Consider the following 55,643-nt stretch of genomic DNA (forward strand, 5'->3'; position numbering starts at 1 on the left):
GAGTACGGCCTCACCGCCGGCCTGCACTCCCTCAACTCGGAGGAAATGGGCATCTGGCTGGACACCATTCAGGCCGGCAACCTCTACATCAACCGCGGCATCACCGGTGCCATCGTCCAGCGGCAGCCGTTCGGCGGCTGGAAGAAGTCAGCCGTCGGCGCCGGCACCAAGGCCGGCGGCCCCAACTACCTGGCCGGCCTGGGCGACTGGGTTTCGGCGGAAAGCACCGCCACGGCATCTGTCACCCATGACGGTGTGCGCCGCATCCTCAATGTGGCAGGTGCGGCGCTGGAGCCCGCCGAACTTGAGTCCTTCCAGCGCGCGCTGGCGTCCGACGCCGAGGCCTGGGCTTCGGAGTTCGGCACCGCAAAGGACGTCACAGGCCTGGGCGCGGAACGCAACATCTTCCGCTACCGCAGCCTGCCCGTCACCATCCGGCTCTCCGAAGGCGCACCTTCGGCGCACCTCGTCCGGACTGTAGCAGCCGGCGTGCTGGCGGGTTCGGCACTCACCGTGTCCACCGCCGTCGAACTTCCCGCCCAGCTGCGCTCCGTGCTCACCGCACAGGACATCGACGTGACGGTGGAGTCCGACGCCGGCTGGCTGGCTTCCGCGGGACAGCTCGCCGCGGCGGGCAAGCTGTCTGGCGCCCGCATCCGCCTGATCGGCGGTGACGCCTCCGCGCTGGCCGCAGCCACCGGTGGGCGGCTCGATGTGGCCATCTACGCCCACCCCGTCACGGAAGCAGGCCGCGTGGAATTGCTGCCATTCCTGCATGAGCAGGCCGTCAGCGTCACCGCCCACCGGTTTGGCACCCCGAACCATCTTTCGGACGCACTGATCTAGCTTCAGGGCACAAAAAGGTCCGGTGGTTGAGCTGGTGGAACCAGTCCAACCACCGGACCTTGTTGTTAACAACTAGCCCAGGTACCAGCCGGGCGGAGTCCAGCTGACTGGGACGCTGTGGGCTGAGAAATCCTCACAACGGGTACAGGTGTAGGCCACCTCGCCAAGGGAGGCAACCGATCCGTCACGCCGATAGGTGGGCGGGATGTACGACTCGAGGTAGACGAACTCGTCCGTACGGCATTTGTCACAGGTGGGTTTTCCCACGTATCCGGAGTCAACGGAGGCATGTCCGGTTCCGAGGGTGTTCTGGCGGGTGGACGGCCGTGCGGGAGCGTACGGGCGTGCGTGTGCAGAACCTTGCTGGATGTTCCTGGCTGTCGTCATTGGCTGCCTGTCCCAAACACGTTTCCGGCATGCGGGCGCGCGCTTGATTCGGAGAACTGGCCTGCTGCTGGACCTTGAAAAACCAGCATAGGTGATGCCACCTCCCCTATCAATGGACACGCGCCCCCTATCTCCCCTAAATGCTGGAAATTGTGCCATCGGAGAGTTAAGTTTGGCGGTTAATGGTCCTTCCGACAATCGATTGGGTGAGGGCGTCGATCACCTCAGCGTTGGCCAGCGGGTTGCGGATCAGGGTGAAGTCCACGTCACCCACGGCGGGCAGGTCGAAGCGCCGGGTGATGATCTTCAGGTCTTCGGGCACCAGCGACGTGGGCATGACGGCCACGCCGATGCCCGCCCTGAGCGCCGCCAGGACCCCGCTGATCTGCCGGGTGGTGCAGGTGATCCGCCAGGTCCTGCCATGGGCCTCCAGCGCATCGATGGCCAGTTTCCGGCTGAGGCTCGGGGCAGGATAGGCGATCAGGGGCACGGGGCTTCCGGGTTCCATCACGGTCTGTTCCAGGCCCACCCACGAAAACGAATCGTGCTGCACCACGGTGCCGTCCTTAGCGCCGGCCACCCATTTCACGAAGACCAGGTCCAGCTGGCCGGCGTTGAGCTTGCGGTACAGCTGGTCGCTTTGGCCCACGGTCAGCTCCAGGTTGATCTGCGGATAGATCTGCCGGAACTCACGCAGGATCCGGGGCAGCCCGGTGATGGCGAGGTCGTCAGCGGTGCCGAACCTCAACCGCCCGCGCATTGCCGACCCCGAAAAGTAGCGGGCGGCGGCGTCATGCGCAGACAGGATACTGCGGGCAAACCCGGCCATCGCGTCCCCGTTGTCCGTGAGCCTGACGTCGCGGGTGTCCCGGGTGATCAGGCTGCGTTTGGCCGCCGCTTCGAGTTTGCGGATGTGCTGGCTGATGGTGGGCTGGGCCAGCCCCAGGCGCTCAGCAGCCTTGGTAAAGCTCAGGGTGTCGGCCACCGCCAGGAAGGAGCGCAACTGTGCTGGTTCAAACATTCCGGACTCCGGTGTCCTTTCGGCTGAGCGCCTATTGCGTTTTGCAATACGAGTTATAGGCACCATACCTCTCCATAATCCTGCCCGGCCAGCCTAGCGTTAAGGACATCCCAGACCGCCAGCAATTTTGAGGACACTCCTGTGGCACCGCCTCCGCCTTCGTCGGCCTCCGTTTCCCAGCCAGTCATCGACGCGGCGGCCGCAGCGCCGCCGGACAACCAGACCCAGCCGCTTCCGGTCGTCGCGGAGCGGCTCCCCTGGAAGCACACCTTTATCTCTCTGAAGGTGCCCAACTTCCGGATCTTCGCCGCCGGCCACTTCATCGCCGTCATTGCGGTCTGGATGCAGCGCATCTCCCAGGACTGGCTGGTGCTGCAGCTCTCAGGTTCCGTGACGGCCGTCGGAGTGACCGTGGCGCTGCAGTTCCTGCCGTCCCTGCTGCTGGGTCCGTGGGGCGGCATGATCGCCGACAGGTTCGCCAAGCGGAAGATCCTCATCCTTTGCCAGAGCATGGCCGCCATCCTGGCTGCAACCCTGGCCACGCTTGCCCTCACGGGCGTCATCATGGTGTGGCACGTCTATGCCATCGCCCTGGTCCTGGGCCTGGTGACGGTCCTTGACCAGCCCGCACGCCAGGTGTTCGTCAATGAGCTTGTAGGTCCCCGGTACTTGCGGAACGCCATCAGCGTTAACTCGACGACCTTCCAGTTGGGCGGCCTGATCGGTCCCGCCATCGCGGGCCTGCTCCTGACCGCTGTAGGCGCCGGCTGGGCTTTCGCCTCCAATGCTGTAGCGTGCTGCTCCACGGTGGCGATGCTCCTGATCCTGCGCAAGGACCAGCTGTACGTCAATGCGCCAACCCCCAAGAGCAAGGGAATGCTCCGGGAGGGGCTGCGCTACGCCTTGAGCAAGCCCACCATCTATTGGCCGTGGCTCATGGCCGGCTTCATTTCCGTGTTTGCCATGAGCCTGCCGGTGCTCCTGGCAGCGTTCGCAGACCACGTCTTCAAGATAGGCGCCGGCGGGTACGGTCTCCTCAACGCCCTGGTGGCACTCGGCGCGCTGTCCGGCGCCGTGGCGTCCACCCGCCGCCGGCAGCTGCGCCTGCGGTCCGTGGTGTTCTGCGCCGGAATGTACGGCCTGATGCTTTGCCTGGCAGTTCTGGCCCCGTCCATGGTGTGGTTCGGGGCTGCCATGGTGCTTTCCGGCTTCTGGTGCCTGATGTTCCTCACCGGCTCCAACCAGCTGGTGCAGGTCAGCTCCAACATGGGGATCCGCGGGCGGGTGATGAGCCTGTACATCATGGTGCTGATCGGGGGCCAGGCGCTGGGCGGACCCATGCTGGGCTGGATCGCAGAGCACACCGATCCGCATGTGGCCCTGCTGGTATCCGGCGGCGTGCCAGCGCTTGCGGCCATGACCGTGGGCATCATCCTGGCGCGGAAGGGGTCCCTGCAGCTCAAGGTGGATTGGCGGGACCGGCGGCATCCGGTGCGGATCGCACGGCGCGTGGCTGCGTAGGGGCTTAAGCGGTGGCCTGATCCGGCGGGAGGAACTGGAGCGGCTGACGGGAATCGAACCCGCGTATCAAGCTTGGGAAGCTAGCGCTCTACCATTGAGCTACAGCCGCAGCGCCGCCGCTCGCGCGGGGCAGAACTTAGCTTAGCGCAGATCTGCGGGCTCCCCGCCAACCCGGACCAGCGGCGGTTTCCGTGTCCTGCAACCCGGCACGTCATCCAGTAACTCTTCAATAACGTCGGCGGTGCCGGCTAGGTCCGGGCGGCTGGCGGTGGCTAACCTGATCCGCGTAGCGGCCGCGTTGGGGGGAGGCAGCTGTTGCGGCAGCCGAACGTCAACCACAGGAATTTCTTCATGGCAATCGCAGAGCACGAAGTCCTCATAGAACGCGACGCCATCGCCGTCTACCAATACCTCCTTGATGCCACCCATCTTCCTGCCTGGCGCAGCGACGTCCGCAGCGTGAAGCTCGTGCAGGGCCCGGTCGAGGCCAAGGGCGCCGTGTACCGGAAGATGGTTGCTGGACGCTCCGGACTGAGCATTCCCGCAGAGCTGGAGATCACCAATGTGCGGCCTGGTGCTGAAATTCAGTTCCACATTGTTTCCGGTCCTGCCATACGCTGGGGCGGCTTTTACCTCAGCTCCGAAGATGCCGGGACCCGGGTCCGGTTCGTAATGGAAGCAAAGCGCGAGGGGCGGTTCGGGTTCCTCAGCAGGTGGGCCTTCCTTGGCGGGATGCTCCAGCACCGGGTTAATTCCGATGTGGCACAGCTGGACCGGCTGAAGAACGTGCTGGAACTTCAGCCGGCCCTCTGAATCAGTGCCACCGGGTCACTGCGCCAGCCGCTGCCCCGTCCATGGTCCGGGAATGGCCGACGGCGATGCCAGGCTCCCGGAGCTCAGGTCCCAGTACTGTACGGTGTCGTTGGCCCGGCGGAGTGCCACGCCCGTGGAGTTCAGCCCGGTGACGTTCCGCAGCGCCCGGATTCCCGTGACGTCCGTCCAACCCGTGGCGACCGTGGTCCGGGTTTCTGCGCGGAGCCCCGTGCTGCCCCAACCGCGGTAAAGCTGCACGGTGCCGTCGGTCTTCAGCCCCAGGATGTCCTGGAAGCCGTCACCGTCGTAGTCCACCATGGACAGCCGGGACGCGTAGATGCCGGTGGCAACCGTGACGCGTTCCGAAATATCGCCGGTGCCCTTGTTGCCGTAGAGGTACAGGTTTCCAGCCCCGTCCAGGGCCAGGATCTGGGGCATCCGGTTGTTGGCGCACCAGCCGCCCACTGCAAGGGTCAGGGTGTCCCATCCGCCCACGCCGAGGGTGATGGGCGCCTGGAACCCGCCACCTGCGATGCCGCGGGCCAGTGTCAGGTTGCCGCTGGCCCACTGGGTGAGGACGTCGTATGCGCCGTCACGGTCCCAGTCGGTGACGAAGACTTCCTTGGCTCCGCTGTAGCCTGAGCCAATCACCTTGGCAGCGGCGTAGGTGCGGGGCCCCGTGGAGGCCCGGTTGAGCAGCTGCCCGGCAGCGTCGACGGACACGAGGTCGGCCGGGCCGGTGATTGCCGCAGCGGCGAGGTTGAGGGTGGGCGGCATGTGCTTGACGGGTGCGTCGCACAGGCTTGGCGGCGGGGGCGGGAAAGCGCCGCCGGATGACGCGCCGCCCGGTGAATCGAGGGTTCCCGCCGGCAGGGTGGTGTAACCGAAGAAGTTCACCACACCCCAAATCTGGTAGGTGGAGTTGGTGTAGGAGATCCCCGCGCCCATCACGTTGAATCGCGGGTCAAGGAGCATGGCGTTGTGGCCCGGCGATCCCTTCCACCATTCAACAAGCTGGGCGGCGTCGCGGTCGGTGCGGATGGCAATGATCTCACCGGCACCGTTGTTGGGGCTCATGGCCCGGGGATCGGTCCAGAAACTGGCCCGGTGCTCCACCACCTCACGGGTGGCGATGTTGTCCGACCATTCCTGCGACAGTCCGGCCACGGTGGGGTGGTACTTCACCTTGTTCAGGCCGTTGGCCACCCGGTACTCGTTGATTTTGGTGAAGACCGTCAGGATGGCGGCTGAATTGCTGTCCGGGACCAAGGCTTCCGTGGTGGGAAGCACGGCGGCGGATTCGGGAGCCGCTAGTTGTGTTGTGGAAGGCGATGCCAGGCCCTGGTCCGGTCCCCAGAGCGGAGGGAGGGAAACCGTCTGGGGGGCGGGGTCCGCCGAAGCGGCAGCCGGTGCCGGCGGTGGCGGCGTCTCCGTTGCGGATTGGACCCCAGGCGTGGAGGAAGTATCCGCCTTGGGCGCGGAGGCGGGGGCCGGTGCGGGGGTGGCAGCCGGCACGGGTGACGCGACCCGGATATCCGGCTCCACGGCCGGGGTGAGGCTCCCTGTGGACCCGTCGCCCGTGGTGGACGTGCCGCCGCGGCGCATCAGCGGGGCCGCCAGCGAGATGCTCGCTGCTCCCGCCTGATCGGTGGGCATCGGTGCGGGAGGTGCGGTGGCGGACGACGAGACCAGCGCCAACGCACAGAGCACGCCAAGAACAGACGGTGCCATTAACTTATTCACAACATCCCCAGCTCTGTTACGCCATCCGGGAGACCATTCCGGCGGCTGTCATTCGCAACATTAGCCCCAGGAGGCCACAGCAACAACGGGAAAGTGCGGGTGTGGATAACCGATACGGTAATTTGGGACCGTGCTGATCTCTGACCGCGACATTCGTGCCGAAATTGACTCCCAGCGGATCGTGCTGGAACCGTACGATCCCGCGATGGTCCAGCCGTCGTCCGTGGATGTCCGGATCGATAAATTCTTCCGGTTGTTCGACAACCACAAGTACGCGCACATCGATCCTGCGCTGGAGCAGCCCGAGCTGACCCGGCTGGTGGAAGTTGACCAGGGCGAAGCCTTTATCCTGCACCCGGGGGAGTTTGTCCTGGGGTCCACGTACGAGACCGTGACGCTGCCCGATGACATCGCAGCCAGGCTGGAAGGGAAGTCGTCCCTGGGCCGGCTGGGCCTGCTGACGCACTCCACCGCGGGCTTCATCGACCCCGGCTTTTCAGGCCACGTCACCCTTGAACTGTCCAACATGGCCACCCTGCCCATCAAGCTGTGGCCCGGCATGAAGATCGGCCAGCTCTGCTTCTTCCGGCTTAGCTCAGCCGCGGAGTTCCCCTACGGCCAGGGGGAGTACGGCAACCGGTACCAGGGCCAGCGCGGCCCTACCGCCAGCCGCAGCCACCTGAACTTCCACCGCACCAACATCTAGCAGCACCGGTACCAGCAGTACCGGTATCTAGCAGCGCCGTACCCAACAGCCCCGGAAGAACGGCACGCTGCCACGGTGGCAGTCGGGCCCGCAGGCAGGCTAGGGCTGTGGCGCGACCGCCGGCCTCCGGATGAACGGCTTGGCCAGCGGTTCCACATAGCGTGCGGCCAGTGGCCCCATTACAGCCATCAGGAGAACGTAGGCGGTGGCAAGGGCCGCGAGCTGATGCGGGACTGCGCCTGAAGCAACCGCCAGGCCTGCGATCACGATGGAGAATTCGCCGCGGGCAACCAGCGCGGCGCCGGCCCGGAAGCGTCCGGGCCGGGCAATCCCGGCGTGCCTTGCCGCCCAAATCCCGGTCATCATCTTGGTTCCGGCGGTGGCCACCGCCAGGACCAGTGCCCACCCCAGGACCGGCGGGATGGCTGAAGGGTCCGTGTTGAGGCCGAACGCCACGAAGAAGATGGCTGCAAACAGGTCGCGCAGCGGTTCAAGGATCAGGGTGGCGTTGTGGGCGGTGGAACCCGAGATGGCGATGCCCAGCATGAAGGCGCCCACTGCCGCGGACACCTGCATGGCGGACGCCGCGCCCGCCACCAGCAGGGCCGCCCCGAGGACATTGAGCAGGAAGACCTCGGAGTTCTCGCTGTGCACTGCCTTGGAAACATGGTGCCCGTGCCGCAGCGCCACCATCAGGACCACGGTAACCACGGCCAGGGCAATGGCCACCGTGGTGAGGCCGCCGAGGAAACCCACTCCCGCGAGCGTGGCCGTCAGGATGGGCAGGTAGACGGCCATGGCCAGGTCCTCGAAAACCAGGATGGACAGGACCACAGGTGTCTCGCGGTTGCCAAGCCGGCCGAGGTCCGTGATGACCTTGGCGGCGATGCCCGACGAGGAAATGTAGGTGACCCCGCCCATGACCATGGCCCCCACGCCGCCCCACCCCAGGAGCAGGGCAAGCCCGGCGCCGGGCAGGAAGTTCAGGACGAGGTCAAGGACGCCGGCCTGCCACGAGCGGCGCAGGCCGGTGAAGAGCTCGGCAGCCGTATATTCCAAACCGAGCATAAGCAGCAGCAGGATGACGCCGATCTCGCCGGAGAGATGTGCGAACTCATGCATCCCTTCGAGCTTGATGATGCCGCCCGCACCAAATGCGAGTCCGCCCAGCAGGTAGAACGGGATGGGCGACATACCGATCCGCCCGGCCAGCCTGGCCAGGAGGCCGAGGCAGAACACAACGGCCCCCAGTTCAACAAGGGTCTGGGCCAACGGGTCCATGGGGACTAGCCGTGGCGCAGGATCTCGGCCGCTGAATCGAGGCCTTCCTGGGTGCCCACCGCCACCAGCAGGTCACCGGGGTGGAGGACGACGTCGGGTCCCGGCGAGGGCAGGACCTCACCCTCGCGCATGATGGCCACGATCGAAACGCCGCACCGGGTGCGGATGCACGCCTTGCCCATGGGCTGGTTCTGGAACGGGGAGTCCGCCGCGATGGAGAACTGCCGGGTGACGATGCCCGGAACGTCCTTGTGCTCTTCCGCGAGCTTCATGGCAAGGTGCATGCCGCCCAGGAGGTTGCCCAGGGTGGCTGCTTCATCGCTGGTAAGCGGAATCGAAGCCTGGCAAGTATCGGGGTCGTCCCAGGTGGAAACGATGAGTTCCGTCTGGCCTTCCCGGAGCTCCACGACGCCGATGCGGCGCCCGGAGGCGGTCATGAAGTCCTTCCGGCGGCCCAGGCCGGGAAGGTTCGTTTCGTCCACGTTCATGACTCCAGCCTAGTCTGCCTTGCAGCACTTGGCCGGGGCCCCGGGACGGCACCGCAAGGGTGTTTTTCAGGTTGCGGGGACTACGGCAATGGGTGCCTTCTCCGGCGCTTTTACCGGAAGCAGCACCAGGAGTCCTGCCAGGAGGACAACCATGATGCCGAGGATGCCCCACCGCTGCGCCTGCCCGGCAGGCACCAGCGGGGTTGCCACGGTGATGCAGAGCGTGAACAGGGCGGGCGCCAGGAAACTGACTGCGCGGCCGGTGGTGGCGTAGAGGCCGAAGAGCTCACCGGATTCCCCGTGCGGCGCCAGCCGGGCCAGGTAGGCGCGGGACGATGACTGGGCCGGGCCGACGAACAGGCAGAGGAAAAGTCCGAAGACCCAGAACGTGGTACTGCCGGCCCATTCCATGCCGAAGAAGGCATACTTACCGTTTCCCAGGACCAGGATTGCGCTCCCGGCAACAAGGAGGCCCACCAGGGAGCCTGTGATGACGGTCTTTGGGCCCACCTTGTCGTCCAGGAATCCGCCAATGACTGCACCGATGGCTGCTACCACGTTCCCGAAAATGGCGAAGAAGATGACCTGGGACAGGGCAAAACCGAACGTGCCGGCAGCGATGATTCCGCCGAACGTGAAGACCGCGGCGAGGCCATCCCTGAAGACGGCACTGGCCAGAAGGAAGTAGATGGTGTGCGGGCTGGTGGCGTAGATCGCCTTGATCCGCCGGAACAGCAGCCCGTAGCTGGCGAGGAATCCCAGGCGCGCGGCCTGCCCGGAGCGTGGCAGTTCAGGAACGGCGAACAGGACGGGAAGGGCGAAGACGAAGAACCACAGGGCGGAGAAGACGGCCACCAGCCGGATGTTGAGGCTGTCCTGCGTCGATGCCCCGAACCATTCAAAGGCAGGCTGGACGAACAGTTGCAGGACCACCAGGAGGGCCACGATGCCGCCCAGGTAGCCGGCACCCCAGCCGAAACCGCTCACCTTTCCAATGTTCCGTGGCGTGGACACCTGGACGAGCATGGCGTTGTAGTTGACGCCGGCGAATTCGAAGAAGACATTGCCCAGTGCGATCAGCGACACCCCGAGGAGCAGGAATTGGGGGTGCGGGAACACGAAGAAGCACAGCGCGGTGAGGACGGCGACGACGGCAGAGTTGACTCCCAGCCACAGCTTGCGCCGGCCCCCTGCGTCCGAGCGCTGGCCGGTGACCGGTGCCAGCAGCGCAATGGCGAACCCGGCAACCGCCAAGGCGCCGCCCAGGACTGCCGAGGCACTGTCCTCGCCGCCGAAGGCCTTGGACGTCAGGTAGACGGTGAAGACGAATGTGGTCATGACGGCGTTGAAGGCCGCCGAGCCCCAGTCCCAGGAGGCCCAGGCCAGGACCTGCCCTTTGGTGGAGGACCCGGTTCCGGTTTCGAGTTCCGAGGCGGGCTGCATCGCCCCCGGAGCGCTGGCGCTGTTCATAGGATGCATCGTATCCGCCCGTGGCGAACACCCAGGGGAGCGCGGGCCCTTGACACCGGGATTCCGGCTCCGGGTGTCCGAAAAACCGACGAGGATACCGGACCCTCCTTGGTAAACTGAGCCCTCCCGAACCTTACTTTTTGCCGCCTGCTCCAACTTTTGACAATCGAATCCCTGACGTTGCGGAGAATACAGTGATCACAGTCCTTGCCGTGCACTTTTCGGTGGCTGTCCTCGCGCCCTTCCTCTTCAGGATTTGGGGCCGCAACGCCTTCTACGCGTTGGCTCCCGTTCCGGCGGTTTCCTTTGGCTGGCTGATGCTCCAGCACGGTCCCATCTATGCAGGCCCCGGGACGGTCACTGAGTCTTTCGAGTGGATCCCCAGCCTCCATCTGGAACTTGCCTTCCGGATGGATGCGCTGGCCTGGGTCATGTCCCTCCTGGTGCTCGGCGTTGGCTCCCTGGTGCTGGTTTACTGCGCGCGGTACTTCAAGCGTAAGGACCAGGACCTCGGCGCCTTTGGAGCCCAGCTGCTGGCGTTCGCAGGCGCCATGTTCGGCCTGGTCGCGGCCGATGACCTCCTGTTGCTGTTCATCTTCTGGGAACTGACCACCATCCTGTCCTACCTGCTGATCGGCTTTGCCCGGACCCGGCTTGCTGCCCGCCGTTCAGCCCTCCAGGCCCTGATGGTCACTACCGCCGGCGGCCTTGCCATGCTGGTTGGCCTGATCATGCTGGGCAACGCCGCCGGCACGTACCGTATCTCCGGCGTCCTGGACCAAGCCCCGTCGCTGGCCGCCGGGACGTCCGGCGCAATGGTGAGTGCCGCCGTCGTGCTCATCCTGGTTGGTGCGATCACCAAATCAGCGTTGGTCCCGTTCCACTTCTGGCTCCCCGGCGCCATGGCCGCACCCACCCCCGTCAGTGCCTACCTGCACGCAGCGGCGATGGTCAAGGCCGGCATCTACCTGGTGGCCCGGCTTGCACCCGGTTTTTCCGGGACGGCGTACTGGCAGCCGGTGGTCCTGGGGCTTGGCCTGGCCACCATGCTGGTGGGCGGCTACCGGGCACTGCGCCAGACCGACATCAAACTGATCCTTGCCTACGGCACCGTCAGCCAGTTGGGCTTCCTCACCATGGTGGTGGGTTTGGGAACGCCGGGCGCCGCACTGGCGGGCCTGGCCATGCTGCTGGCCCACGGCCTGTTCAAAGCCACGCTCTTCCTGGTGGTGGGCATCATCGACCACCAGTCCGGGACCCGGGACGTGCGCAAGCTGTCCGGCGTCTTCCAATCCTCACGCGCACTGGGCATCGTGGCCGGAATCGGCGCCGCGTCCATGGCGGGCGTTCCGCTGCTGGGCGGCTTTGTGGCCAAGGAATCGGTGCTGGAGGCCTTCGTGCACCACGCCGCGGACCCGCACTCCGGTGCGTGGGCCACGGTGGTCCTCGTCGGTGTGGTGGTGGGCTCGGTCCTCACGTTCGCCTACAGCGCCCGGTTCATGTGGGGTGCGTTCGCGGTCAAGCCCGGTGTGGACCCCACCCCGTTCAAGGCCATCACGCCCTCCTTCCTTGCCGCCCCCGCGGTCCTCAGCGTCCTGACCATCGCTTACGGGCTATGGCCGGTTCCGGTGGACGCCTGGATCCAGCCGTACGCCGCGCTGTTCGCATCAACAGCGCCCGACGCCGGCAGCCCGGCAGCGCAGGCGGGCCACCTTGCGCTGTGGCATGGTTTCACCCCGGCGCTTGGCCTGACGGCCGTCACCTTCGTGCTTGGCCTGGCCATGTACGTGGCCCGCAGGGCAGTGGCCCGGGCCCAGTCCCTGGTCCCGGCCTGGGTGGACGGCGACCGCGCCTACCAGCTGACCATCGGCGCCCTGGATGATGTGGCTGTTTGGGTCACGGGCCGGACCCAGCGCGGTTCACTGTATTTCTATCTTGCGGTGATCCTGAGCGTTGCGTTCGTCCTGCCGCTCGCGGCCATCCTGCTTGGCGGCAACCCCCTCCCGCAGGGCATCTACCTGGTGGATCCGAATTCACCGCTGCAGCTTGTGGCCGGGGTGGGCATCGTCATCGGCGCCCTGGCCGCCGTCAAGGCCAACAAACGTTTCCTCGCCGTGCTCATGGTGTCCGTTACCGGGTACGGCATCGCATTGGTGTTCGCTTTGCAGGGCGCGCCGGACCTGGCTCTGACCCAGATGCTGGTGGAAACCATCATCCTGGTGGCCTTCGTCCTGGCCATGCGCAGGCTGCCGCCCGAACTGCGGGACCGCACCGGCGGAAAATACCGGGTCGTGCGCGTGATCATCGGCTTGGGCTTCGGCATAACCATGGTGTTCGCCGCGATTTTCGCCATGGGTGCCCGGACCGCCATCCCTGTGTCATTGCAGTTTCCGCAGCTTGCCTATGAAGGTGGTGGCGGCCTCAACGTGGTCAATGTGACCCTGGTGGATATCCGGGCCTGGGACACGTTCGGTGAAATCAGCGTCCTGGCGCTGGCCGCCACCGGCGTGGCAAGCCTGATCTTTGTCCGCGGCCGGGGCGACAGGCTGCAGGCTTCGGCATCCGTTGCCGCCGGCACGGTGGGACGCTACCACGGGATTGACCCCGGATCCCGCGATGCTGCTGCGCTGGCCATCAGCCGGAAGTTCGCCGCCTCGACCCGGGACGCCTGGATTGTGGCCGGGCGGACGCTGGCCCCCGAACGCCGCTCCATCATCTTCGAGGTGGTTACACGGCTGATCTTCCACACCATGATCATCTTCTCGTTGTACCTGCTGCTGGCCGGGCACAACCTGCCGGGCGGCGGTTTCGCCGGCGGCCTCACCGCCGGATTGGCCCTGACCATGCGCTATCTGGCGGGCGGGCGCTTCGAACTCCGGGAGGCCGCGCCGCTGAGCGCCGGCGCACTGCTGGGCGTCGGCCTGGCGCTGGCGGCGGCCTCCGGCGTGATGCCCCTGCTCTTCGGTGGCCAGGTGTTCCAGTCCGCCATCATCCAGGTGTGGCTGCCCGTGTTCGGGGACATCAAGTTCGTCACCTCCACCATCTTCGATATCGGCGTGTACATCGTGGTGGTGGGCCTGGTGCTTGACGTGCTGCGCAGCCTCGGAGCCGAGATCGATGAGCACCTGGAGGACCAGTACGCGCCCGCCGGCCAGGACCTGGAACAGGAATTGGAACAGGACCGGGAACTGGGCCAGGCCGGGGAAGATCAAGGACCCGGGAAGCTGGAACAGGAACCGGACGGGGTTCCTGCCGAGACCACCGCAAAGGGCCATGCATGAGCGTCAACCTGACCCTGCTGATTGTCATGGGAGCGCTGTACGCCTGCGGCATCTACCTGATCCTGGAACGCAGCCTCACAAGGGTGCTGCTGGGGCTGATGCTGCTGGCCAACGCCACCAACCTGCTGATCCTGGCAACGGGCGGATACGCAGGACTGGCACCGCTGTTCGCCAAGGACACCCCCGCCCAGGACTACAACGATCCCCTGCCGCAGGCCCTGATCCTGACATCGATCGTGATTTCCTTCGCGGTTACGGCCTTCATGCTGGGCATCATCTACCGCACCTGGGTGCTGGCCCGCCAGGACGACATCCAGGATGACATTGAGGACCTCCGGGTGGCGGAGACCCCCAGCTTCGATGCGGAGGACGACGCCGAAGTCCCCGCGGAAACGTCCGAATTCCCGCTCACCATGCTCGGTTCCGACGGACGCAACGTGTCAAACCACGGTGCTTCCGTCGTCGGCGCGGGCCAGGAAATGGACCAGCCGGTGGCCACGCTGGTGGCCGGCGGCCGGGAGATGCCCGCAGAACACGCTGCCGCGGAGGAAAAGCCCGGCTCACTGAACGTTGACCCTCACCATGTTGGACCCAGCCCGGAAGGAGGCGGAAAGTGAACATCGCAAGCTTTGCCCCGCTCGCCGTCGTACTTCCCATCCTGGGCGCCGCCCTGACCTTCCTGCTGATCCGGCACTCCAGGGCCCAGCGCGCGGTGAGCATCGCCCTGCTGTCGTTGACTCTGGCACTTGAGTGCCTCCTGCTGGCTTCGGCGTGGAACGGCGGCACCGCTGCGGTGACCATCGGAGGCTGGCTGCCACCCTTCGGCATCGTGATGGTAGTGGACCAGTTCTCCTCGCTGATGCTGGTGGTGTCCTCCGCCGTGAGCCTGGCCGTGCTGGTGTACGCCACGGGCCAGGGCATGGCCGACGGCGATGAGGACGCCCCAGTGTCGATCTTCCACCCGACATACCTGATCCTGGTGGCCGGGGTGTCCAACGCGTTCCTTTCAGGGGACCTCTTCAACCTCTACGTCGGCTTCGAGATCCTGCTGACCGCAAGCTACGTGCTGATGACCCTGGGCGGCACCGGGCCGCGCATCCGGGCCGGGGTCACCTACGTGGTGGTCTCCGTAGTGTCCTCGGTGCTGTTCCTGATCGCCATCGCCATGGTGTACGGGGCCACCGGCACCGTCAACATGGCGGACCTGGCCATCAAGCTGGGTGACCTGGACCAGGGCACCAGGACACTGCTGCATGTGATGCTCCTGGTGGCGTTCGGCATCAAGGCCGCCGTGTTCCCCTTGTCCTTCTGGCTTCCCGACTCCTACCCGACGGCGCCTGCACCGGTTACCGCCGTGTTCGCCGGCCTGTTGACCAAGGTGGGCGTCTACGCCATGGTCCGGACCGAGACGCTGCTGTTTCCCGGCGACACCCTGAACACGCCGCTCATGGTGGTGGCGCTGCTGACCATGGTGGTTGGGATCCTTGGTGCCCTCGCGCAAAGCGACATCAAGCGGCTCCTCTCGTTCACCCTGGTGAGCCACATCGGCTATATGGTGTTCGGGCTGGCTATGTCCTCGGCCGTTGGGCTGGCCGCGGCAGTGTTCTACGTAGCCCACCACATCACCATCCAGACCAGTCTCTTCATGGTGACCGGCCTGGTCGAGCGCCGCGGGGGCAGCTCGTCCGTGGACCGGCTCGGCGGGTTGGCCAAGCTGTCACCCGTGCTGGGCCTGCTGTTCTTCATTCCCGGGATGAACCTGGCCGGCATCCCGCCCTTCTCTGGATTCCTCGGCAAGGTGGGCCTGCTTCAGGCCGGCGTCCAGCTGGGCACGCCGCTGGCGTACGCGCTTGTGATCGGCGGGGTGGTGACCAGCCTCCTGACGCTGTTGGCCATCGCCAGGGTTTGGAACCGTGCCTTCTGGCGCCGCCCCACCGACGCCGAGCATCCGGATCCGGTGCTCCTTGCCACTCCTGCGGGGAGGGTTTCCGGTCCCGGCGCCAAGGTGAACAACACCGTGACCCTCCTGCCGCGCACCATGGTGGGCTCCACGGCGGGCCTGGTGGTGCTCGGCCTGGCCCTGACCGTTTTTGCCGGGCCGCTCTTCAGTCTTTCGGACCGGGCTGCCCGGGACATGCTGGACCGGACACCGTACATCCAGTCGGTGCTCGGTGACGGTGCCTCCGTCCCTGGGACAACTGCCGTGGGAGGAAGCCGATGAGCCGCAAACGCATTTCCCTGCGCCAGGAACTGCCGCTGCTGGTTTGGCTGGTGATCGTCTGGGGCGCCCTGTGGCAGGATTTCAGCCCCGGCAACTCGCTGTTCGGTGCCCTCCTGGCCGTGGGCGTGGCCCGGCTCTTCTACCTTCCGCCGGTGGAGCTTAGCGGCCGCTTCAATATCCTCTACGCCGTGCCCTTTGCGCTGGCCTTCGTGGGCAAAGTGGTGGTGGCCAGCGCCCAGGTGCTGTACCTTGCCACGGTCCGCGGCCCCAAGGTGACCAACGCCGTGGTTGCAGTGATGCTGCGGAGCCACCAGGACCTGATCGTCACTGCCACCGGACACGTGATCTCGCTGATCCCGGGATCCCTGGTGGTGGAGGTGGACCGCTCCACGTCCACCCTGTACCTGCATGCACTCAATATCACCTCCAAGCAGGACGTGGAGGGCCTGCGGAACGAAGTCCGCTCCATTGAAGCCGGCCTGATCCGCATCATGGGCACCCCTGCGGAACTCGAAGAAGTGCGAATGGAGGCCACCGCATGATGCACGTTGTCCTGGCTGTTACGGCCGTCATTTTTTCGCTGGCCGCGGCCGGCGCCATCATCAGGATTGCCCGCGGCCCATCGCTGCTGGACCGGGTGCTGGCGGCCGACGTGCTGCTCGCCATCCTGGGTGGGGCGCTGTGCATTGATATGGCCGTGAACCGGCACTTGAACAACCTGATGCTGGTGGTGGCCATCTCCATCATCGGGTTCATCGGCTCCGTGACGGTGGCGCGGTTCGTGGCGGACCGGAGGGTGAAGCCCAATGATTCCTGACTTCTCCGGACCCGATGCCTGGATCGATGCCGTCTCCGCCGTATTCATGGTGGTGGGCGCCCTCATGTCCCTGGGCGCCGCGATTGGCTTGCTCCGCTTCCCGGACCTGCTGAGCCGCATGCATGCCGCCACCAAGCCCCAGGTCCTGGGCCTGTTCCTGCTGCTGGCGGCCATCGGGCTGCAGATGCGCACGTGGTGGGTGTGGCCGGTCCTGGTGGTTGCCTGGATCTTCCAGCTGCTCACGGTGCCCGTATCCGCCCATATGGTGGGCCGAGCGGGATACCGCACCAAGCACCTGCACCGGGAGCTGCTCACCGCGGACGAGCTGGAAGCCGTGGTGCAAAAAGCCGCCGCCGAGGCTGCCCGGAAGGACAGCCCCGACGGCGGCCGGTAACGCTGCAGGGAAAGCTAGACGATGTCCTGCGTCTTGGCGAAGCGGGTGATGGCGCGCTGGGTGCCGCGGTTCGCCAGGACCTGGATGATGGCACTGACGGACGCCGAAATCAGCGCGAAGGTCAAGGCCGACCGCAGGCTCGTGGGCACATCCTCATTCTTGCCGGTGGGCGCTTTTTGCCCGGTGGTCTTTTCCCAGATGGTGTTGACAAGCTTGGTGCCGGCAAAGCCTGCGCCGAGGCTGACGGCGGTCCCGAGCAGCTTGATGAGAAGGTTCATTCCTGGTACTCCTTGCGGGCGGAAAACGGACTGGTCCAAGCCTAGCCGTAGACCACTGCCGGTCCGGGCAAGGGCAACGGCGTGGGCGGGTTAGCGGACCAAAGCTGTGTTGGGGACTAACCGGCCGGGGGCTCGGTGCGGAATTTGATCATTTTGTGCGTCCCGTCGCAATAAGGCTTGATCGCGGACGCCCCGCACCGGCACAAGGCAACGGTCTGCCGCTCCCGGGGGACGGCGTCACCGGAGGGGGTAACAATTTCGAACTCACCCCTGACAATCAGGGGCCCGTCGGGGCAGACCACGATCGAGCCCGCGGCAGATTCCTGGTCCACGCCGGTTCGTTGCTGTTCGGAATTCATGCCTGCACCGTATTCATCGTTGTTCTTGCCTTGCCGGAGTGGGGGAGCTTTCCTGAATGGCGCCGCCGGAGTTCTGCCTCGGAGTGCGCCGCTGTCCTGATTCTGCTGCCCGCGTAGGGAATGCCGCCGCCCAGCCTGAAGGCCAGTGCCACCCAGATACACACCGCCCGCTCAAGGGCCCAGAGCGGGGCGAACCAGGCAGCGGAGGCGGGAAAGACCGCGGTCCCGTTGTGCCGCCGTCGTCCGATTTCCGCGCCCATGACAGCAGCCGCGGCAAGTCCCAGGAGAATGGCCCGCCGCGGCCCGGTGGGCAGGAAGGTGGCGCCGGCGGCGGCCGGGAGCAGGGCGAGCTCCGCAATGAGCCGCGGCGGCTGGGCGAAGTCGTCGTATGCCTGCCGCACGCGTTGGCGCAGGAAATGCCTCGCAATGGGCGGTCTGCGGGCCACGAAGAGATCCGGAACCGTCAGTTCGGTGCCGCCGGCGGCTTTGATGGTCCGGATGAGCTCCAGGTTTTCGAACAGGACCCCCGCATAGCCGCCGCTGGCCAGCAGGGCGCTCCGGCGCACCCCCAAAGTTCCGGGATAGTCGGCGGACCAGGCGCGGTTCAGCAGCGTCCTGGCCGTGTCCCAGCGGGCATGCCAGGGGAGGGGAGCGAAGTAGTTCTGCGGCCGCACTACGTCTGCGGACTCCAGGTGGTGTACGACGGCGGCGAGAGCCTCGCGCGTGTAGCGCACGTCGTCGTCGGCAATGACAAGGAATTCCGCGCCAGAGGCGCGCACCCCGGTCATGACTCCGGCCACCTTGCCGTTGGCGATGCCCTGGCCGTCCGGCCGGATGTGCCGCACCGTCGCGGGAAAGGTGGCACGGTGGCGTTCAAAAAGCGCGGCGTCCGAGCCATCCACCACCGTGACGGGGATCCAGTCCACCAACTGGCGGAGGTAGTCCGACAACTCAGCCAGCCCAGAGTCCCCGGCCCAGCGCAGGGGGAGGATGTACTCCGCATCCGGCGCCACGTGGGCCGGCGGCTCCTGCGCGGCCTGCGGCCAGACCGTCATGCTGCCGCCGGCGCGGCCGCCCGCAGCGATGTTTCCCCGGCTTCCCAGGAGGACATCAGGTGGGCGGAAAGGCGGCTGTCGATGGCCATGACCGCGGTGGCTCCAAACAGCACGTCTGCCAGGAGGGAAGGCTCAGCTTCAACCAGGCCGCCGGCGAGGTCCCGCCCGGCAATCTGTTCATGCACGGCATCCGCCTCCACATGCTCATCAAAGTAGTGGGTGATGTCCGCGGCGAAACCGTGCCGGCGGAATCCATTGCCGTAGAAACGGTTGGGCTGGGAGGACGTCATTTCGTAGATTGCCAGATGCCCGGCGATGGCACCGCGGAGCCGGCGGTTCAGCCCGCACAGCGACATGAGGTTCACGGATGCGAGGGAGACGGCGGGGACGGCGTCGAGGTAAGCGCCGTAGCTGTCGTCCAGGCCCAGGCCGCGCATGGTCCGCGCAAAGAGTGCGCTGTGCATCCGCTCGGGCCTGCCGCCGCCGTATTCGTCCGCCTGGATCTCCACGAGGGCCGCCTTGGCCCGGCCGGTCAACCGGGGAATGGCCCAGGTGTGCGGATCCGCTTCCTTTAGCTGGTACACGGATTTGTGGATCAGGAACTCCTTGAGCTGGTCCACGCTTGCCTTTTTGGCGACATAGCGGGAAACGCTGGGGCCGGTTTCCGTGGCGGCGAGGCCGAACAGGACGTCGGCTACGGCGTCGCTGGTCATGGCAACCCCTGCCGGCAGTTCGAAGTTTCCGGCGGCTTGGCGTGCGGCTGCGCGGAGGGCCGCCTCAAAGGGTTCCTCAATCAACCGCCGGACCCTGATCAGGTCCGGTTCCCACTCCCAGCCGTCGCTGACGCCGTCCAGTCCCGAGTAGTGCAGTTCGTAGAGGCAGAAGAGGGACAGCTGGATGTCTTCGTCGCCAATAATGTCGCCGGTTCCGGCCAGGTGCCCTGCTGCCAGCTGGTACAGCCCGTCAAGCTCTGCCCCTGCCGTTTCGGGATCCTTTGCCAGGGCCGCGAAGAGTGCGCTGCTGATGGAGCCTCTGGTTTCCGGGATTTTCATGGTGCTCCTTGGTTGCCGCGCTGCTCCGGGAACCAGCGCGGAAGGTGCTCCCATGCCCTGTCCTCGTCGAAACCCGGGAAACAACATAGTAAGCATGATTACTAATAAAACCTAAGCGGCCCGACGGCCCGGCCCGCACGTCCGGGTACCAATCCCTCAGCGCCTCAGAAGCCAGCGCCTCACGAGCCAGTGCCTAATCAGCCAGGGCCGACCCCAGGATGTCGCGAAGCGCCTCAACCACCAGGTCGTGGTCCTGCAGTTGCGGCAGTCCGGAGACCGCCACGGTAGCCACCGCGCCCACGCCCGTGACGTAGATCGGAAAAGCACCGCCGTGTGCGGCATACCGGGACTGGTCGAACCAGGCGTTGTCTTCGATCCGGCCGCCACGGAGCCGGCCGCGCAGGCCCACCAAAAGGGACGGCACCTCGTACCGGGCAGCCGTACGCTGTTTGGCGCGGATCCAGTGGCCGTTATCAGGGGTGGCGCCCGGCAGTGCGACGTGGAACAGCACCTGGTCGCCCTTCGCAATCCCGATGGCGATGGGCAACGCCCGCTCCCTGCCCAGCTCAACGAGGAGCAGGCCCAGGTTCAAAGAATCGTCAAGCGAGAAGCCGGGGAACTGGAGCTCCCGGATCTCCGCCTCGACGCGGACAATCAACGCCTCCAGCGAGCCTTCCGGCTGCGCGTCGCTGGAATCAGGATCAAAGCCGGTCACATCAGGATCGAAGGCGGTCATGGCCCTCAATCTACCCCCGCCCGGTGTAAACTTGACCACGCCCAACTTGGGCAAAATAACGAGCGTTACCCAACCAAAAGCAACACTAAAAACGACAGGGGAGCGCCGCCGTCGGGCATCCTGGCACAGGCCGGGCACCGCAGGTGGGCGCTGAGAGTGCGGACCGCCGCAGACCCTCGAACCTGATCCGGTTAGTACCGGCGCAAGGGAGTCGAGTTCTCAAAGTGTCGCGGCTGCACGGCCACAGGCCGTCAGCCGGGTCCACTTTCCCCTCCTGTTTCCCAGGAGGATCACATGAGTACTGCAGCAATCAAGAAGTCCACCAGCAAGTCCTGGCGCGTCGTGGACATCGTCGTCGCCGCGCTGGTGGCCATCGCGGGCGGGGTCATCTTTTGGGCCTGGGACCAGGGAGCCGCCGCGCTCTCGGCACCCATGAACGCCGCCTACCCGCCCCTGACCGGACTGCTCGCCGGGGGCTGGATGATTCCCGGCGTGCTGGGAATGCTCATCATCCGCAAGCCCGGGGCCGCCCTGTTCTGCGAGACCGTAGCCGCCACCGGAGAACTGCTCATGGGCTCCCAGTACGGTGCTTCGGTCCTGTTCTCCGGTTTCATCCAGGGCCTGGGTGCAGAAATCATTTTCGCAATCTTCGTCTACCGCAAGTTCAACCTGCCCGTCTCCCTGCTGGCCGGCGCCGCGGCGGGATTCTTCTGCGGCCTGAATGACTCCTTTGCGCCTTGGGGCTGGAACATTGCCTACTCCGGCGCGGACAAGCTCGCCTACATCGTCCTCACCACCATTTCCGGCGCCATCCTGGCCGGCGCTTTGTCCTGGGTTGCCACCCGGGGACTGGCCCGCACCGGCGTGCTCAGCTCCTTCGCGTCCCGCAAGGCTGCCACGGAGCCCGTCTTCTCCTGATGGCACCCTCCCAGGATGCCGCCGGCACGGTCCGCCCTGCCGCCGTCACGGCCCGCGGCTGGGGCTGGCGGCATGCCGGGCGGGCCAAACCCGCCGTCCACGGCCTTGACCTGGACATTGCCCCCGGAGAACGGGTGCTTCTGCTCGGCCCCTCCGGCGCCGGGAAGTCCACACTGCTCCACGCGCTCGCCGGCGTCCTGGGGGACATCACCGACGACGGCGAGGCGAGCGATGCGGACGAGTCCGGTTCGCTGCTGGTGGACGCTGCCCCGCCCCGCTCCCAGCGCGGCCGCGCCGGGCTCATGCAGCAGGACCCGGAGACGCAGGTGGTCCTGTCGCGCGTGGGGGACGACGTCGCATTCGGCGCCGAAAACCTTGCGGTGCCCCGCGAGGCAATCTGGCCGCGCGTGCACGAGGCGCTGGCCGACGTCGGGCTGTCCCACCTCCCGCTGGACCACCCGACGTCGGCCCTGTCCGGCGGGCAAAAGCAACGCCTGGCGCTGGCAGGCATCCTGGCGATGCGCCCCGGGCTGATCCTGCTGGACGAGCCCACCGCCAACCTGGACCCTGACGGTGTGCTCGAGGTCCGCGACGCCGTAGCCCGCTCCCTGGACAAGACCGGGGCAACGCTGGTGGTGGTGGAGCACCGGGTGTCCGTATGGAAGGACCTGGTGGACCGGATCGTGGTCCTGCAGCCCGGATCCGCCGCCGATCCTGCGGTGCTCCTGGACGGACCGCCGGACCGCGTACTCATCGAGGCGCGGACCATGCTTGCCGCGGCGGGCGTATGGGTGCCCGGGTATGTCCCGGCGACACGTGCCCGCGCCGCCGTCCCGGCCCCCGGCGCAGGCACCCTCCTGCTGGCCGCAGAGCAACTGGCCGTCTCCCGCGAACGCCCCCGCCGCGAAGGCTTCCGGAAGATCCCGCCGGCACCCGTGCAGGAGGGCGTGGCCGCGCAGGTCCGCGCAGGGGAGGCCCTGGCCATCACTGGCCCCAACGGCGCCGGCAAGTCCACCTTCGCACTGACCCTCGCCGGGCTGCTGGAGCCGGTATCCGGAAAGGTCTCCGCTACCTTGGATCTCAGCCGCGGTGCCGGCATCGACCCCTACCGGTGGAAGGCCGAGCAGCTGATTTCGCGGGTAGGTACGGTGTTCCAGGAGCCGGAGCACCAGTTTGTCACCGGGAAGGTGCTTGACGAGCTGCTCTTTGGCCCCCGGCACCTGGGGCACGGGGCGGACCGGGTTGACGAGCTGCTGGAGCGGCTGCGGCTTACCCAGCTGGTGGACGCCAACCCCTACACGCTCTCAGGTGGGGAAAAGCGGCGCCTGTCCGTGGCAACCGTGCTTGCTGCGAGTCCCCAGGTATTGATCCTGGACGAGCCCACCTTCGGGCAGGATGCCAACACCTGGGCCGAGCTGGCATCGTTCCTGTCCGAGCTCCTGGATGCCGGCACGGCGGTGGTTTCCGTGACGCATGATGCCGAATTCACGGCGGCCCTGGGCGGGGCGGAACTGCGGATGGCGGCGGCGGAGGCGGTGGCGCCATGAGGCAGGAACTCATGCTGAGCGGCAACCGCGCCCTGCTGGCCCGCGCCAATCCGCTCAGCAAGTTTGCGGCGGTCCTGCTCATCACGGGGGTCCTGGCGCTGTCCATCGACTGGGTGTCGGCGTCCGTGGCACTGGCCTTCGAGCTTCTGCTGTTTCCCCTGGCCGGGCTCACCTTGTCCCTGTTGTGGCAGCGCGGGTGGCCGCTGATCCTCGCCGCAGCGGTGGGAGGCTGGAGCACCTCCATCCTGGCGCCGGACAGCGGAAGGATCCTGCTCGACGCCGGCATCTGGACCATGAGTGAAGGTTCCCTCCAGCTGGGCATCGGGTTCCTGCTGCGCGGTTTTGCCATCGCCCTGCCGGCGGTGCTCCTGATGAGCTGCACCGATCCCACGGACCTCGCCGACGCGCTCGCGCAGAAAGCCCGCCTGCCGCACCGGTTCGTCCTGGGTACCCTGGCCGCCATGCGCTTGGTGGGGCTCATGGCCGAGGAATGGCAGACGATCGGGATGGCGCGCCGTGCCCGCGGTGTGGGTGCCCGTGGGAGCGTGGGCCAGCGGGTGAAGGCGACGCTGGGGCAAAGTTTCGGACTGTTGGTGCAGGCCATCCGGCGTGCATCGAGGCTCGCCGTGACCATGGAGGCGCGGGGTTTTGGCGGCGGCAGCCGAACCTGGGCCCGCGAATCAACCTTCAGCGTGCTGGACCTCTGGGTGGTGTCCGGCGGTGTCCTGGTGGCCGGGCTTGCCCTTTTCGCGGCTCTTTCGGCCCATACATGGAACATGGTATGGCTGGGGAGTTGAATCCGAGGCAAGGTACTACGTATGCTTCCCTATCGCACCGGATGGGTACCATCCTCCCGTAGCCCCAGCGGGACTCCTCGGGTAGGCGTGAGGTCAGCCGCATAACTCATTTATGATATATTCGCGGTATGACCCAGGAAACCGCTGAACACGTTGCCGCCATGCTGAGGGACGCCCGGAGCGAGAAAGGGTGGACCCAAGGCCAGTTGGCCGCTGAACTCGGCACCAGCCAGAGCGCCGTGGCCCGGATGGAACAGGGCAAGCAGAACCTGAGCCTGAAAATGATCCACCGGCTGGAAAACATTTTTGACCGCAGCATCGTCAACGTGGGCAAGCCGCAGATGACGCACCTGCGCGTGGAAGGCGGGCGCACCCTGTCCGGTGCCGTGGATGTGAACAGCAGCAAGAACGCCGGCGTCGCCCTGCTGTGCGCCAGCCTTATCAACCGGGGCACCACGGTGCTCCGCCGGCTGGCCCGGATCGAGGAAGTCAACCGCATTGTCGAAGTGCTGACCAGTATTGGCATGGAGTGCACCTGGCTCAATGACACCGACCTCCGCCTGCGCCGGCCAGCGGTCCTGGACCTGGACGCGATGGACGTGGACGCCGCGCGCAGGACGCGCAGCGTCATCATGCTGCTTGGCCCCCTGCTGGACGAGTCGCGGGAGTACCGGCTTCCCTACGCCGGCGGCTGCGACCTTGGCACCCGCACCGTGGAGCCCCACATGCAGGCACTGCGCGAGTTTGGCCTTTCGGTGGAGGCCACGGCAGGTTTCTACACCGTCCAGGCACCGCCCGCGGATACGCAGGACCGCTCCTTCGTCCTTACCGAACGCGGTGACACCGTCACCGAGAACGCCATCATGGCAGCGGCGCACCGGGCGGGAACAACCGTAATCCGCAACGCCAGCCCCAACTACATGGTGCAGGACCTGTGCTTCTACCTGCAGATGCTCGGCGTCACCATCGAGGGCGTGGGTACCACCACGCTGAAGATCACGGGCCGGCCGGAAATCGACGCCGAGATCGAGTACTTCCCCTCCGAGGATCCCATCGAAGCCATGAGCCTCATCACGGCCGGCATCGTCACCAACTCGGAGGTCACCGTGCGCCGGGTGCCCATCGAGTTCATGGAAATCGAATTGGCAACGCTGGGCCAAATGGGGCAGGAGCTGGAAATCTCCGGCGAGTACATGGCCCGCAACGGCCGCACCCGCCTGGTGGACGTGACCACCAAGCCCTCGGAGCTGCGCGCCCCCGAAGACAAGATCCACCCCATGCCGTTCCCCGGGCTGAACATCGACAACCTGCCGTTCTTCGCGGTCATCGCCGCGAACGCCCACGGCCAGACCATGATCCACGACTGGGTCTATGAGAACCGGGCCATCTACCTGACGGAGCTCAACCGGCTGGGCGCCCAGGTCCAGCTCCTGGACCCGCACCGGATCTACGTCAACGGGCCCACTAAATGGCGCGCAGCCGAGGTGGGCTGCCCGCCCGCGCTCCGCCCGGCCGCTTGCCTGCTGCTGGCCATGCTGGCTGCCCGGGGGGTGTCAGAACTGCGGAACATCTACGTGATCGAGCGCGGTTACGAGGACCTGGCGGAACGCCTGAACACCATCGGCGCCAAGGTGGAGTACTTCCAGGACTGACCCATTCACGCTTCGTCATGAACAGCGGGCCCCGGGTCCCAACGGCCGCCGTCTGCCGCAGAATGTTGATATGCGTACGTTCGGCGTTGAGGAAGAACTCCTGATTGTTGATCCGGAGTCCGGGGAGCCGCTTGCCTTGGCGGATGCCCTCCTGGCCGGCCACCACGTGGCGGCGGACGATCTTCCCGTTGATCCGGACGTCCGCCATGCCGGCAATCAGGCAGATTACGACGAGGAGATGGGCTTGAGTGCCGAGCTCAAGCTTGAGCAGATTGAGACGCAGACCCGGCCATGCCGGGAGTACGGCAGCCTGCTGGAACAGATCCGTGCCGGCCGCGCGTTGGCCGACCAGGTAGCCCGGAAACACGGGGCCCGGGTGGCGGCGCTCGCCACCTCGCCCGTGGCGTCCGCCACCCACACCACGCCCGACCCGCGCTACGCCCGGATGCTGGAACGCTTTGGCCTTACCGCTCAGGAACAGCTGACCTGCGGTTTCCATGTCCACACCTTCATTGAATCGCCGGAAGAAGGTGTGGCTGTCCTGGACCGCATCCGCGACAAACTGGCGGTGCTGACGGCGCTGAGCGCGAATTCGCCGTTCTGGAACGGCGTCCCCACCGGCTTCGAAAGCTACCGCACGCAAGCCTGGAACCGCTGGCCAACAGCGGGCCCGGCAGGGATCTACGGAACGTATCCTGCCTACCGCCGGGTGGTGACGCGGCTGCTGGACAGCGGCGTCATGCTCGATGAGGGCATGCTGTATTTCGACGCCAGGCTTTCCCGCAACCACCCCACGGTGGAGGTGCGGGTGGCGGATGTATGCCTGCGTGCCGGGGACGCGGCGATTATCGCAGTGCTGGTCCGTGCACTCGTGGAATCCGCCAGCCGGGAATGGCGCGCCGACGTGGACCCTGCTCCCGTTCCCACCGTCCTGCTGCGGATGGCGTCCTGGCAGGCCAGCAGTGCCGGGCTCAGCGGCGAACTCCTGGACTTTGGCAACTTCCGGCCCGCGCCGGCCGCCGATGTGGTCCGTTCCCTGGTGGATTACCTGGCTCCCGTCCTGGCCGAACAAGGCGAACTGGCGCGTGCCCGGCAGGGAGTGGAGGACATCATCGCGCGCGGAACAGGAGCCGCTGAACAGCGGCGCGCCCGCGACAAGGCCGTGGCAGGCCAGCCGCCGGAGGACATGGGGTTCGGCGCGGTGGTCCGCCAAGCGGTGCACGTGACCATGCGTGACGCGCTGGACCTTTCGGACGTGGAGGACACTCCCGAGCTGCTGCGAGTGCGGCAAGCCTAGCCTCCGGCGAGCAGCGATTCGCGACGCGCAGTTTCCTTTTCGAGGCGCAGCTTCCATCCCGCTACGCACATACGGTGCGCGCCACGGAATCTGCGCGTCGCGAACCGGGTAGCGCGTCGCAGTCCTTAGATCTGCTTCAGTGCCTGTTCCAGGTCCCGAAGGAGGTCCTCGGGGTCCTCGAGTCCCACGGAGAGCCGGACCACGCCGTCACTCAGGCCGATCGCGGCACGCCCCTCCGGCCCCATGGCGCGGTGGGTAGTGGTTGCGGGGTGCGTGATCAGGGACTTGGCATCACCGAGGTTGTTCGAAATGTCGATAATCCGCAGCCCGTCCAGCAGCGCGAAGGCCGCTTCCTTGCCCGAGCGCCCGCCTGAAGGGGCGAGCTCGAAGGTTAGGACCGTGCCACCGGCGCTCATCTGCTTCGCCGCCAGCCCGTACTGCGGGTGCGACTTCAGGAGGGGATACTTCACCCAGCTCACTGCCGGCTGTTCCTCCAGCCATTCTGCGAGCCGCAGCGCGGTGGCGGACGAGTGGCTGACGCGCAGGCCCATTGTCTCCAGGCCTTTGGTCAGGACCCAGGCGTTGAAAGCGGACAGCGCGGGGCCGGTGTGGCGCATCAACTGCTTTACCGGTCCGTCGATGAACTCCCTGGTGCCCAGGATGGCACCGCCCATGACCCTGCCCTGCCCGTCGATGTGCTTGGTGCCGGAGTAGACGATGACGTCGGCGCCCAGGTCCCCGCAGCGCTGCAGCAAGGGAGTGGCAAAGACGTTGTCCGCCACCACGGTGGCCCCGGCCGCGTGCGCCAGTTCACTGACGGCGGCGATGTCCACGATCTCCTGCATGGGGTTAGACGGCGACTCGAAGAAGACGGCGGTGGTCGGTTTGGCGAGGGCTTCGCGCCACTGGTCCAGGTCCGGGCCGTCCACAAAGACCGTCTCCACGCCCCACCGTGGAAGGATTTCGCTCAGGACCACAAAGCACGAACCGAAGAGCGAGCGGGCGGCCACCACCCGGTCGCCGGCAGCCAGCAGGGCACCCAGGGCGGTGAACACCGCGGACATGCCCGACGCCGTCGCAAAGCACGCTTCGGTGCCTTCCAGCAGCCTGAGCCGCTCCTGGAAGGTGGCAACGGACGGGTTGCCGTAGCGGGAGTAGACAAAGCGTTCGTCCTCGCCGGTAAAGGCACGTTCAGCTGCTGCGGCGGATTCGTAGACGAAGCCGGAGTTCAGGAAGATGGCCTCGGACGTTTCCTGGAAGTTGCTGCGGTCCAGGCCGCCACGGACGGCCTGGGTGTCGGGATTCCAGCCGGGGGCGTCTGGGTTGAAGGTCACTTAGTTCTTTCCGAGGTTGGTGGGCAGGCCGCGGTTCTTCCAGCCGTTCACGGTCCGCTCGCCGTAGCGGTCCGGATCGCCTTCGAAACCCTCCAGCACGCTGTACGCGGTGAAACCGGCCTGGGTGGCTGCGGTGGCGGCGGCGATGGAACGCTTGCCGGAACGGCACAGGAATACCAATTCCGCGCCGCGGTCCTCCGGTGCCTGCTCTGACAGGTCCTTCATGAAGTCCGGGTTGGGGATGCCGCCGGGGAAGGTCCACTGGATGAACAGCGGATCGTTGTCCGTAGCCCTGGTGTCCGGGATGCCGATGTGGGCCCATTCGCCCTCGGTGCGGACGTCCACCAGGATGGCGCCCTGTTCCAGTTTGGCCCACGCCTCCTGCGGCGTCAGGTCTCCCGCGTAGCTCATGCGTGGCCCTCGCCGTCGAACTCGCCCTCAAATTCACCGTCAAGCTGGTCCACTGCAGTGGCCACGGCGGCGTCTGCCGACGCGATCGCGGCCGGCAGGACAACCGCCTGCGCCACGATGACCCGGGTGCCGTTGAAGGTGACTGCGGGGCTGCCGTGCAGCACGTATCCGTCTGCGAGCGCCGCCGAGATCCGCTCGCAGAATGCCCGGTCATCCGGGCCGGTAATCAGGCGGTAGGACAATTTCTCGTCAGGGGCGGGTGCGTCGGACACGACGGATCTCCTTCTTTCACGCTTGCAGCTCGAATGGGTCGATATGCCGAGTATTCACCTGAGGCACCCCGCCGCGAAAGGGAGGGTTGCCGACCGGCAAGTCAGGGCTTGGCACCGGTACTCATTACTCCCCAAAAACGTAACACCTGCCGCGGCAAGCCGCATCGCCCCGGTCGTCATGTTCCGTAATCGAGCCACCGGCTACGTAAGTGGAGCCGGCGGGGGCGGCACAAAGCTGGGGAAATTACGACCTCGCCGCTGGCTAGCTGGCAGCCTCTTCAAGGATCCCGGGAAGGTTAGACAAGTCCCGGGTTGCTGGCCAGGATGTAGTCGGCAGCGGCCGGGCCTTTCATGCGCAGTCCGTTGCGGCGGGGCGAGATCCTGTGTTTCATGGCTGTCCAGAAAGTGGACTCGGTGCCGGCCGCCTGCTCGTTGATGAAGCACCAGCTGGTGTACAGCCGTAGAGGCGGTCACCGTCGAGGGTGGTATCGCAGACGGATCTGAGGCAACCCTCCCGCTTCTGTCGGGGGACCGGAGCCGGCAATGACGGCTGGCCATGCGCCGCGGAGCGCCCCTGCGCCAGGCTATTCGAAGGACGTCCGGCGGCGGTCCTGCAGGCGGGTGTTCCAGATATCCGGCCGGTTCACGCGGAACCGGCGCCCCGTCAGGGCTTTGGCGTTAAGCCTGACGTAGTTGGCCTTTTCGCCTGGCTGCCACGGTTCCAGGCCGAGCCCGTCCACGGCATCCTTCACGCCCTGGTCCTCGAGGACCTCTGTATCGCCGCGCACCACCACGCTCCAGGCCTGTTCGGAGGCGGAGTCGTAGCCGTCGATCTCCAGCGCTGCCGGCCGTTCCATCCGGGCGCCCCAAAGCTTTGAGCCGGCTGCGGTGCGGAAGACGACGCTGCGCAGGTGGACGGCGTAGTTCACGGGGAAGATCTCGGGATGTTCGTCCACCACGATGGCCAGCCTGCCCACCGTGTCATTGTCGAGGAGTTCCCAACATTCGTCGAAGGACAGGTTTTCAATCGGCAGGTTTCGCGAGTCCATGGTCCACACCTTACGGGTGAAGCGGGAGCGGGAAAAGGGATTGGGCCGGTTGTTGCGGACTAGTGGACGCCGGCGAAAAGTTCGCTCAACTCGGCGGTCAGTTCCTTCTGCAGCGACGGCGTGCCGATTTCCTTCCCATCGATCCGGTTCACAGGGGCAAGCAGGCGGACGCTGGAGATCAGCCAGACTGCGTCCGCGTCCATGAGGTCCCTGGGCTCCAGCGGACCGTAGCCCAGTTCCCAGTCCGCGGCCTTGGCGGCAGCGAAGAGCGCACCCTGGGATGTCCCGGCCAGGATGCCGCTGTCCAGCTGGGGCGTGATGAGGCGCTTCACTGTTGTGCCGTCGTCGGACTTTTCCACATGCGCAAGCAGCACCGTGGATGTGGGCCCTTCCAGGACGCGACCATCGGAGGACAGGAAGATGACGTCGTCCGCGCCCTGCTTGTGGGCATGACGGAGCGCTGCCATGTTGACGGCGTAGGACAGCGTCTTTGCACCGAGGAGGAGCCAGGGTGCCCGTTCGGCCACGTCACTGTCGTAGCCGCGGTCAAGGAGGATGACGTCGATGCCCGTTTCGCGCTGCCGCCGGCCGGCAGCCCCGGCCGGCGATGCCTGCACCCAGGCGGTGGGGGTGGGCGCGCCTTCCACGCCGCGGGTCACCACCAGTTTGACCACCAGTTCATCAGTGGCAGGGTCCGCCGGCGGGTTCTCCGACCGGTGCCGGGCCACCGCAGCGGCAATGACGCGCCGCCACACGTCCTGGTCCGGGATGTCAAGGTCCAGGGCAGCGGCGGAGCCCCCCAGGCGGTCCAGATGCGCCTGCATCTTCCGCACCGTTCCACCTACGGCCAGCATGGTTTCGAAGACGCCGTCGCCCCGCGTGACCCCCAGGTCCGTGACCAGCAGTTGCGGTTGGGACGCATCGGCCACCCTGCCCTCGGGGAAAGCAGGATCAAGGAAGGCGAGAACCACGGGGGCGGCTGGAGAGGTCATGGCACCAGCTTAGTGCGGTGCCGCGGATAAGCTGGGCAGAGTGCCCCGGCCGGAAGCCGTCCTCCGGAGCCCGATTCCCCGGGAGTTATTGACGTGTTGTGGCCTTTTTCGCTTGCCGGCACCGCGCCGACGTGGGTGGTGGTGCTCCTGGGCTTCGCCGATCTGGTCATCAGGGTTTTGGCGCTGGGCATCATCCCCGGCAACAGGCGTCCCACCACCGCCATGGCCTGGCTGCTGGGCATCTTCTTCATTCCGTTCCTGGGCATCGTGCTGTTCCTGTTGTTCGGCAACTTCCGGTTGTCCAGGCGCCGCCGTGCACAACAGGAGCAGGTCAACCAGCGGGTCCAGGCAGGCACTTCGTCGCTCTCCGATGCCGAGAGTGACTACCAGGGCCCGGAATGGGTGAAGTCCGCCGCCGAACTTAACCAGAGGCTGGGTTCCCTGCCCATGGTGGACGGCAACTCGGTGGACCTTATTCCGGGCTACCCGGATTCCATCCTGGAGATGACCCGAGCGGTGCGGAAGGCGAAGAAATTCGTCAACGCCGAGTTTTACATTATGAGCACGGACCACATCACCGATGACTTGCTGACAGCCTTGGAGGAAGCTGCCGAACGCGGGGTGGAGGTACGGGTGCTCTTCGACCACATCGGCACGCTCCGGGTGAAAGGGTACAGGAACCTCCTCAAACGCCTGCGGGCCGGGAAGATCCAGTGGAAGCGGATGCTGCCCCTCCTGCCCATCCACGGCCAATGGCGCAGGCCGGACCTGCGGAACCACCGCAAGATCATGGTGATCGACGGCGAAATCGCCTTTACGGGATCGCAGAACCTGATCGAGCCCTCCTACAACAACCCGCGGCACCGCAAGGCAGGCCGCGAATGGGTTGAGCTGATGGCGTGCCTGCGCGGACCGATCGTGACAACCCTGAACGTCGTCTTTGCCACCGACTGGCTGAGCGAGACCGACGAGTCCCTGGAACACCAGCTGCAGTTGCCGGCCAACCCGGAGCCCGGCCACGTCACTGCCCAGGTGGTGCCCAGTGGCCCCGGGTTCATCACCGAAAACAACTTGCGGCTCTTCAACACCCTCATCTACTCCGCGCAGCACCGGGTCTCCATCTGCAGCCCCTACTTTGTCCCGGACGATTCGCTGCTGTACGCCATCACCACCGCGGCCCAGCGGGGGGTTGACGTGGAGCTGTTCGTCTCGGAGAAGGGTGACCAGTTCCTGGTCCACCATGCCCAGCGGTCCTACTACGAGGCCCTTCTCGAGGCCGGGGTGCGCATCTACCTGTACAAGGCACCGTTTGTGCTGCACGCCAAGCACTTCACCATTGATGACGAGGTGGCCGTCCTGGGTTCCAGCAACATGGACATGAGGTCCTTCTCGTTGAACCTTGAAGTCTCCGTGATGCTCTTAGGTGAGGACATCGTGAACAAGATGCGGGCGGTGGAGGACACCTACCGGGACATTTCCCACGAACTCAAGCTCTCGGACTGGCTCAACCGGCCGCTGGCCGCGCGGTACGTGGATAACGTGGCCCGGCTGACGGCCACGGTCCAGTAATTTGGATACCAAAAGCTAGTCGTCAACACTGACCCGCTGGCCGTCGTCGTGCCCTGCATGCTCAGGCCAGCCACCCTTCCGGTAGGCCGGCGTTCCCAGGGCAAGCACCAACACCGCCAGGGCGCAGCTGCCGATCATGACGCTGACCATGGACAGGGAGTTTCCGCCCAGGACCCCGACCAGCGGGCTCACCAGGCCGGCAACGCCCGACTGGAGGGCGCCGATCACTGCCGCCGCCGTTCCCGCCATATGGCCGTAGTTGTGCAGGGCCAGGACGGAGGCGTTTGCCGGAATCATGCCCTGGGCTGACAGGACCAGCCACAGCGCGGCCACCAGGCCGATCGCGCCACCTGCCCCTGTGGCCACCACCACGAGCAGCAGCAGGGCCAGGCCCAATTGGACCAGGAGGGCAGTGCGCAGGAGGCGGACCGGCGGGAACTTCCGGACCAGGGCGGCATTGAGCTGGGCCGAGAGCACAAGGGCGGCGCCGTTGAGGGCGAAGACGAGGGCGAACTGCTGGGCTGTGAGGCCGTACTCGTTCTGGAAGACGAAGGGCGAACCCACCACGTAGCTCATGATCAAGGCCAGCCCGAGCCCGGGAATGACGGCGAGGGCCATGAAGTGCCTGTCCCGCAGCAGCGACCAGTATGCACCCGCAACGTGCCGGGGGTGGCCCGGGCTGCGCCTGTCCTCCGGCAGCGTCTCCGGCATGAACTTCCAGACGATTGCCACCAGGACCACCCCAATGAGGGCCAGTGCATAGAAGATGGCGCGCCAGTTCCAGAACCCGGCGATTGCCTGGCCCACGGTGGGGGCCAGGAGCGGAGCGACGCCGATGACCAGCATCAGCCGGGACAGGAGCTGGGCGGCGGCGGAGCCGACGAAGCGGTCACGGATCACTGCCAGTGCCACCACGGCAGCGGCGGCGTTGAAGAAACCCTGCAGTACGCGCAGCCCCGTCAGCGTTTCGATGTTCGGCGTCATGGAGCACAGCAGCGAGATGACCACGTGCAGCGAGATGCCGATGACCAGCGGCAGCCGCCGGCCGAACCTGTCCGAGAACGGGCCGATCACCAGCTGTCCGATCCCCGCCCCCACCAGGGTTCCGGACAGCGTCAGCTGGACGGCAGTCTGGGTGGTCTGGAGATCGGCCTCCACGGCGGGCAGGGAGGGCAGGTACATGTCCGTGGTGAGTGCGGGAAGCGCGGCCAGGGCGCCAAGCATGAGGACGTACTTGACGCTCCGCGGTGCCTGCTTACTGGTGTTCTGGGGAAGGGAGGGGTCCGTCACGCGTTCAAACCTAACTTGTGTGAAAACACCCAGGGAATGGGTCCGCCGCCTGGCTTGAGCGGTTCAGCTGAGGTCAGGGGCGTACCCCCGGCGGCGTCTTCCTAAACGGGCGTCCGCAGTGTGGATGCCATGCCAAGCAGGCGGGTTGGCCGTCAGTCTTCAGGGAAGCCAGCGCCGAGGGTGGAGAGCACGCCGTAGGCCTTCGTCCGGATTTCCTCATATTCCTCGTCCGGAACGGAGTCCGAGGTGATGGCGCCGCCGACGCCGAGCGACAGTTCAGCCGTTCCGTCACCGTCCGTGGTGATCACCAGGGTCCGGATGGCGACGGCGAGATCAGCCGCCGCGTTGAGCGAAAAGTAGCCGATGGCGCCCGAGTACAGTCCGCGCGGCCCTGCCTCCAGGTGGTCCAGGATGGCCATGGTGCTGATTTTGGGGGCACCGGTCATGGAGCCTGCCGGGAAGCAGGCAGCCACCGCCTCGGCACGCGGTGCGCCCGGGAGGAGGCGGGCATCGATGGTGCTGACCATCTGGTGGACCGTGGCGTAGCTCTCGATCTCGCAAAGCCGGCTGACCGTGACGGAGCCGGGCTCCGCAAAGTGGCTGAGGTCGTTGCGCAGAAGGTCCACGATCATGATGTTTTCGGCCCTGTCCTTCAGTGAGGCGGCCAGTTCCATGCGGAGCAGGCTGTCCTCTTCGGGATCAGCAGCCCGGCGGCGGGTGCCCTTGATCGGCTCGGCACGCATGCCGCCGTCGGACGCTATTTTGAGGAACCGCTCCGGCGAGGTGCTGGCCACGGCAAGGGTTCCCAGCCGGAGGTAGCTGGCGAAGGGGGCAGGGTTCCTGTCGCGCAGCGCCAGGTACGTGGTCCATGGATCGAGCGAACTGGCCCGCACCCTTGCCTCTAGGGTAGTGGTCAGGCAGACCTCATAGGTGTTCCCTTGGGCGATTTGGTGTTGGGCCGCGGTGATCTTCTCCCGGTACCGTGCGCCCGTGTCCCGGCTGCGGAAGGCCGGCGCTGTGGAGGGTACGACGCCGGTGCTGCCGCCGGCCAGCGCTGCGGGTGGCCCATCCGCCGGCGGCTGTCCGCCGGTGTCCGCGGCCACCACTGCTGTCCGGGCCTGTGCCAGCCACTCGGCGGCGTCCGGTGCCTCCAGGGCCAGGAGCCAGGCGGTGCCCTCGGCATGGTCCAGCACCACCGCCCGCCCGGCGAAGATCAGGGCAGCGTCCGGGGTGGGCGCGGACAGGTCGCTGCCGCCCGTTTCGCGCTTCAGTTCGTAGCCCAGGCAGCCGAGCCAGCCCAGGGTGAACTCACAGGGATAGCCGGCGGGGGTGCGTACGGCCCGGCGCCCCCAGACGGTGTCCAGCCAGCGGAAGAAGGGGCCGGGGACCTTGGCAGTGCAGGAGCCGGTACTGATCAGGCTCACACCCGCGCGGTGCGTCACGAATTGTCCGAACGTGCCGCCGTCGTCCGCCATGATGCTGAACCGGCTGCGCTCGGCGGCGGTCCGCGCCGCCGGGTCCGCGGCGGCCTCCCCCCCAACGCCGTCCTCTACAGCGGCGTCCTCTACAGCGCCGCCCTGCACGGCCCCGCCCTGCACGGCGCCCGCGTTGGAGGAGTCCAGCCACACGGCGTTGGCCGAGCGGCCGTACAGCGACCGGAAGAGTGCGGGTGCGTCCGGGAGGGCGTCGAGGCGCTCGGCATGAATGCGGAGGCCGCGGCGTGCGGACAGTTCGGGGGCTAATGCCGGCGCCAGGGCCGGAAGGTAGGGGAGGAGCCGCAGCAGGTCCGCCGGCGCTGATCCGTCCGCCAGGTTTTGGACGCGGAGGTCTGCGTGGCCGGGTACGTCGTCCCGGCCCAGCCACTCTTCCTCCTGGGCAGCCCACTGGTCCCAGTACGGCTCATAGGTGGCGCCGTCGCGGTCCAGCGCCCGGGTCCGGCGGACGTCATCCGGAGACTCGGCCCAGACTATCGCGTCAAGCAGTGGCCGGGCAGCCTCGGCGGCGGCCCCCACTCCCTCCACGATGACGATCTCCGCGGGCAGGGTGACCCGGGCGTCGCCGTCGTAATGGTTTTCCCAGTCCCAGCTGGTCCAGGTGGCCGCCTCGCCACGGCTCAGCGGCGTGAGGACCGTGCTTACGTAGCGCTCGAGGCCTGCCGCCAGCCCATCCCACCCCGGGTAGATGTCCTCGAGGTGGAAGAGCGACACCTTGTGGTGGGCCCGGAGCCGGGCCGCAAGTTCGACGGCGAGGGTGGTCTTCCCTGCACCGGAGCGCCCGTCGACGGCGATGATGACGGGGGCTGGGCTCATGGACTAGAGCGTACCGTTTCCGGTGCCCGCGCCGCTTAGGGCAGCGCTCTGCTGCTAATGCGGTTGAAGCTGGGTGTTCTTGAGGACCGCTGCCTTGATGTGCCGGATCAGTCCCGGCAGGGCGGTGTGGATCTGGTGCCAGACGGCGTCGAAATCCGCGTGCCCGCCGTACCAGGGGTCCTCGATGCCCTGGTCCAGCCGGTCCCGGTCCGCCATGGCGGGATCGAAACTGCGGAGCATTTGGATCTTGTCCAGGGATTCCTGGTCCGGGGCGGCTTCACTGAGCCAGGCGTAGTGGTCAATGTCCAGCGCCAGGATCAGGTCCCGCTCGCGGAACCACTCGGGCTCCCACTCACGGGCCACGTGATTTTCTGACGCCAGCTGGGTCACCGCGAGGCGGCGGGCCGCGCGGGGATCGATGGGGCGGCCGGCCTCGTACCCGGTGATGCCTGCGGAGTCCACCTCCACCAGCCTGTCGAGGTCCTCGCGTTCGAGCGCTGCCTGGAGCATGAGCTCGGCCATGGGGGACCGGCAGATGTTGCCCGTGCAGACGGTGATGACGCGGTATGCGCTCGACGTTGAGGTCATGGGACTAAGCATGCGCGCTCCGACCACCTTTGGCTAGCCGGGTGTTCACAAAGTTTTACTACCTTGTAAAGATGCATTACGGAACTTGAAATGGGTACGTATTATGCTGATGCGCCGGCGGGGAAGCACCTTCCTAGTGGATCAGGGCAAGCAGGATGCCCACCCCGACAAACAGGACGCCGAACACCCTGCTCAGGACCAGTTGGCCGCGTTCCGTGCTGGTGAAGCGCTGGAATGACCGGGCTGCCGCGGCGAAGAAGAACCACATCACCAAAATGTCGATGGCCACAATGGTGGCCGTCAGCACGGCGTACTGGGTGAACAGGGGCTGCTCAGGCCGGATGAACTGGGGGGTGAAGGCGAGGAAGAACACGATCGCCTTCGGGTTCAGGAGGTTGACCCAGAAGCCGCGCCTGAAGATGGACCAGGCGGGTTCGTTGCGGAGGGTGGCGGCCTGCTCCTGGGCCACACTGGGTTTGCTGAGGAACTGGCGGATGCCCAGGTACACCAGGTAGGCCGCACCGGAATAGCGGATCACGTTGAAGGCAAGGGGCGAGCTGGCAACCAGCACCCCGACGCCCAGGGCGACAATCAGGACGTGCACAACCAGGGCAGCCTGCTGGCCCAGGATTCCCCAGATGGAGCGGCGGAAGCCCGCGTTCAGCGAGTTGCTCATGGTGTTGATGGCCCCGGCGCCCGGGGTGAAGCTGATCAGGGCGCCGGCGCCCGCCAGGGCCAGCCACAGGGAAAATTGCACTAAACAATATTACCGGGGTGGAACTACGTGCTCCTCACCAAAGGGTCGTGACCGGTGGGAAGGCCTGGAGATGTTCGTCGGCGGTGACAAGCGTGAACCCTTCCACCATGGCTTGGGCGGCGAGGGTCCGGTCAAAGGGATCTTTGTGGTCCCATTCCAGCTGTCCTGCCGCGAGTGCGTGTTGTGCGCTGATGCCAAGCTCCGAGGCGTACAGGTGGGCAATTTGCCGTTGGAAGCTGGGGACGATCGCAGCACCGGAAGGAAGCTTTCCCTGCCGGTGCTTGTAGGACAGCTCATAGGCTGTCACTGGCGAAACGAAGACCTGGTTTTCAAGTTTCGTGATCGCATTCCTGGCTTTGGATGAGAGCCTCCTGGGCTCGGCGATCGACCAAAGGAACACATGGGTGTCCAGCAGCAGCCGTGTCACTCGACAACTCCCATCTCCTCGTCAGTCCACGGCTCGTAGAACCCGTCGGGGATGTGGAGCGGGCCAAGGAAGCCCAGTTCCCGTTTCTGGGGACGCTCAATTTTCACGAGCCTGGCAACCGGCCTGCCGGCCTTGGCGATGACAACGTCCTCACCCCTCTCCACTTGGTTCAACAGCTCGGAAAGGCGGGTTTTGGCCTCTTGGACGTTGTACTGTCCCATGTTGACCAAGTCTAGTTGGTCAACCTCTACCGCATAAGGCTCGGCCCAGTATTCGTTGTCACCGTAATAGGTCATCACCTGACGTTATTGGCCACGGACATGCCGCAATAGCCGTGCCTCACGCTATGTGGACAGCCGGGAATCAGGCCCGCGCGATGACCTCGCCGTTGGGAATCAGGAACCAGCCGTCGTCCGTGGATCCCCAGCGGTGCCAGCCGGCCGAAATGCGGGCAAGGTCCGCAGGGTTGGCGAATCCGTACTCCAGCGCCTGCTCGGCGAAGGCCGAATGCAGCACGCGCTCACCCCAGACGCGCGCCTGCCAGCGGCGCTGCTGCGCCGTGGCATAAAGCCAGTTGCTGCTGGTGGGCGCGACGTCGGTGAACCCTGCAGCCTGCGCCCAGCTGACCAGCCGCCGCCCGGCGTCAGGCTCGGCTCCGTTGCGGCGGGCGATCCGTTGGTAAAGGTCCATCCACTCGTCCAGTTCTGGAATGTCCGGGTACCAGCTCATGCCATGGAAGTCGGCGTCGCGCACGGCCACGATGCCCCCCGGCTTCGCCACGCGCCGCATCTCCCGGAGTGCCTCGACGGGGTCGGTCAGGTGCTGGAGCACCTGGTGGGCGTGGACGACGTCGAACGTTTCGTTGGCAAAGTCCAGGTCGTAGATATTGCCCGCCACGAATTCGGCGTTGGGAACAACGCGTTCGACGGCGAGTGCCTGGGCCTGGGCGATGATGTCCGGCGAGCGGTCCAGGCCGGTGACCTTGCCGGGGCTGACCAGGGCGGCGAAGTCGCAGGTGATGGTTCCCGGTCCGCAGCCGACATCGAGCAGGGTTGACCCGGGTTTGAGGTAGGGGAGGACGAACCCAGCGGAATTTTCGGCGGTCCTGGCGGCATGGGCGCGGACCACCGATTCGTGGTGGCCGTGCGTGTAAACGTCGTCTTCAGGCTGTTGCGCACTCATAACCAAACGCTACTCCCCGCACGTGGCCCTTACCCGGATTCGGTCCTTGCCGCAACGGTTGCTTCGATCATCGCTGTCATGAAGCGCGTGACGGTTTCCAGTTCCTCCTCGGAAAAGCGTCCGATGGCGCTGCCCATGTGCTGTGCCAGCGGAGCGAAGATCGCGCCGCCCTCCTGGAAGGCTTTAGGGGTCATCTTCAGCTGGACCTGCCGCCGGTCCGTGCTGTGGCGTTCCCTTACTACATGCCCGGAACTGTCCAGCCGGTCGATCAGGGCGGTAGTGGCGGGAGAACTGAGGTTCAGTTCCTTCCGCAGCAGCCCGGGCGTTACCACGTTGCCCCTGGCGGTATGGCGCATGATCACGGCCAGGGCGTTCATGTCCGTGCGGTGCATATCCTTGCGGTCCCCGGCGGCATCTACATACCGGTTCGCTTCAAGGGTGAACTCCTGCAGGATCCGGAGCAGCGGATGGCCGGACTGCGGCCCTGCCTGGTCGGAGGGGGGTGTGCCGGGAGCACTGTCGCCTGCCATTTCCACCTCCCGACTGCTGGTCCTGCGTCCGGTTTTGTCCGTGCGTACTGACGGATATTACTCCAGGGCTGGTGATCCCCCGGCGCTGGGGGCCTTCGCTGGGTGGGAGCCACGAGCTGAGCGAAGAACAAAAAGCTTGACTGGCACTTATGTCTATCATGGAGATAATCTATGCTGGAACAAATCGTACTCCCCAAGCTCACCGTGGAAGGCATCATGAAACGCACGAAAGTTGGCAGGGAACGGGTCCCGTTCTGGCTGCGCTGCCTCATCCCTGTTGTCCTTGTGCTCACGTGGCTCGGACTTGCCGGGGTTGGCGGTCCCACATTCGGCCGCCTGGAAGAGGTTTCATCCAATGACCAGGCATCCTTCCTGCCCGCCAGCGCCGAGGCCACGGAGGCGCAGGACTGGCAGGCCAAGTTCCGCGACTCGGACGAGGTACCCGGCATCATCGTCATCGAAAAGAACGAGGCCTTCACTCCCCAGCAGCTGGGCGGACTGGCCGCCCTGAAAGCCGACCTCGAAGACCTCAAGCTGGGCAGCAGCGTCATCGGCCCGATTCCGTCCAAGGATGCCAAGGCTGTCCAGTTCGTGGTCCCCGTCGGATCGTCGGCAGAAGTCAAGGATGCCGTCAAGGAACTCCGCGACACCGTGAAGGAAGCCGTGCCTGAGGGGGCCCAGACCTTCGTGACCGGCCCGGCCGGGCTTGCGGCAGACCTTACCGCGGCATTCGGCGGCATCGACGGCATCCTCCTGCTCGTGGCCCTGTCCGCCGTGTTTGTGATCCTCCTGATCGTCTACCGGTCCCTGCTGCTGCCCATCATGGTGCTGCTGACCTCGGTATTTGCCCTGTGCGCGGCCATCCTGCTGGTGTTCGGCATGGCGAAGGCGGGCTGGATCCAGCTCAACGGCCAAAGCCAGGGCATCCTCTCCATCCTGGTGATCGGCGCCGCCACGGACTACGCCCTGCTGTTCGTGGCCCGCTTCCGCGAAGCGCTTACCCACACCACCAACCGCACGGCAGGCGTCCTGACCGCCTGGAAAGCGTCCTTCGAGCCGATCCTTGCGTCCGGGGCCACTGTGATCATTGCGCTGCTGTGCCTGCTCTTCTCAGACCTGAACTCCAACAAGGCACTGGGCCCGGTTGCCGCCGCAGGCATCCTGTGTGCCCTGTTCGCCGCGCTGACCCTGCTGCCCGCGCTGATGGCACTGTTCGGCCGGGCCGCGTTCTGGCCCTTCCGGCCCAAGCTCCTCCCTGCGGACCAGCGCGAACCCGAACTGGTCACCGGCCTGGAAGGCCAGAAGGGCCTGTGGCGGGCCACCGGTTCGCTGGTTTCACGGCGGCCCAGGACCGTCTGGGTTGCCTCGGTCCTCCTGCTCCTCATAGCCGCCGGCGGCCTGTTCCAGCTGAAAGCCAACGGCGTGCCGCAGACGGACGTCATCCTCACCGCCTCCAATGCGGTGGACGGCCAGGACGCCCTGGCCCGCCACTTCAACGCAGGCAGCGGCAGCCCCGCCGTCGTGGTTGCAGACCAGGGCAAGGCAGCGGAGGTACTGGACAAGGTGAAAGCGGACGACGGCGTGGGCGAGGCCTACCTGCTGGCGAAGGGCGGCGTGCCCATCACCGGAGCCCCGGGCGCTCCCGCCGCACCGGATGTCCGGGACGGGAAGGTGCTTATCAACGCCACGCTCAAGAATGCCGCTGACTCGCTGGAGGCGGAAGAAACCATCAAGGCCCTGCGCACCGGGGTCAAGGCCGTTGACCCCGGCGCCCTGGTGGGTGGCGTGACAGCCACTGCACTGGACACCAACACCACGGCCCAGCACGACCTGGTGGTCATCATCCCGGTGGTCCTGGTGGTGATCCTCTTCATCCTGATGCTGCTGCTCCGCTCCATCGTGGCCCCGGTCCTGCTGGTGCTTTCTGTGGTGGTGTCCTACGCGGCTGCGCTGGGAGTGTCCGCCTTCGTGTTCAACAACTTCTTCGCCTTCCCGGGAGCGGACGCCACGGTTCCGCTGTTCGGCTTCGTCTTCCTGGTGGCCCTGGGCGTGGACTACAACATCTTCCTGATGAGCCGGGTCCGGGAGGAATCGCTCAAGCACGGCACCCGGCCAGGCATCCTGCGCGGCCTCGGCGTGACCGGCGGCGTCATCACCTCGGCCGGCGTGGTGCTGGCCGCGACATTCGCCGCCCTCGGCGTCATCCCCATCATGTTCCTGGTGCAGCTGGCCTTCATCGTGGCGTTCGGCGTCCTGCTGGACACCGTGCTGGTGCGCTCGCTGCTGGTGCCCGCCCTTGCCTATGACATCGGGCCGAAGATCTGGTGGCCCGGCAAGCTGGGGCGGACCGACGGCGGGACTGCAGTGCAGCCGCGGGAGCCCGGCGCCGAACCGCTGGCGGAGGTCCCCACCCGCTAGTCCCTAACCCTGCTGCCGCCACCACTCCACGGTGGCGGCAGCTGCCGTTTGGAGGGGGGTTGGGCTGACCCCGAGCGCAGCCTGGGAGGCCCTCGAGTCCATCACGAAAGGCCGTTCGAACTGGTATGCCGTCTCTGCCAGCTCACGCGCATCGGTCGAGAAAATCTGCGCTGCCCGGAGTGCCCAGCCCGGCAGGACGCGCACTTTGGGGGAGGGCCGTCCGGCCGCTTTGGCGAAGGCATCGACCAGTTCCCGCTGGGTGAGCGCGGGCCCGGTGGGAGCGTGCCACACAGAATTCCAGGCGGACGGCCTGTCGGCTGCTGCGATCATGGCGCTGGCCAGGTCCGGCACGTAGGTAAACGAGTGCGGTTGGCCGGCGCTTCCCATCACGCTGACGTTCTTTCCGGCAAGGATAGGAGCCACCATGCGCTCGCCGGCGTGCGCCATCCGGACCCGCGGGCCGAAGAAGTCGCCGGCCACCACGCTTACCGTGGGCGTGGCTGAGTCCTCGCGGGCCTGCAGCAGTTCCGTCCGCACGCCCCGCTTGCCCGCGGTGGCCCGGCGTGGGCTGCCCTCGGCCATCACGCTGTCCGGCTCGCTGTAGGAGTAGAGGCTTTCGGGGAAGACGACGACGGCCCCCACCTCCTGCGCCACGCTGAGTACCGCCTGCTCGGCGGCCGGGAGCTCTGCCCTCCATGCAGCGGCGGTGTACGCCGATCCGTGGATGCAGTGGAAGACGGCTTTGGCGCCGGCGAAAACCGTCCGGAGCTTTGCGGGGTCCTTCGCGTTTCCCTTGATGCGCTCAATCAGCGGGTGTTCAGGCCCGCTGCCCGATCGGGTCAGGATGCGCACCTGGCGTCCCTGTTCGGCCAGCTGTTCTGCGACCGTCCACCCCACCGGTCCCGCTCCGGTCACCACATATAGGTCAGGCACTTCCGTCTCCTTTTCAGTCAGTGAGAGCAGTGCTCTCGAAAACCAGAATGCTCGTCGTGAGTGGCAAAGTCAAGAGCACTGCTCTCTTTTGTTGCTACCGCTCTTGCTTGTGGCATGCTGGAGCCATGGATGACGCCCCCGCGAGGACCTCCGACCAACCCCGGCCCCTGACGCCCCGGCAGCGGGCCAGGACCCGGACGGTGGCGGATATTGTCCGCCTGGGCCGTCGGCATCTGGCAACGCATGGTGCGGCGGCGCTTTCCCTGCGAGCCGTGGCAAGGGACCTGGGAGTAGTGTCCTCCGCCGTCTACCGCTACGTGGAGAGCCGGGACGAGCTGCTCACGCTGCTGCTTATCGATGCCTTCGGTGAGCTCGGCGATGAGGTGGATGCCGCCGTAGCGGCAGTGCCGGAGGGGGGCCACACTGCCCGCTTCCTGGCACTCGGGCGGGCCGTCCGGGTTTGGGCGTTGCGTGAGCCGGCCAGCTACGCGCTCCTCTTCGGCAGTCCGGTTCCCGGCTACAACGCTCCGGCCGAGCGCACCACCGGGCCGGGCACCCGCGTCATCCTCGCATTGATCAGCATTCTGGACGCTGCCTGCCGCGACGGCATGCTATCGGTTCCCGCCGGCGGATCGCTGGAGTTGCCCCCTGCCCTCGCTGCCGATTTGGCGGCCATCCGCTCGGGGTTTGGACTGGCCGTCCCGGAGGAGTTGGTGGCGCGGGGCGTCCTGGTATGGAGCTCCCTCTTCGGTGCCGTGAGCTTCGAGGTGTTCAACCAGTACGGCCCGGACACTTTCACGGCCCCCGCCGAGCTCTTCGAGCACCATCTTGCCGTCCTCGCGGGTGTCGCCGGACTGCCGGCGCAGGCCCCCTGATACGGCAGCCAAAGCCCTGTTGGTGCGCCCGCCCCGTCGGTAGACTGCCAGTGCGCCCGCATGGACGCGGAGCCTCGAAGGAGAGATGCACCATGACTGAGAATCCTGAAGTTGCAGCCGAGGAGCCCCGCGAGGGCAGCAGCGCCCCCGGACTTGAAGGGGAAGGCGGGCAGTACGTGGACGGCGACTACGGCAACGCCGGCACGATCAACGAGCCCGACCGCGGTGCGGCGGACGGCGAATACGAGGAAGGCGACTACGGCGACGCCGGCGCCACGGGCGGGGCCAGGACGGAGAATGCCATCCGTGAAGGTCTCACAGACGGCCAGGTGCAGGGCACCGCAGAAGAGCGTGGCCCGCTTCACGGCGACCGGGATACGGAGCGGTGAAGCAGCCCGGCGCAACCGTTCTCCCATAGCGAACTGGCCCGCCGCCGTCGTAATCCTGCGCCCGGAGGCCTGGAATGACAAGGAATCCCGGGCCTCCCACCTATCACCGCACGCAAAGTTGAGTGAACTCCGCTCAACTTTGGATTGACATCGTTGGCGCCCTGAGTAAAGTTGAGTGCAGAACGCTCAATACTTAGGGCGCCAACCAGTTTCCAAGAAAAGAAGGAAGCAACACATGTCACGTGCAGTAGGTATCGACCTCGGAACCACCAACTCCGTCGTCTCCGTTCTCGAAGGTGGCGAGCCCACCGTTATTGCCAACGCCGAGGGTGGCCGCACCACGCCGTCGGTCGTTGCATTCTCCAAGTCCGGCGAGGTCCTGGTTGGCGAGATCGCCAAGCGCCAGGCCGTCAACAACATCGACCGCACCATCGCCTCGGTCAAGCGCCACATGGGCACCGGCTGGACCGTCGCCATCGACGACAAGAAGTACACCCCGCAGGAAATCTCCGCGCGTATCCTCATGAAGCTGAAGAACGACGCCGAGTCCTACCTGGGTGAAAAGGTCACCGACGCGGTCATCACCGTCCCGGCGTACTTCAACGACGCCGAGCGCCAGGCCACCAAGGAAGCCGGCGAGATCGCAGGCCTGAACGTCCTGCGCATCGTCAACGAACCCACCGCTGCTGCCCTGGCCTACGGCCTGGACAAGGGCAAGGAAGACGAACTCATCCTGGTGTTCGACCTCGGTGGCGGTACCTTCGACGTCTCCCTGCTGGAAGTGGGCAAGGACGAAGACAACTTCTCCACCATCCAGGTCCGCGCCACCGCCGGTGACAACCGCCTCGGCGGCGATGACTGGGACCAGCGGGTTGTTGACTACCTGCTGAACCAGCTCAAGGTGAAGGGCATCGACCTCTCCAAGGACAAGATCGCCCTTCAGCGCCTGCGCGAAGCAGCCGAGCAGGCCAAGAAGGAACTCTCCTCCTCGTCCAGCACCAACGTCTCCCTCCAGTACCTGTCCGTCACGCCCGACGGCCCGGTCCACCTGGACGAGCAGCTGACCCGCGCCAAGTTCCAGGACCTCACCAAGGACCTGCTGGAGCGCACCAAGAAGCCGTTCCACGACGTCATCAAGGAAGCCGGCATCAAGCTTTTCGACATCAACCACATCGTTCTCGTTGGCGGTTCCACCCGTATGCCCGCCGTGTCCGAGCTGGTCAAGGAACTGGCCGGCGGCAAGGAGCCGAACAAGGGCGTCAACCCTGACGAGGTCGTCGCCGTTGGCGCGGCCCTGCAGGCCGGTGTGCTGAAGGGTGAGCGCAAGGACGTCCTCCTGATCGACGTCACCCCGCTGTCCCTCGGCATCGAGACCAAGGGTGGCGTCATGACGCACCTGATCGAACGCAACACCGCCATCCCCACCAAGCGGTCCGAGACCTTCACTACCGCTGACGACAACCAGCCGTCCGTGGCCATCCAGGTCTTCCAGGGCGAACGCGAGTTCACCCGGGACAACAAGCCGCTGGGCACGTTCGAGCTGACCGGCATCGCCCCGGCTCCGCGCGGCGTTCCGCAGGTTGAGGTCACTTTCGACATCGACGCCAACGGCATCGTCCACGTCTCCGCGAAGGACAAGGGCACCGGCAAGGAACAGTCCATGACCATCACCGGTGGTTCCAGCCTCTCCAAGGAAGACATCGACCGCATGGTCCGTGACGCCGAGGAACACGCCGCAGAGGACAAGGCCCGCCGCGAGGCGACCGACACCCGCAACACCGCCGAGCAGCTGGCCTACTCCGTGGACAAGCTGATCGCCGACAACGCGGACAAGCTGCCCGAGGAGGTCAAGACCGAGGTCCAGGCCGACGTCGACAGCCTCAAGAAGGCCCTCGAAGGCACCGACGACGCCGCGGTGAAGTCCGCGTTCGAGAAGCTGCAGGCTTCCCAGACCAAGCTCGGCGAGGCCATCTACTCCCAGGCCGGTTCCCCGGACGGCGCAGGCGCTCCCGGCGCTGAGGGTGCCGCTGGAGCTTCGGCAGGTTCCTCCGACGAGGACATCGTCGACGCCGAGATCATCGACGAAGACGAAGCGAAGAAGTAAACCATGCCGCACCACGGTAACGAGGAAGAGCACAACGCATCTGCCGGCCAGCAGAACACGCAGGGCAACGGGCAGGAGCCGGTCATCCGGGACAACCGCAAGGTTGACCCCGTGACCGGCCAGGCCCGGCACCCCGAGGGCGGCCAGTCCGCCCCGGGAGCCGGGTCCCAGGCCGGGGCAGCGGATTCCGACGGCGACGCGCTGGCCCAGGCCGAGGAGATTCTCAACGGCGTGGACGTGCCCGCCGAGGAATCCGTGGCCCAGGGGGCTCCGGCAGGGGCGGGCGGCAACGCCGAGGCAGCCGAACTGCGCAACGACCTGCTCCGCCTCCAGGCTGAGTACGTCAACTACCGCAAGCGCGTTGAACGCGACCGCGCCGTGGCAGGGGAAATGGCCGTCATCGGCGTCCTGAACTCCCTGCTCCCGGTCCTGGACGATGTCGACGCCGCCCGGCAGCACGGAGACCTGACCGACGGTCCCTTCGCCGCGATCGCCACCAAACTGGAGAACGCGTTGAAGACCTACGGCCTGGTCCGCATCAACGAGACCGGCGTGGAGTTTGATCCCACCATCCACGAGGCCCTGATCCAGCAGCCCGGCGAAGACATCGAGGCTGACACCGTCAGCCAGGTACTCCGCTCAGGCTACAAATCAGGAGACCGCGTCCTCCGCGCAGCCCAGGTCATCGTCGCGGTTCCGGCTTAATCCGGTTAGCCGCTCACGTCGCGCCGAACGGATAAGGGGCCCCGACCCTACGCGTGGCGGCTTGGTCCTACGGACCTAAGCCGCCACGCTTCGGCAGGCCCGAAGCCACTCCCGGGCCCCTTATCCGTCCGTCGCTCACCCGTCGTGTCACCTAAGGTGAGATGACCACAAGCTCGGAGCGCTGCATGGGCCCCGGGAGTGGCATCGGGCCTATCGGAGCCGGGTGGCTGGGGATCGCAGATCCCTGCCACCCGGCGTAGGGGCGGGGGCCCATGCAGCGTGTAGAGCTTTAGTAAGTACAAGAAAGGAAACGCCATTGGCTAGCCAGGATTGGGTGGACAAGGACTTTTACAAGATCCTTGGTGTTGCCAAGGACGCTTCCGAAGCCGATATCAAGAAGGCCTACCGGAAGCTTGCGCGGCAGCACCACCCTGATACGAATGCGGGGAACGCTGCTTCCGAGAAGAAGTTCAAGGACATCTCCGAGGCTTATTCGGTGCTTTCGGATCCCGATGAGCGCCAGCAGTACGACGCCATCCGGGCCATGGGCAGCGGGGCCCGGTTTGCTCCGGGCGGCGCCGCCGGCGGCAACGGCGGGTTCGAGGACATGTTCGGCGGCCTCTTCACCGGCAACACCGGACGCCACGCGGGCGGGTTCAACCCTGCCGGTGGCGGCATCCCGCCTGAGTTCGCAGATCTTTTCGGCGGCTTTGGTGGTGCACCCGGCTTCCAGCGCACACCGCAGAAGGGCGCCGACCGTACCGCGACCACGAGCATTTCCTTTGCCGGTTCCATCCGTGGGACCACCATCGGGTTGCGCGAGCCCAGCGGCGAAGTCATTGATGTCAGGGTTCCGGCCGGCATCAAGGACGGCCAGAAGGTCCGCGTGCGCGGCAAGGGCCAGCCCAGTGCCGCCGGCAACGGTGACCTGGTGGTGTCCGTCTCCGTCCAACCCCACGCCTTCTACACGCGCGACGGCGACAACCTCCGCATCCACGTACCTGTCTCCTTCCCGGAGGCTGCTTTGGGAGCAGACATCGAAGTCCCCACCATCGACGGCGACACGGTGAAGGTGCGCGTTCCGGCGGGTACGCCGTCGGGCCGCACGCTGCGGGTCAAGGGCAAAGGGGTGAAGACGTCCAAGGCCACCGGCGACCTGCTGGTGACCATCGACGTCGCGGTTCCCAAGAATCTCAACAAGGATGCCGAAGCTGCGGTCAAGGCATTCGCCGAGGCAACGTCGTCGGCGGATGTCCGTGGAGGCCTGGCGGCCAAGGCCCGGCTCTAGGAGCGGAGGTGAGCCGTGGACATCAGCGCTGACCAGCCGATCTTCGTGATCTCCGTGGCGGCCGAGCTGGCGGATATGCACCCGCAAACCCTGCGGCAGTACGACAGGCTCGGCATCGTCAAGCCCAGCCGGGCCCCTGGCAAGTCCCGGCGCTACTCGCAGCGTGACGTAAACATGCTGCGGGAAGTGCAGCGGCTGTCCCACGAAGGTGTGTCGCTGGAGGGGATCAAGCGCATCCTGGAGCTTGAAAACCAGGTGGCCGCCCTCCAAAGCCGGGTCTCGGAACTCACCGAGGAACTCGGGCGCCGTCCAAGGGCGGTGGACTCCCGGATTTTTGCTGCCGGGGCAGCCGGTGACGTGGTGAGCCTGGCCCGCGGGCAGCGGCCCCGGCCGAGGTCCCAGGCCGTCATGCTGTGGCGGCCCCGGGCGCTCGGGCAGTAAACAGCCCCGGCTGTAAGTACCGCATTCCTGCGTTCGGCGAAACTAGAGTACCCACTACTCGTGACGGAAAAGCCCCCTGAAACTTGAATGGAACCATCGCCGGTCAGCGGCGGTGTTCCGCAAGTTCTGGGGGTTTTCCGTGTTTAAAGTTTTCAGCAAAGGTCTCAACAGCAAGGCCCGGCCGTGAGCCCGGGGATGGCAGCCGTGGCTGCCTTCAGCGGCTCGCTGCCGGGCCAGGTCCTGCTCGCCATCGGGCAAACCATTGTGGTGGTGTGCGTCTGCTTCGACATGGTCCGCGAGTTGTCCGTCCCGAGGTCGCACCGGCGCTACGTGGCCAGCACAGTGTTCCGGACGTTGGCCATCCCATCGATCATGGCCAACGCGCTGACCGTTTTCATCGCCCTGGTGGTGTCGTCCTGGGTGGATGTGGTGATGGGCATGTTCGTGCTGGTAGCCATCGTCTTCCGGTTCCACTACAACAAGGACGAGGACAACTGGTGGAAGGGGAAGGGCAAGAAGCTCGCCCGTTGGGCCCGGCGGCAGTTCGCCGGGCGGACGTCCGCGGCCCCGGCCATGGGGTAGCAACGGAAGCAACAAGACGGGGGCCCTGCATGCCTGTCGGCTTGCAGGGCCCCCGCCGCTGGATGCCCGGTCAGCCGTTGATGACCTGCGGGACGCCGAGCGCCTTGAGGCCTTCGACGCCGAACTCCACGCCATAGCCGGACTGCTTGGCCCCACCAAAGGGAATGCGCGGGTCAACGGCGCCGTGCCGGTTGATCCATACCGTGCCGGCCTGGATGCGGGCTGCGACTTCCCGGGCAGCGGCGAGGTCCGGGGACCAGACGGAGGCACCCAGTCCGACGTCGAGCCCGTTGGCCTTTTCCACCGCTTCATCGATGGTGCTATAGCGGATGATGGGCAGGGCAGGGCCGAACTGTTCTTCGGCCACCAGCGGGTTGTCGTTGTCGATGTCGGCCACGAGGGTGGTGGGGTAGAAGTAGCCGGGCTGGCCGGTGTCCGGGTTGCCGCCGAGGAGGACGCGTGCCCCGGAAGCCTTCGCTGCCTCCACAAGGCTGGCCACAATGTCGTACTGGGCCTTGTTCTGCAGCGGGCCCAGGACGTTGTTCTCGTCCAGTCCGTTGCCCATGGGCATGGCCTTGGCGACGGCGGTAAGTTCGTCGCACACGGCGTCGTAGATGCTGTCGTGGACGTAGAGGCGCTTGAGGGCTGCGCAGGTCTGGCCGGTGTTCAGGAACGCGCCCCAGAAAATGTCCTGGGCGATGGCCTTGGGGTCGGCGTCCGGCAGGACGATGCCGGCATCGTTTCCACCCAGTTCCAGCGTGAGCCGCTTTACGGTCTCTGCCGAGGACCTGATGATTGCCTTGCCTGTGGCTGTGGAACCCGTAAACATCACCTTCCCTACGGAAGGGTGCGAGGCAAGTGCTTCGCCTACATCGCGGCCCCCTGAGACCACGGTGAGGAGTCCGCCCGGGAGTTCTCCGTTGATGGTTTCGACGAGGGCGAGCACGCTGAGTGGGGTGTACTCCGACGGCTTGACCACCACCGCGTTGCCCATCCGCAGGGCCGGGGCGAGCTGCCAGACGGCGATCATCATGGGCCAGTTCCACGGGCCGATCGCGCCTACGACGCCGATGGGCCGGTAGTGCAGTTCGGCGCGGGTTTCGCCGTCGTCCACAATCGTTTCCGGTTCCAACGGCAGGCCGGCGGTGGCGCGGAGCCAGGCAACGCATGCGCCGACTTCAAAACGGGCATTGGGGCCGTTGAGAGTTTTGCCCTGCTCGCGGGAGAGCAGTTGGGCGAGTTCCTCGGCGGAGCGTTCGACGGCGTCTGCTGCTTTCAGGAGCGCGGCCGACCGGGCCTCGTGGCCCAGGGCGGCCCAGGTGGGCTGGGCGGCGACGGCAGCGGCCACGGCACTTTCCAGGTATTCGAGGTCATGGATGGGGGCTTCGCCCACGGCTTCACCTGTTGCCGGGTCAAAGATGGTCCGGCCGGTGCCGGCAGCGGGGGCAATGGACGCGAGGAGCGCATCATAGGTTTCCAACGGATACTCCACTTCGAGTAGGCAAGGACGCCAGCCGGACGGCGTAGCGGGTTACCCCAAGTGTGGTGTGCACCCTGCCCCGGGCTCTTGTCTTTGTGCGCAGGACAGTTGCGCTGGAGCGAAGGCCCATCCATTCAGACTGGCCCACTTTTCACAGCCCTATCCACGGTGGGGCCGCTTGCTTACGGAGCGCCGTCCCCAGAAGTGGGCCATTGTGCACACTGGAAGCCTGCCGAACTCTTGTGAAAGCGCTTTCCATCTGCTTGAATCGATTCATCTTCGGGACGGCGCCGAACTCTGCCCACCAAGCTGGGGTGGCTGGGCGTCAGGGAACCCGGGTACGCCATGAATCGACATACAAGGGAGTACTGTCCGTGAAAAACTCGAAGCGTCTAGCCGTTGCCGTTGCCGTCGCCGGTGCCTGCGTGATGGGGGCCTTGGGCGTCACAGCCCCCGCTGACGCGGCCCCGGTGGACCGCACCCAGGATTCCGCCCTGTCAGTGCTGAGCGCCCTCAAGCCGCCATCCCCGGATTCCCATACCTATTTCATCTCGCCGGGCGGAAGTGACAGCAACCCGGGCACCCGGGACGCCCCCTTCAAAACGCTGATGAAGGCACAGTCAGCGGCGGCAGCGGGAGACGTGGTCTACATCCGCGGCGGCACCTACAACCAGTTCGAAATACCCGAAACCAACAACCCGTTCGAAGACGTCTATCACTACGTCAATGACATCAACAAGAGCGGGATCACCTATTCCGCGTACCCGGGGGACGGCCGACCTGTCTTTGATTTCAGCAACGTGCCCACCGACCAGCGCGTCGCTGCGTTCTACGTGGAAACACAGGTGGCCGACGTGAACTTTGTTGGATTCGATGTAACCGGCGTCAAGGTTGGTGACCAAAAGCAATCCGAGGCCTTCAGGATTGCCGGCGGTGCCAACTTCGTGAACATGACCGCCCGTGACAACGAAGCGATCGGCTTCTACTACACGATGGACGGAACCGGGGTTGTACTGAACAGCGATGCGTACAACAACATTGGGCCCACCGCGAAGTCAGCGGGCAATACGGACGGGTTCGGTGCCCACGCAAAGAACGTGTGGTTCATCAATGACCGGGCATGGCACAACAGCGACGACGGCTTCGACAGCATCACCTCGGAAGGGCGGGTTGCCTACATCAACGACTGGTCCTTCGGCCACCACGGCAACCAGAACGGTGTGGGCGACCAGAACGGGTTCAAAGTTGGGGGATACGCGTACCGGACTGCCGGACTTCCCCAGCCCATTCCGCTCCACACGGTCATCAACTCCCTGGCTGCAGATAACGGCGCCAACAACTTCTACGCCAACCACCAGCCGGGCCAGTCGGCCTATTGGATCAACAACACTGCTTACAAGCCGGGGTACGGCGCCAACTTCAACATGCTGGAGCGCGTCAGCCCCACCAGCGCAGACAACATTGCCGGGTACCGGGAAGTCCTGCACAACAACGTGGCCTATTCTGGCGCGTTGACGTCGAACGACAACACTCCGGCAGAAAACGAGACAAACAACTCGTGGACCATCAACGGCGGTCTTGATGTGACCGCCGGGGACTTCGAGAGCCTCGACATGCAGCAGCTGGCCGCTCCCAGAAAGGCCGACGGCTCCCTCCCGGATGTGTCGTTCATGAAGCCTGCGACCGGCAGCGTGCTGCAGAAGAACGGCCTCGGCTATCTTGCGGATAAGGGCGATCCCTATGCAACCCTGCAGAAGCTCGTAACTGTTTACGCCAGCTCGGGTGACATTGACAACCCTGGCCTGAGGGACAGCCTCGTGAACAAACTCCAGAACCATGAACTGGAAGCTTTCATCCAGGAACTGCAGGCCCAGTCGCAGAAGCACATCAGTGAATATGCCGCCGATACGTTGATGCTCGTGGCGAACACGTTGACACGCTAGGCGTATCACCGCAGGTTCCACAAAGCTGGCCGGGACGCACCCTACATGTGTACCGGCCAGCCCGCCGCCTTAGAGAGGCAAGGTCAATAGCTGGCCGACGCACCGCCGTCGCCCGGTTTGATGTACTTGGCGGCGAGGGCTTCGGAGCCGCGGGCCAGGAGGGCGACGTCGGCGCCCACCAGGATGAAGTCGGCCCCGTGGTGGAGGTAGTGCTGGGCGGTGTCCGGGTTGAAGGCGTTGACCCCGGCGGGTTTGCCGGCCGCTTTGGCAGCTGAGAGGCAGTGTTCGACGCCGGCACGCACCTCGGGGTGTTCCTGCTGTCCAAGCAGGCCCATGGAGGCGGCGAGGTCGGACGGGCCGACAAAGACCGCGTCCACCCCGTCCACCTTGAGGATGTCCTCCACGGCCTCCACGGCGGAGGTCGATTCGACCTGGACGGTGACGCTGATGGTGTCGTTGGCCCGGGCCAAATAGTCGGGGACCCGGTTCCAGCGTGCGGCGCGGGCCAGCGCCGAGCCCACGCCGCGGACACCATGCGGCGGGTAGCGGGTGGCAGCCACGGCGGCCTCAGCCTCGGCGACGGAATTGACCATGGGGATCAGCAGGTTCTGCACGCCGAGGTCAAGGTACTGCTTGATCACCACGGTGTCGTTCACGGGCGGACGGACCAGCGTGTGGATCGGATAGCCGTGGACCGCCTGGAGCTGGGCGAGGATGGATTCGAGCCCGTTGGGGCTGTGCTCGGCGTCCACCAGGAGCCAGTCCAGGCCCGACCCGGCGCAGAGTTCGGCGATCAGCGGGCTGCCGGAACACACCCACATGCCGGCCAGCGGACGGTCCGCCGCGGCGAGGGCGGAGCGGAACGTGTCCTCTATTCGAAACGGCATGTCACACTCCCCAGGGGTCCGTAGTCAGCATGGACGGTATCACCCTTGTAGACCCACATGGGGCGGGTGAAGGACCCGGCCAGGATGATGTCCCCGGCCTTGAGCGCGTCACCGTGGGCAGCGATCTTGTTGGCCAGCCAGTGGACCCCGTTGGCCGGGTGGTCCAGCACACCGGCGGCCACACCGGTTTCCTCCACAGTCTGGTTCTTGTAGAGGATCGCGGAGACCCAGCGCAGGTCCACGGCGTCCGGTTTCACCGGGTTGCCGCCGATCACCATGGCACCCATCGCGGCGTTGTCGGAAATGGTGTCCACGATGGTCCGGCCCTCCATCTCAATCCTGGAATCCAGGATCTCAAGCGCCGGAACCACGTAGTCAGTGGCCTTCAGGACATCGAAGATGGTGACGCCGGGGCCCTTGAGCCCGTCCTTGAGGACGAACGCCAGTTCCACCTCCACCCGTGGATGGGTGTACTGGTCCCACTGAACCGAGCAGCCGGTCTCCAGCACCATGTCGTCAAAGATGGCGCCGTAGTCCGGTTCGGTGATGCCGGTGGCGGCCTGCATCGCCTTGGACGTGAGGCCGATCTTGCGCCCCACCAGGGTCCGGCCGGCGTCCTCGTTCCGGCGGCGCCACAACTGCTGCACCGCGTAGGAGTCCTCAACCGTCATGTCCGGATACCGTGCCGTCAGGCGGGGGACAGGGGTGCGGGTCCGGCCTGCTTCCATCAGCTCATCCGCGATGGCCTCAATCGTCTTCGGCTCCAGCATCTGTTAGACCTGCACTCCCAGCTTGAAGCCTTCCGCAGCTTCACCCTCGGGTTTCCGGGTGTAGGAGAAGCCGTCGGCGCCCACGGTGACGGCCATTTCGGACTTTTCCTCGCGGACGATGACCGGCTGCGGGTTTCCGTCCAGGTCCAGTACCAGGGAGGCTTCGGTGTACCAGGACGGGACCACGGGGTTGCCCCACCAGTCGCGGCGCTGGTTGTCGTGGACGTCCCAGGTGATGGTGGGGTTGTCCGGGTCGCCGGTGTAGTAGTCCTGGGTGTAGATCTCGATGCGGTGGCCGTCCGGGTCCAGGATGTAGAGGTAGAACGCGTTGGACACCCCGTGCCGGCCGGGCCCGCGCTCAATCCGGTCGCTGATGCGCAGGGCGCCCATCTTGTCGCAGATCTGGATGATGTTGTGCTTTTCGTGGGTGGCGAACGCGACGTGGTGCATGCGCGGGCCGTTGCCGCCGGTCAGGGCGGTGTCGTGGACGGTCTGCTTGCGGTGCATCCACGCCGCGTAGGTGACGCCGTCGGCATCCTTGATGTCCTCGGAGACGCGGAAGCCCAGGTCCTCCAGGTACGCCCGGCCCTTCGGGACGTCGGGGGTGACCTGGTTGAAGTGGTCCAGGCGGACCAGCTCCCCGGCAGAGTAGAGGTCGTAGCGCTGGGTGAGGCGTTCCACGTGCTCCACGTCGTAGAAGAACTCGTAGGGGAAGCCCAGCGGGTCCTCCACGCGGACGGAGTCGCCGACGCCCTTGGTGAAGCCTTCCTTGCGGCGCTCCACCCGGCAGCCGAGTTCCCGGTAGTAGGCCTCGGCGGCGTCCACCTCGGCGGGGGACTTCACCCGGTAGGCGAACGCGGCGACGGCGGCGACCGGTCCCTTGCGGAGCACCAGGTTGTGGTGGATGAACTCCTCAAGGGAACGCAGGTAGATGTTGTTTTCGTCCTCTTCGGTGACGTGCAGGCCCAGGACGTCCACGTAGAACTCACGGGACCTGGCGAGGTCCGTGACCACGATTTCCATGTAGGCGCAGCGGACGATGTCCGGCGCCGGGGCGGTGGGGGTGGGAACGAAGTCGGTCATTGGATTCTCTCTTCTTTGAAAGGGGCCGCAGGCGCTTAGGCGCCGAATTTGGGGGTGTGGACGGAACCGAGCGTGATGTGCACGGCCTGCTGGTCGGTGTAGAAGTCGATGGAGCGGTAGCCGCCCTCGTGGCCCAGTCCGGAGGCCTTGACCCCGCCGAACGGGGTACGGAGGTCCCGGACGTTGTGGCTGTTCAGCCACACCATGCCGGCTTCAACGTTCTGGGAGAAGTTGTGCGCCCGGGTCAGGTTCTGCGTCCAAATGTAGGCGGCCAGACCGTACTTGGTGTTGTTCGCGAGGGCCAGGGCCTCGTCGTCGTTCTCGAACGGGCTGATGGCCACAACGGGACCGAAGA

55 protein-coding genes, 1 tRNA gene and 2 riboswitches (2 of these 58 running past the window's edge) are annotated in these 55,643 nt (G+C 66.0%); of the genes, 25 read left to right on the top strand and 31 right to left on the bottom strand.

Annotation, left to right across the window (positions count from 1 at the left end; translation table 11 throughout):
* A protein-coding gene (locus J7I84_RS05405; protein WP_214941654.1) for a bifunctional proline dehydrogenase/L-glutamate gamma-semialdehyde dehydrogenase crosses the window boundary here: on the top strand, nt 1-846 show its 3' end. 2,661 nt of this gene lie to the left of the window's left edge; only the last 846 of its 3,507 coding nucleotides appear in the window; its start codon lies beyond the left edge, outside the window; its stop codon occupies nt 844-846.
* Between the two features lie 72 nt (nt 847-918).
* Here J7I84_RS05405 and J7I84_RS05410 read toward each other — a convergent pair whose 3' ends face one another.
* Both J7I84_RS05410 and J7I84_RS05415 read right to left on the bottom strand, forming a co-directional pair.
* On the bottom strand, nt 919-1,233 hold the full coding sequence (locus J7I84_RS05410; RefSeq protein WP_214941657.1) for a hypothetical protein: 315 nt from the start codon (nt 1,231-1,233) through the stop codon (nt 919-921).
* Nucleotides 1,234-1,399: 166 nt separating this feature from the next.
* A complete protein-coding gene (locus J7I84_RS05415) occupies nt 1,400-2,254 on the bottom strand; it encodes a LysR substrate-binding domain-containing protein (protein ID WP_214941660.1) in 855 nt (284 codons plus the stop codon).
* Between the two features lie 141 nt (nt 2,255-2,395).
* Between J7I84_RS05415 and J7I84_RS05420 the strand changes: the two genes are divergently transcribed.
* Nucleotides 2,396-3,775 (top strand): MFS transporter, encoded by a 1,380-nt coding sequence (locus J7I84_RS05420; RefSeq protein WP_214941663.1) that lies wholly within the window; start codon nt 2,396-2,398, stop codon nt 3,773-3,775.
* Nucleotides 3,776-3,810: 35 nt separating this feature from the next.
* Here J7I84_RS05420 and J7I84_RS05425 read toward each other — a convergent pair.
* Nucleotides 3,811-3,884: transfer RNA gene (locus J7I84_RS05425), tRNA-Gly, on the bottom strand.
* 242 nt (nt 3,885-4,126) lie between these two features.
* Here J7I84_RS05425 and J7I84_RS05430 point away from each other — a divergent pair.
* The gene (locus tag J7I84_RS05430; protein ID WP_214941666.1) at nt 4,127-4,588 is read left to right on the top strand and encodes an SRPBCC family protein; all 462 of its coding nucleotides are present in this window, start codon (nt 4,127-4,129) and stop codon (nt 4,586-4,588) included.
* Nucleotides 4,589-4,603: 15 nt separating this feature from the next.
* On the opposite strand, the gene J7I84_RS05435 is transcribed toward J7I84_RS05430, so the two are convergent.
* Nucleotides 4,604-6,319, bottom strand: coding sequence for a CAP domain-containing protein (locus tag J7I84_RS05435; protein ID WP_214941669.1), 1,716 nt, complete (start codon nt 6,317-6,319; stop codon nt 4,604-4,606).
* Nucleotides 6,320-6,461: 142 nt separating this feature from the next.
* Between J7I84_RS05435 and dcd the strand changes: the two genes are divergently transcribed.
* Entirely contained in the window at nt 6,462-7,037 is a 576-nt protein-coding gene (gene dcd, locus J7I84_RS05440) for a dCTP deaminase (protein WP_214941672.1), read from the top strand.
* A 99-nt stretch (nt 7,038-7,136) separates the two neighbouring features.
* Here dcd and J7I84_RS05445 read toward each other — a convergent pair whose 3' ends face one another.
* The 3 genes from J7I84_RS05445 to J7I84_RS05455 all read right to left on the bottom strand — a co-directional run bounded on the left by J7I84_RS05445 (nt 7,137) and on the right by J7I84_RS05455 (nt 10,276).
* Entirely contained in the window at nt 7,137-8,318 is a 1,182-nt protein-coding gene (locus J7I84_RS05445) for a cation:proton antiporter (RefSeq protein ID WP_214941675.1), read from the bottom strand.
* A gap of 5 nt (nt 8,319-8,323) precedes the next feature.
* Nucleotides 8,324-8,806 (bottom strand): cation:proton antiporter regulatory subunit, encoded by a 483-nt coding sequence (locus J7I84_RS05450; RefSeq protein WP_214941678.1) that lies wholly within the window; start codon nt 8,804-8,806, stop codon nt 8,324-8,326.
* Nucleotides 8,807-8,872: 66 nt separating this feature from the next.
* A complete protein-coding gene (locus J7I84_RS05455) occupies nt 8,873-10,276 on the bottom strand; it encodes an MFS transporter (protein WP_214941681.1) in 1,404 nt (467 codons plus the stop codon).
* A 194-nt stretch (nt 10,277-10,470) separates the two neighbouring features.
* Here J7I84_RS05455 and J7I84_RS05460 point away from each other — a divergent pair, with 194 nt between their 5' ends.
* From J7I84_RS05460 to mnhG, 6 genes are read left to right on the top strand one after another with little or no spacing between them, the layout of a single operon-like run.
* On the top strand, nt 10,471-13,557 hold the full coding sequence (locus tag J7I84_RS05460) for a Na+/H+ antiporter subunit A (RefSeq protein ID WP_214941684.1): 3,087 nt from the start codon (nt 10,471-10,473) through the stop codon (nt 13,555-13,557).
* Entirely contained in the window at nt 13,554-14,174 is a 621-nt protein-coding gene (locus tag J7I84_RS05465; RefSeq protein ID WP_214941687.1) for a Na(+)/H(+) antiporter subunit C, read from the top strand. Before J7I84_RS05460 ends, J7I84_RS05465 begins: the two co-directional genes overlap by 4 nt.
* Entirely contained in the window at nt 14,171-15,778 is a 1,608-nt protein-coding gene (locus J7I84_RS05470) for a Na+/H+ antiporter subunit D (RefSeq protein WP_214941689.1), read from the top strand. The genes J7I84_RS05465 and J7I84_RS05470 overlap by 4 nt, the downstream gene beginning before the upstream one ends.
* Nucleotides 15,775-16,320 carry a Na+/H+ antiporter subunit E gene (locus tag J7I84_RS05475; protein WP_214941692.1) on the top strand — a complete coding sequence of 182 codons (546 nt, stop codon included), beginning with the start codon at nt 15,775-15,777 and terminating at the stop codon, nt 16,318-16,320. The genes J7I84_RS05470 and J7I84_RS05475 overlap by 4 nt, the downstream gene beginning before the upstream one ends.
* Complete coding sequence (locus J7I84_RS05480) at nt 16,317-16,595, top strand: monovalent cation/H+ antiporter complex subunit F (protein WP_214941694.1); 279 nt, start codon at nt 16,317-16,319, stop codon at nt 16,593-16,595. Before J7I84_RS05475 ends, J7I84_RS05480 begins: the two co-directional genes overlap by 4 nt.
* Complete coding sequence (gene mnhG, locus J7I84_RS05485) at nt 16,585-16,989, top strand: monovalent cation/H(+) antiporter subunit G (RefSeq protein ID WP_214941697.1); 405 nt, start codon at nt 16,585-16,587, stop codon at nt 16,987-16,989. The genes J7I84_RS05480 and mnhG overlap by 11 nt, the downstream gene beginning before the upstream one ends.
* 14 nt (nt 16,990-17,003) lie before the next feature.
* Here the strand turns inward: mnhG and J7I84_RS05490 are convergent, their stop codons facing one another.
* From J7I84_RS05490 to J7I84_RS05510, 5 genes are all read right to left on the bottom strand, one after another.
* A complete protein-coding gene (locus tag J7I84_RS05490; RefSeq protein WP_214941700.1) occupies nt 17,004-17,267 on the bottom strand; it encodes a DUF4235 domain-containing protein in 264 nt (87 codons plus the stop codon).
* A 116-nt stretch (nt 17,268-17,383) separates the two neighbouring features.
* Complete coding sequence (locus J7I84_RS05495; protein ID WP_251046160.1) at nt 17,384-17,626, bottom strand: CDGSH iron-sulfur domain-containing protein; 243 nt, start codon at nt 17,624-17,626, stop codon at nt 17,384-17,386.
* A complete protein-coding gene (locus J7I84_RS05500) occupies nt 17,623-18,681 on the bottom strand; it encodes a glycosyltransferase family 2 protein (RefSeq protein WP_214941703.1) in 1,059 nt (352 codons plus the stop codon). Before J7I84_RS05500 ends, J7I84_RS05495 begins: the two co-directional genes overlap by 4 nt.
* A complete protein-coding gene (locus tag J7I84_RS05505) occupies nt 18,678-19,733 on the bottom strand; it encodes an iron-containing redox enzyme family protein (protein WP_214941706.1) in 1,056 nt (351 codons plus the stop codon). The genes J7I84_RS05500 and J7I84_RS05505 overlap by 4 nt, the downstream gene beginning before the upstream one ends.
* 193 nt (nt 19,734-19,926) lie before the next feature.
* A complete protein-coding gene (locus J7I84_RS05510) occupies nt 19,927-20,469 on the bottom strand; it encodes a heme-degrading domain-containing protein (protein ID WP_214941708.1) in 543 nt (180 codons plus the stop codon).
* An 86-nt stretch (nt 20,470-20,555) separates the two neighbouring features.
* Nucleotides 20,556-20,696, top strand: a riboswitch (TPP riboswitch).
* Nucleotides 20,697-20,763: 67 nt separating this feature from the next.
* On the opposite strand from J7I84_RS05510, the gene J7I84_RS05515 reads away from it, so the two are divergent.
* From J7I84_RS05515 to J7I84_RS05535, 5 genes are all read left to right on the top strand, one after another.
* Nucleotides 20,764-21,387 carry an ECF transporter S component gene (locus J7I84_RS05515; protein WP_214941710.1) on the top strand — a complete coding sequence of 208 codons (624 nt, stop codon included), beginning with the start codon at nt 20,764-20,766 and terminating at the stop codon, nt 21,385-21,387.
* Nucleotides 21,387-22,934 carry an ABC transporter ATP-binding protein gene (locus tag J7I84_RS05520; RefSeq protein WP_214941712.1) on the top strand — a complete coding sequence of 516 codons (1,548 nt, stop codon included), beginning with the start codon at nt 21,387-21,389 and terminating at the stop codon, nt 22,932-22,934. The genes J7I84_RS05515 and J7I84_RS05520 overlap by 1 nt, the downstream gene beginning before the upstream one ends.
* Nucleotides 22,931-23,731 carry an energy-coupling factor transporter transmembrane protein EcfT gene (locus tag J7I84_RS05525; protein ID WP_214941714.1) on the top strand — a complete coding sequence of 267 codons (801 nt, stop codon included), beginning with the start codon at nt 22,931-22,933 and terminating at the stop codon, nt 23,729-23,731. The genes J7I84_RS05520 and J7I84_RS05525 overlap by 4 nt, the downstream gene beginning before the upstream one ends.
* 128 nt (nt 23,732-23,859) lie before the next feature.
* Entirely contained in the window at nt 23,860-25,383 is a 1,524-nt protein-coding gene (locus J7I84_RS05530) for a UDP-N-acetylglucosamine 1-carboxyvinyltransferase (protein WP_214941717.1), read from the top strand.
* Between the two features lie 70 nt (nt 25,384-25,453).
* Nucleotides 25,454-26,680: a glutamate--cysteine ligase gene (locus J7I84_RS05535; protein WP_214941719.1), complete on the top strand. Its 1,227-nt coding sequence runs from the start codon at nt 25,454-25,456 to the stop codon at nt 26,678-26,680.
* 125 nt (nt 26,681-26,805) lie between these two features.
* Here J7I84_RS05535 and J7I84_RS05540 read toward each other — a convergent pair whose 3' ends face one another.
* The 5 genes from J7I84_RS05540 to J7I84_RS05565 form a co-directional block, all read right to left on the bottom strand.
* On the bottom strand, nt 26,806-28,014 hold the full coding sequence (locus J7I84_RS05540) for an O-succinylhomoserine sulfhydrylase (protein ID WP_214941722.1): 1,209 nt from the start codon (nt 28,012-28,014) through the stop codon (nt 26,806-26,808).
* Nucleotides 28,015-28,425: a rhodanese-like domain-containing protein gene (locus J7I84_RS05545; RefSeq protein WP_214941725.1), complete on the bottom strand. Its 411-nt coding sequence runs from the start codon at nt 28,423-28,425 to the stop codon at nt 28,015-28,017.
* Nucleotides 28,422-28,697, bottom strand: coding sequence for a DUF1737 domain-containing protein (locus tag J7I84_RS05550; protein WP_214941730.1), 276 nt, complete (start codon nt 28,695-28,697; stop codon nt 28,422-28,424). Before J7I84_RS05550 ends, J7I84_RS05545 begins: the two co-directional genes overlap by 4 nt.
* A gap of 13 nt (nt 28,698-28,710) precedes the next feature.
* Nucleotides 28,711-28,826, bottom strand: a riboswitch (SAM riboswitch).
* A 455-nt stretch (nt 28,827-29,281) separates the two neighbouring features.
* Nucleotides 29,282-29,746, bottom strand: a complete 465-nt coding sequence (locus J7I84_RS05560) for a pyridoxamine 5'-phosphate oxidase family protein (protein WP_214941733.1) — start codon at nt 29,744-29,746, stop codon at nt 29,282-29,284.
* Between the two features lie 59 nt (nt 29,747-29,805).
* Entirely contained in the window at nt 29,806-30,738 is a 933-nt protein-coding gene (locus J7I84_RS05565) for an aminodeoxychorismate lyase (RefSeq protein ID WP_214941736.1), read from the bottom strand.
* Nucleotides 30,739-30,831: 93 nt separating this feature from the next.
* On the opposite strand from J7I84_RS05565, the gene cls reads away from it, so the two are divergent.
* A complete protein-coding gene (gene cls / locus J7I84_RS05570) occupies nt 30,832-32,307 on the top strand; it encodes a cardiolipin synthase (protein ID WP_396020035.1) in 1,476 nt (491 codons plus the stop codon).
* Nucleotides 32,308-32,322: 15 nt separating this feature from the next.
* On the opposite strand, the gene J7I84_RS05575 is transcribed toward cls, so the two are convergent.
* The 8 genes from J7I84_RS05575 to J7I84_RS05610 all read right to left on the bottom strand — a co-directional run bounded on the left by J7I84_RS05575 (nt 32,323) and on the right by J7I84_RS05610 (nt 39,390).
* Nucleotides 32,323-33,597, bottom strand: coding sequence for a multidrug effflux MFS transporter (locus tag J7I84_RS05575; RefSeq protein WP_214941741.1), 1,275 nt, complete (start codon nt 33,595-33,597; stop codon nt 32,323-32,325).
* Nucleotides 33,598-33,749: 152 nt separating this feature from the next.
* On the bottom strand, nt 33,750-35,906 hold the full coding sequence (gene pabB / locus J7I84_RS05580) for an aminodeoxychorismate synthase component I (protein ID WP_214941744.1): 2,157 nt from the start codon (nt 35,904-35,906) through the stop codon (nt 33,750-33,752).
* A gap of 54 nt (nt 35,907-35,960) precedes the next feature.
* A complete protein-coding gene (locus J7I84_RS05585) occupies nt 35,961-36,494 on the bottom strand; it encodes a low molecular weight protein-tyrosine-phosphatase (protein ID WP_214941747.1) in 534 nt (177 codons plus the stop codon).
* Nucleotides 36,495-36,627: 133 nt separating this feature from the next.
* Nucleotides 36,628-37,251: a LysE family transporter gene (locus J7I84_RS05590; protein WP_214941750.1), complete on the bottom strand. Its 624-nt coding sequence runs from the start codon at nt 37,249-37,251 to the stop codon at nt 36,628-36,630.
* A 34-nt stretch (nt 37,252-37,285) separates the two neighbouring features.
* On the bottom strand, nt 37,286-37,678 hold the full coding sequence (locus tag J7I84_RS05595) for a type II toxin-antitoxin system VapC family toxin (RefSeq protein ID WP_214941754.1): 393 nt from the start codon (nt 37,676-37,678) through the stop codon (nt 37,286-37,288).
* Complete coding sequence (locus J7I84_RS05600) at nt 37,675-37,974, bottom strand: type II toxin-antitoxin system prevent-host-death family antitoxin (RefSeq protein ID WP_311381073.1); 300 nt, start codon at nt 37,972-37,974, stop codon at nt 37,675-37,677. The genes J7I84_RS05595 and J7I84_RS05600 overlap by 4 nt, the downstream gene beginning before the upstream one ends.
* A gap of 67 nt (nt 37,975-38,041) precedes the next feature.
* Entirely contained in the window at nt 38,042-38,860 is an 819-nt protein-coding gene (locus tag J7I84_RS05605) for a methyltransferase domain-containing protein (RefSeq protein ID WP_214941757.1), read from the bottom strand.
* Nucleotides 38,861-38,889: 29 nt separating this feature from the next.
* On the bottom strand, nt 38,890-39,390 hold the full coding sequence (locus J7I84_RS05610) for a MarR family winged helix-turn-helix transcriptional regulator (protein WP_214941760.1): 501 nt from the start codon (nt 39,388-39,390) through the stop codon (nt 38,890-38,892).
* A gap of 216 nt (nt 39,391-39,606) precedes the next feature.
* Between J7I84_RS05610 and J7I84_RS05615 the strand changes: the two genes are divergently transcribed.
* Nucleotides 39,607-41,808, top strand: coding sequence for an efflux RND transporter permease subunit (locus tag J7I84_RS05615; protein ID WP_214941841.1), 2,202 nt, complete (start codon nt 39,607-39,609; stop codon nt 41,806-41,808).
* A 3-nt stretch (nt 41,809-41,811) separates the two neighbouring features.
* Here the strand turns inward: J7I84_RS05615 and J7I84_RS05620 are convergent, their stop codons facing one another.
* Nucleotides 41,812-42,741: an NAD-dependent epimerase/dehydratase family protein gene (locus J7I84_RS05620; RefSeq protein WP_214941763.1), complete on the bottom strand. Its 930-nt coding sequence runs from the start codon at nt 42,739-42,741 to the stop codon at nt 41,812-41,814.
* A gap of 125 nt (nt 42,742-42,866) precedes the next feature.
* On the opposite strand from J7I84_RS05620, the gene J7I84_RS05625 reads away from it, so the two are divergent.
* The 7 genes from J7I84_RS05625 to J7I84_RS05655 all read left to right on the top strand — a co-directional run bounded on the left by J7I84_RS05625 (nt 42,867) and on the right by J7I84_RS05655 (nt 49,125).
* Nucleotides 42,867-43,616: a TetR/AcrR family transcriptional regulator gene (locus J7I84_RS05625; protein WP_214941767.1), complete on the top strand. Its 750-nt coding sequence runs from the start codon at nt 42,867-42,869 to the stop codon at nt 43,614-43,616.
* 92 nt (nt 43,617-43,708) lie between these two features.
* The gene (locus tag J7I84_RS05630; RefSeq protein ID WP_214941770.1) at nt 43,709-44,005 is read left to right on the top strand and encodes a hypothetical protein; all 297 of its coding nucleotides are present in this window, start codon (nt 43,709-43,711) and stop codon (nt 44,003-44,005) included.
* 235 nt (nt 44,006-44,240) lie between these two features.
* Nucleotides 44,241-46,109 (top strand): molecular chaperone DnaK, encoded by a 1,869-nt coding sequence (gene dnaK / locus J7I84_RS05635; RefSeq protein WP_214941773.1) that lies wholly within the window; start codon nt 44,241-44,243, stop codon nt 46,107-46,109.
* Between the two features lie 3 nt (nt 46,110-46,112).
* A complete protein-coding gene (locus tag J7I84_RS05640; protein WP_214941776.1) occupies nt 46,113-46,814 on the top strand; it encodes a nucleotide exchange factor GrpE in 702 nt (233 codons plus the stop codon).
* Nucleotides 46,815-47,130: 316 nt separating this feature from the next.
* The gene (locus tag J7I84_RS05645; protein WP_214941779.1) at nt 47,131-48,102 is read left to right on the top strand and encodes a DnaJ C-terminal domain-containing protein; all 972 of its coding nucleotides are present in this window, start codon (nt 47,131-47,133) and stop codon (nt 48,100-48,102) included.
* Nucleotides 48,103-48,117: 15 nt separating this feature from the next.
* The gene (locus tag J7I84_RS05650; protein WP_214941782.1) at nt 48,118-48,543 is read left to right on the top strand and encodes a heat shock protein transcriptional repressor HspR; all 426 of its coding nucleotides are present in this window, start codon (nt 48,118-48,120) and stop codon (nt 48,541-48,543) included.
* Nucleotides 48,544-48,738: 195 nt separating this feature from the next.
* Complete coding sequence (locus J7I84_RS05655) at nt 48,739-49,125, top strand: hypothetical protein (protein ID WP_214941844.1); 387 nt, start codon at nt 48,739-48,741, stop codon at nt 49,123-49,125.
* Nucleotides 49,126-49,195: 70 nt separating this feature from the next.
* On the opposite strand, the gene J7I84_RS05660 is transcribed toward J7I84_RS05655, so the two are convergent.
* Entirely contained in the window at nt 49,196-50,605 is a 1,410-nt protein-coding gene (locus tag J7I84_RS05660) for an aldehyde dehydrogenase family protein (protein WP_214941785.1), read from the bottom strand.
* Nucleotides 50,606-50,979: 374 nt separating this feature from the next.
* On the opposite strand from J7I84_RS05660, the gene J7I84_RS05665 reads away from it, so the two are divergent.
* Nucleotides 50,980-52,548, top strand: coding sequence for a right-handed parallel beta-helix repeat-containing protein (locus J7I84_RS05665; RefSeq protein ID WP_214941788.1), 1,569 nt, complete (start codon nt 50,980-50,982; stop codon nt 52,546-52,548).
* A gap of 83 nt (nt 52,549-52,631) precedes the next feature.
* Here J7I84_RS05665 and J7I84_RS05670 read toward each other — a convergent pair whose 3' ends face one another.
* The 4 genes in view from J7I84_RS05670 to hpaE are tightly spaced (at most 35 nt apart) and all read right to left on the bottom strand, a layout consistent with a single transcriptional unit that may run on beyond the window.
* Nucleotides 52,632-53,435 carry an HpcH/HpaI aldolase/citrate lyase family protein gene (locus J7I84_RS05670; RefSeq protein WP_214941792.1) on the bottom strand — a complete coding sequence of 268 codons (804 nt, stop codon included), beginning with the start codon at nt 53,433-53,435 and terminating at the stop codon, nt 52,632-52,634.
* On the bottom strand, nt 53,420-54,205 hold the full coding sequence (gene hpaH / locus J7I84_RS05675) for a 2-oxo-hept-4-ene-1,7-dioate hydratase (protein WP_214941795.1): 786 nt from the start codon (nt 54,203-54,205) through the stop codon (nt 53,420-53,422). Before hpaH ends, J7I84_RS05670 begins: the two co-directional genes overlap by 16 nt.
* 3 nt (nt 54,206-54,208) lie before the next feature.
* Nucleotides 54,209-55,288: a 3,4-dihydroxyphenylacetate 2,3-dioxygenase gene (gene hpaD, locus J7I84_RS05680; RefSeq protein ID WP_214941798.1), complete on the bottom strand. Its 1,080-nt coding sequence runs from the start codon at nt 55,286-55,288 to the stop codon at nt 54,209-54,211.
* Nucleotides 55,289-55,323: 35 nt separating this feature from the next.
* A protein-coding gene (hpaE, locus tag J7I84_RS05685) for a 5-carboxymethyl-2-hydroxymuconate semialdehyde dehydrogenase (protein WP_214941801.1) crosses the window boundary here: on the bottom strand, nt 55,324-55,643 show its end. The gene runs 1,195 nt beyond the window's last position; only the last 320 of its 1,515 coding nucleotides appear in the window; its start codon lies beyond the right edge, outside the window; it ends in the stop codon at nt 55,324-55,326.

The sequence above is a fragment of the Arthrobacter sp. ISL-85 genome, assembly GCF_018613675.1.
GTDB lineage: Bacteria > Actinomycetota > Actinomycetes > Actinomycetales > Micrococcaceae > Arthrobacter.

Excerpts from the sequence above, each read along its gene's own strand:
- J7I84_RS05670 (WP_214941792.1), bottom strand. The coding sequence starts at position 53,435 with ATGCCGTTTCGAATAGAGGACACGTTCCGCTCCGCCCTCGCCGCGGCG.
- J7I84_RS05535 (WP_214941719.1), top strand. The coding sequence starts at position 25,454 with ATGCGTACGTTCGGCGTTGAGGAAGAACTCCTGATTGTTGATCCGGAG.
- J7I84_RS05450 (WP_214941678.1), bottom strand. The coding sequence starts at position 8,806 with ATGAACGTGGACGAAACGAACCTTCCCGGCCTGGGCCGCCGGAAGGAC.
- J7I84_RS05445 (WP_214941675.1), bottom strand. The coding sequence starts at position 8,318 with ATGGACCCGTTGGCCCAGACCCTTGTTGAACTGGGGGCCGTTGTGTTC.
- J7I84_RS05430 (WP_214941666.1), top strand. The coding sequence starts at position 4,127 with ATGGCAATCGCAGAGCACGAAGTCCTCATAGAACGCGACGCCATCGCC.
- J7I84_RS05585 (WP_214941747.1), bottom strand. The coding sequence starts at position 36,494 with ATGACCTCAACGTCGAGCGCATACCGCGTCATCACCGTCTGCACGGGC.
- J7I84_RS05605 (WP_214941757.1), bottom strand. The coding sequence starts at position 38,860 with ATGAGTGCGCAACAGCCTGAAGACGACGTTTACACGCACGGCCACCAC.
- J7I84_RS05500 (WP_214941703.1), bottom strand. The coding sequence starts at position 18,681 with ATGACGGTCTGGCCGCAGGCCGCGCAGGAGCCGCCGGCCCACGTGGCG.
- J7I84_RS05415 (WP_214941660.1), bottom strand. The coding sequence starts at position 2,254 with ATGTTTGAACCAGCACAGTTGCGCTCCTTCCTGGCGGTGGCCGACACC.
- J7I84_RS05655 (WP_214941844.1), top strand. The coding sequence starts at position 48,739 with ATGGCAGCCGTGGCTGCCTTCAGCGGCTCGCTGCCGGGCCAGGTCCTG.
- J7I84_RS05520 (WP_214941712.1), top strand. The coding sequence starts at position 21,387 with ATGGCACCCTCCCAGGATGCCGCCGGCACGGTCCGCCCTGCCGCCGTC.
- J7I84_RS05560 (WP_214941733.1), bottom strand. The coding sequence starts at position 29,746 with ATGGACTCGCGAAACCTGCCGATTGAAAACCTGTCCTTCGACGAATGT.
- dnaK (WP_214941773.1), top strand. The coding sequence starts at position 44,241 with ATGTCACGTGCAGTAGGTATCGACCTCGGAACCACCAACTCCGTCGTC.
- J7I84_RS05490 (WP_214941700.1), bottom strand. The coding sequence starts at position 17,267 with ATGAACCTTCTCATCAAGCTGCTCGGGACCGCCGTCAGCCTCGGCGCA.
- J7I84_RS05455 (WP_214941681.1), bottom strand. The coding sequence starts at position 10,276 with ATGAACAGCGCCAGCGCTCCGGGGGCGATGCAGCCCGCCTCGGAACTC.
- J7I84_RS05465 (WP_214941687.1), top strand. The coding sequence starts at position 13,554 with ATGAGCGTCAACCTGACCCTGCTGATTGTCATGGGAGCGCTGTACGCC.
- J7I84_RS05495 (WP_251046160.1), bottom strand. The coding sequence starts at position 17,626 with ATGAATTCCGAACAGCAACGAACCGGCGTGGACCAGGAATCTGCCGCG.
- J7I84_RS05610 (WP_214941760.1), bottom strand. The coding sequence starts at position 39,390 with ATGGCAGGCGACAGTGCTCCCGGCACACCCCCCTCCGACCAGGCAGGG.
- hpaH (WP_214941795.1), bottom strand. The coding sequence starts at position 54,205 with ATGCTGGAGCCGAAGACGATTGAGGCCATCGCGGATGAGCTGATGGAA.
- J7I84_RS05615 (WP_214941841.1), top strand. The coding sequence starts at position 39,607 with ATGAAACGCACGAAAGTTGGCAGGGAACGGGTCCCGTTCTGGCTGCGC.
- J7I84_RS05480 (WP_214941694.1), top strand. The coding sequence starts at position 16,317 with ATGATGCACGTTGTCCTGGCTGTTACGGCCGTCATTTTTTCGCTGGCC.
- mnhG (WP_214941697.1), top strand. The coding sequence starts at position 16,585 with ATGATTCCTGACTTCTCCGGACCCGATGCCTGGATCGATGCCGTCTCC.
- J7I84_RS05565 (WP_214941736.1), bottom strand. The coding sequence starts at position 30,738 with ATGACCTCTCCAGCCGCCCCCGTGGTTCTCGCCTTCCTTGATCCTGCT.
- J7I84_RS05410 (WP_214941657.1), bottom strand. The coding sequence starts at position 1,233 with ATGACGACAGCCAGGAACATCCAGCAAGGTTCTGCACACGCACGCCCG.
- J7I84_RS05475 (WP_214941692.1), top strand. The coding sequence starts at position 15,775 with ATGAGCCGCAAACGCATTTCCCTGCGCCAGGAACTGCCGCTGCTGGTT.
- J7I84_RS05435 (WP_214941669.1), bottom strand. The coding sequence starts at position 6,319 with ATGGCACCGTCTGTTCTTGGCGTGCTCTGTGCGTTGGCGCTGGTCTCG.
- J7I84_RS05515 (WP_214941710.1), top strand. The coding sequence starts at position 20,764 with ATGAGTACTGCAGCAATCAAGAAGTCCACCAGCAAGTCCTGGCGCGTC.
- J7I84_RS05505 (WP_214941706.1), bottom strand. The coding sequence starts at position 19,733 with ATGAAAATCCCGGAAACCAGAGGCTCCATCAGCAGCGCACTCTTCGCG.
- pabB (WP_214941744.1), bottom strand. The coding sequence starts at position 35,906 with ATGAGCCCAGCCCCCGTCATCATCGCCGTCGACGGGCGCTCCGGTGCA.
- J7I84_RS05510 (WP_214941708.1), bottom strand. The coding sequence starts at position 20,469 with ATGACCGCCTTCGATCCTGATGTGACCGGCTTTGATCCTGATTCCAGC.
- J7I84_RS05600 (WP_311381073.1), bottom strand. The coding sequence starts at position 37,974 with ATGACCTATTACGGTGACAACGAATACTGGGCCGAGCCTTATGCGGTA.
- hpaD (WP_214941798.1), bottom strand. The coding sequence starts at position 55,288 with ATGACCGACTTCGTTCCCACCCCCACCGCCCCGGCGCCGGACATCGTC.
- J7I84_RS05545 (WP_214941725.1), bottom strand. The coding sequence starts at position 28,425 with ATGAGCTACGCGGGAGACCTGACGCCGCAGGAGGCGTGGGCCAAACTG.
- J7I84_RS05630 (WP_214941770.1), top strand. The coding sequence starts at position 43,709 with ATGACTGAGAATCCTGAAGTTGCAGCCGAGGAGCCCCGCGAGGGCAGC.
- J7I84_RS05625 (WP_214941767.1), top strand. The coding sequence starts at position 42,867 with ATGGATGACGCCCCCGCGAGGACCTCCGACCAACCCCGGCCCCTGACG.
- J7I84_RS05530 (WP_214941717.1), top strand. The coding sequence starts at position 23,860 with ATGACCCAGGAAACCGCTGAACACGTTGCCGCCATGCTGAGGGACGCC.
- J7I84_RS05640 (WP_214941776.1), top strand. The coding sequence starts at position 46,113 with ATGCCGCACCACGGTAACGAGGAAGAGCACAACGCATCTGCCGGCCAG.
- J7I84_RS05525 (WP_214941714.1), top strand. The coding sequence starts at position 22,931 with ATGAGGCAGGAACTCATGCTGAGCGGCAACCGCGCCCTGCTGGCCCGC.